Annotated in this window: 51 protein-coding genes (1 of these 51 cut by a window edge); 24 read left to right on the top strand and 27 right to left on the bottom strand. The window is 43.8% G+C overall.

Going from position 1 to position 57,671, the window contains the following annotated elements:
- Positions 1–43: 43 nt before the first annotated feature.
- The 5 genes from NM125_RS05095 to rpmH all read right to left on the bottom strand — a co-directional run bounded on the left by NM125_RS05095 (position 44) and on the right by rpmH (position 4,876).
- Positions 44–1,381, bottom strand: coding sequence for an aminopeptidase P family protein (locus NM125_RS05095; RefSeq protein WP_255133478.1), 1,338 nt, complete (start codon positions 1,379–1,381; stop codon positions 44–46).
- A 72-nt stretch (positions 1,382–1,453) separates the two neighbouring features.
- A complete protein-coding gene (locus NM125_RS05100; protein ID WP_255133480.1) occupies positions 1,454–2,368 on the bottom strand; it encodes a type I restriction enzyme HsdR N-terminal domain-containing protein in 915 nt (304 codons plus the stop codon).
- Between the two features lie 122 nt (positions 2,369–2,490).
- Positions 2,491–4,296: a membrane protein insertase YidC gene (gene yidC, locus NM125_RS05105; protein ID WP_255133483.1), complete on the bottom strand. Its 1,806-nt coding sequence runs from the start codon at positions 4,294–4,296 to the stop codon at positions 2,491–2,493.
- A 12-nt stretch (positions 4,297–4,308) separates the two neighbouring features.
- Positions 4,309–4,740 carry a ribonuclease P protein component gene (rnpA, locus tag NM125_RS05110; RefSeq protein WP_255133484.1) on the bottom strand — a complete coding sequence of 144 codons (432 nt, stop codon included), beginning with the start codon at positions 4,738–4,740 and terminating at the stop codon, positions 4,309–4,311.
- A complete protein-coding gene (gene rpmH / locus NM125_RS05115; protein WP_255133485.1) occupies positions 4,718–4,876 on the bottom strand; it encodes a 50S ribosomal protein L34 in 159 nt (52 codons plus the stop codon). Before rpmH ends, rnpA begins: the two co-directional genes overlap by 23 nt.
- 219 nt (positions 4,877–5,095) lie before the next feature.
- On the opposite strand from rpmH, the gene NM125_RS05120 reads away from it, so the two are divergent.
- From NM125_RS05120 to NM125_RS05130, 3 genes are all read left to right on the top strand, one after another.
- On the top strand, positions 5,096–5,878 hold the full coding sequence (locus NM125_RS05120; protein ID WP_255133486.1) for a tetratricopeptide repeat protein: 783 nt from the start codon (positions 5,096–5,098) through the stop codon (positions 5,876–5,878).
- A gap of 92 nt (positions 5,879–5,970) precedes the next feature.
- On the top strand, positions 5,971–6,357 hold the full coding sequence (locus tag NM125_RS05125) for an energy transducer TonB (protein WP_255133487.1): 387 nt from the start codon (positions 5,971–5,973) through the stop codon (positions 6,355–6,357).
- A gap of 124 nt (positions 6,358–6,481) precedes the next feature.
- On the top strand, positions 6,482–9,478 hold the full coding sequence (locus NM125_RS05130; protein ID WP_255133488.1) for a CotH family protein: 2,997 nt from the start codon (positions 6,482–6,484) through the stop codon (positions 9,476–9,478).
- A gap of 75 nt (positions 9,479–9,553) precedes the next feature.
- Here the strand turns inward: NM125_RS05130 and NM125_RS05135 are convergent, their stop codons facing one another.
- Positions 9,554–11,011 carry a glycine--tRNA ligase gene (locus NM125_RS05135; RefSeq protein ID WP_255133489.1) on the bottom strand — a complete coding sequence of 486 codons (1,458 nt, stop codon included), beginning with the start codon at positions 11,009–11,011 and terminating at the stop codon, positions 9,554–9,556.
- Between the two features lie 157 nt (positions 11,012–11,168).
- Between NM125_RS05135 and nth the strand changes: the two genes are divergently transcribed.
- Together nth and amrB are read left to right on the top strand one after the other, a co-directional pair.
- Positions 11,169–11,879 (top strand): endonuclease III, encoded by a 711-nt coding sequence (gene nth / locus NM125_RS05140; protein WP_255133490.1) that lies wholly within the window; start codon positions 11,169–11,171, stop codon positions 11,877–11,879.
- A gap of 42 nt (positions 11,880–11,921) precedes the next feature.
- Positions 11,922–13,169, top strand: coding sequence for an AmmeMemoRadiSam system protein B (amrB, locus tag NM125_RS05145; protein ID WP_255133491.1), 1,248 nt, complete (start codon positions 11,922–11,924; stop codon positions 13,167–13,169).
- Between the two features lie 56 nt (positions 13,170–13,225).
- Here amrB and gldC read toward each other — a convergent pair whose 3' ends face one another.
- On the bottom strand, positions 13,226–13,555 hold the full coding sequence (gldC, locus tag NM125_RS05150; protein WP_255133492.1) for a gliding motility protein GldC: 330 nt from the start codon (positions 13,553–13,555) through the stop codon (positions 13,226–13,228).
- A 438-nt stretch (positions 13,556–13,993) separates the two neighbouring features.
- Between gldC and NM125_RS05155 the strand changes: the two genes are divergently transcribed.
- Complete coding sequence (locus NM125_RS05155; protein WP_255133493.1) at positions 13,994–15,961, top strand: ATP-binding cassette domain-containing protein; 1,968 nt, start codon at positions 13,994–13,996, stop codon at positions 15,959–15,961.
- Positions 15,962–16,005: 44 nt separating this feature from the next.
- A complete protein-coding gene (locus tag NM125_RS05160; RefSeq protein ID WP_255133494.1) occupies positions 16,006–16,500 on the top strand; it encodes a hypothetical protein in 495 nt (164 codons plus the stop codon).
- A 171-nt stretch (positions 16,501–16,671) separates the two neighbouring features.
- Here NM125_RS05160 and NM125_RS05165 read toward each other — a convergent pair whose 3' ends face one another.
- Together NM125_RS05165 and NM125_RS05170 are read right to left on the bottom strand one after the other, a co-directional pair.
- Positions 16,672–17,787 (bottom strand): DUF3179 domain-containing protein, encoded by a 1,116-nt coding sequence (locus NM125_RS05165; RefSeq protein WP_255133495.1) that lies wholly within the window; start codon positions 17,785–17,787, stop codon positions 16,672–16,674.
- 286 nt (positions 17,788–18,073) lie between these two features.
- Positions 18,074–18,499: a VOC family protein gene (locus NM125_RS05170; RefSeq protein ID WP_255133496.1), complete on the bottom strand. Its 426-nt coding sequence runs from the start codon at positions 18,497–18,499 to the stop codon at positions 18,074–18,076.
- Between the two features lie 44 nt (positions 18,500–18,543).
- Here NM125_RS05170 and NM125_RS05175 point away from each other — a divergent pair, with 44 nt between their 5' ends.
- From NM125_RS05175 to NM125_RS05190, 4 genes are read left to right on the top strand one after another with little or no spacing between them, the layout of a single operon-like run.
- Complete coding sequence (locus NM125_RS05175; RefSeq protein ID WP_255133497.1) at positions 18,544–19,299, top strand: alpha/beta hydrolase family protein; 756 nt, start codon at positions 18,544–18,546, stop codon at positions 19,297–19,299.
- Positions 19,300–19,314: 15 nt separating this feature from the next.
- A complete protein-coding gene (locus NM125_RS05180; protein WP_255133498.1) occupies positions 19,315–20,241 on the top strand; it encodes a bile acid:sodium symporter family protein in 927 nt (308 codons plus the stop codon).
- A complete protein-coding gene (locus NM125_RS05185; RefSeq protein ID WP_255133499.1) occupies positions 20,234–21,502 on the top strand; it encodes a 1-acyl-sn-glycerol-3-phosphate acyltransferase in 1,269 nt (422 codons plus the stop codon). Before NM125_RS05180 ends, NM125_RS05185 begins: the two co-directional genes overlap by 8 nt.
- 54 nt (positions 21,503–21,556) lie before the next feature.
- Complete coding sequence (locus tag NM125_RS05190; RefSeq protein ID WP_255133500.1) at positions 21,557–22,087, top strand: superoxide dismutase family protein; 531 nt, start codon at positions 21,557–21,559, stop codon at positions 22,085–22,087.
- An 8-nt stretch (positions 22,088–22,095) separates the two neighbouring features.
- Here NM125_RS05190 and ptsP read toward each other — a convergent pair whose 3' ends face one another.
- Together ptsP and NM125_RS05200 are read right to left on the bottom strand one after the other, a co-directional pair.
- Positions 22,096–23,805 carry a phosphoenolpyruvate--protein phosphotransferase gene (gene ptsP, locus NM125_RS05195; protein WP_255133501.1) on the bottom strand — a complete coding sequence of 570 codons (1,710 nt, stop codon included), beginning with the start codon at positions 23,803–23,805 and terminating at the stop codon, positions 22,096–22,098.
- A gap of 18 nt (positions 23,806–23,823) precedes the next feature.
- Positions 23,824–24,096 carry an HPr family phosphocarrier protein gene (locus tag NM125_RS05200; RefSeq protein WP_255133503.1) on the bottom strand — a complete coding sequence of 91 codons (273 nt, stop codon included), beginning with the start codon at positions 24,094–24,096 and terminating at the stop codon, positions 23,824–23,826.
- A 171-nt stretch (positions 24,097–24,267) separates the two neighbouring features.
- Between NM125_RS05200 and gatC the strand changes: the two genes are divergently transcribed.
- Genes gatC through NM125_RS05225 form a run of 5 tightly spaced genes read left to right on the top strand, consistent with a single transcriptional unit; the run spans position 24,268 to position 30,039 of the window.
- Positions 24,268–24,555: an Asp-tRNA(Asn)/Glu-tRNA(Gln) amidotransferase subunit GatC gene (gatC, locus tag NM125_RS05205; RefSeq protein ID WP_255133505.1), complete on the top strand. Its 288-nt coding sequence runs from the start codon at positions 24,268–24,270 to the stop codon at positions 24,553–24,555.
- A 10-nt stretch (positions 24,556–24,565) separates the two neighbouring features.
- On the top strand, positions 24,566–27,037 hold the full coding sequence (locus tag NM125_RS05210; protein WP_255133507.1) for a YfhO family protein: 2,472 nt from the start codon (positions 24,566–24,568) through the stop codon (positions 27,035–27,037).
- A complete protein-coding gene (locus NM125_RS05215) occupies positions 27,027–28,331 on the top strand; it encodes a glycosyltransferase (protein ID WP_255133508.1) in 1,305 nt (434 codons plus the stop codon). The genes NM125_RS05210 and NM125_RS05215 overlap by 11 nt, the downstream gene beginning before the upstream one ends.
- Positions 28,332–28,334: 3 nt before the next feature.
- Positions 28,335–29,348 carry a sulfotransferase gene (locus NM125_RS05220; protein WP_255133510.1) on the top strand — a complete coding sequence of 338 codons (1,014 nt, stop codon included), beginning with the start codon at positions 28,335–28,337 and terminating at the stop codon, positions 29,346–29,348.
- Positions 29,323–30,039, top strand: coding sequence for a WbqC family protein (locus NM125_RS05225; RefSeq protein WP_255133512.1), 717 nt, complete (start codon positions 29,323–29,325; stop codon positions 30,037–30,039). The genes NM125_RS05220 and NM125_RS05225 overlap by 26 nt, the downstream gene beginning before the upstream one ends.
- Here NM125_RS05225 and NM125_RS05230 read toward each other — a convergent pair.
- Positions 30,036–30,680 (bottom strand): PIG-L deacetylase family protein, encoded by a 645-nt coding sequence (locus NM125_RS05230; protein ID WP_255133514.1) that lies wholly within the window; start codon positions 30,678–30,680, stop codon positions 30,036–30,038. The two genes, NM125_RS05225 and NM125_RS05230, sit on opposite strands and share 4 nt — an antisense overlap.
- Positions 30,681–30,820: 140 nt before the next feature.
- Between NM125_RS05230 and wecB the strand changes: the two genes are divergently transcribed.
- Positions 30,821–31,885 carry a non-hydrolyzing UDP-N-acetylglucosamine 2-epimerase gene (wecB, locus tag NM125_RS05235; protein ID WP_255133516.1) on the top strand — a complete coding sequence of 355 codons (1,065 nt, stop codon included), beginning with the start codon at positions 30,821–30,823 and terminating at the stop codon, positions 31,883–31,885.
- Here the strand turns inward: wecB and NM125_RS05240 are convergent.
- Genes NM125_RS05240 through NM125_RS05260 form a run of 5 tightly spaced genes read right to left on the bottom strand, consistent with a single transcriptional unit; the run spans position 31,882 to position 36,908 of the window.
- Positions 31,882–33,075 (bottom strand): glycosyltransferase family 4 protein, encoded by a 1,194-nt coding sequence (locus NM125_RS05240; protein ID WP_255133518.1) that lies wholly within the window; start codon positions 33,073–33,075, stop codon positions 31,882–31,884. The genes wecB and NM125_RS05240 overlap by 4 nt on opposite strands.
- A 1-nt stretch (position 33,076) precedes the next feature.
- Positions 33,077–34,447 (bottom strand): polysaccharide deacetylase family protein, encoded by a 1,371-nt coding sequence (locus NM125_RS05245; RefSeq protein WP_255133520.1) that lies wholly within the window; start codon positions 34,445–34,447, stop codon positions 33,077–33,079.
- Complete coding sequence (locus NM125_RS05250; RefSeq protein WP_255133522.1) at positions 34,444–35,382, bottom strand: GNAT family N-acetyltransferase; 939 nt, start codon at positions 35,380–35,382, stop codon at positions 34,444–34,446. The genes NM125_RS05245 and NM125_RS05250 overlap by 4 nt, the downstream gene beginning before the upstream one ends.
- The gene (locus NM125_RS05255; RefSeq protein WP_255133524.1) at positions 35,375–36,286 is read right to left on the bottom strand and encodes a sulfotransferase; all 912 of its coding nucleotides are present in this window, start codon (positions 36,284–36,286) and stop codon (positions 35,375–35,377) included. The genes NM125_RS05250 and NM125_RS05255 overlap by 8 nt, the downstream gene beginning before the upstream one ends.
- Before the next feature lie 4 nt (positions 36,287–36,290).
- The gene (locus NM125_RS05260; RefSeq protein WP_255133526.1) at positions 36,291–36,908 is read right to left on the bottom strand and encodes a class I SAM-dependent methyltransferase; all 618 of its coding nucleotides are present in this window, start codon (positions 36,906–36,908) and stop codon (positions 36,291–36,293) included.
- A 124-nt stretch (positions 36,909–37,032) separates the two neighbouring features.
- On the opposite strand from NM125_RS05260, the gene NM125_RS05265 reads away from it, so the two are divergent.
- Together NM125_RS05265 and hisS are read left to right on the top strand one after the other, a co-directional pair.
- The gene (locus tag NM125_RS05265; protein WP_255133527.1) at positions 37,033–38,514 is read left to right on the top strand and encodes an oligosaccharide flippase family protein; all 1,482 of its coding nucleotides are present in this window, start codon (positions 37,033–37,035) and stop codon (positions 38,512–38,514) included.
- Between the two features lie 90 nt (positions 38,515–38,604).
- A complete protein-coding gene (hisS, locus tag NM125_RS05270; protein WP_255133529.1) occupies positions 38,605–39,873 on the top strand; it encodes a histidine--tRNA ligase in 1,269 nt (422 codons plus the stop codon).
- A gap of 8 nt (positions 39,874–39,881) precedes the next feature.
- Here hisS and NM125_RS05275 read toward each other — a convergent pair whose 3' ends face one another.
- Complete coding sequence (locus tag NM125_RS05275; RefSeq protein WP_255133530.1) at positions 39,882–41,987, bottom strand: amino acid permease; 2,106 nt, start codon at positions 41,985–41,987, stop codon at positions 39,882–39,884.
- A gap of 77 nt (positions 41,988–42,064) precedes the next feature.
- Positions 42,065–42,307, bottom strand: coding sequence for a hypothetical protein (locus NM125_RS05280; RefSeq protein ID WP_255133532.1), 243 nt, complete (start codon positions 42,305–42,307; stop codon positions 42,065–42,067).
- A gap of 212 nt (positions 42,308–42,519) precedes the next feature.
- Between NM125_RS05280 and NM125_RS05285 the strand changes: the two genes are divergently transcribed.
- Together NM125_RS05285 and lysA are read left to right on the top strand one after the other, a co-directional pair.
- The gene (locus NM125_RS05285; RefSeq protein WP_255133533.1) at positions 42,520–44,370 is read left to right on the top strand and encodes a cation:proton antiporter; all 1,851 of its coding nucleotides are present in this window, start codon (positions 42,520–42,522) and stop codon (positions 44,368–44,370) included.
- Positions 44,371–44,378: 8 nt separating this feature from the next.
- Positions 44,379–45,539 carry a diaminopimelate decarboxylase gene (gene lysA, locus NM125_RS05290; protein ID WP_255133535.1) on the top strand — a complete coding sequence of 387 codons (1,161 nt, stop codon included), beginning with the start codon at positions 44,379–44,381 and terminating at the stop codon, positions 45,537–45,539.
- Here the strand turns inward: lysA and NM125_RS05295 are convergent.
- Genes NM125_RS05295 through NM125_RS05305 form a run of 3 tightly spaced genes read right to left on the bottom strand, consistent with a single transcriptional unit; the run spans position 45,528 to position 47,361 of the window.
- A complete protein-coding gene (locus NM125_RS05295; protein WP_255133536.1) occupies positions 45,528–45,863 on the bottom strand; it encodes a type II toxin-antitoxin system PemK/MazF family toxin in 336 nt (111 codons plus the stop codon). The genes lysA and NM125_RS05295 overlap by 12 nt on opposite strands.
- The gene (locus NM125_RS05300) at positions 45,853–46,077 is read right to left on the bottom strand and encodes a ribbon-helix-helix domain-containing protein (RefSeq protein WP_255133538.1); all 225 of its coding nucleotides are present in this window, start codon (positions 46,075–46,077) and stop codon (positions 45,853–45,855) included. The genes NM125_RS05295 and NM125_RS05300 overlap by 11 nt, the downstream gene beginning before the upstream one ends.
- Before the next feature lie 60 nt (positions 46,078–46,137).
- Complete coding sequence (locus NM125_RS05305; RefSeq protein ID WP_255133540.1) at positions 46,138–47,361, bottom strand: BaiN/RdsA family NAD(P)/FAD-dependent oxidoreductase; 1,224 nt, start codon at positions 47,359–47,361, stop codon at positions 46,138–46,140.
- Positions 47,362–47,676: 315 nt separating this feature from the next.
- On the opposite strand from NM125_RS05305, the gene NM125_RS05310 reads away from it, so the two are divergent.
- Positions 47,677–49,038: an aspartate kinase gene (locus NM125_RS05310; protein WP_255133541.1), complete on the top strand. Its 1,362-nt coding sequence runs from the start codon at positions 47,677–47,679 to the stop codon at positions 49,036–49,038.
- On the opposite strand, the gene NM125_RS05315 is transcribed toward NM125_RS05310, so the two are convergent.
- The gene (locus tag NM125_RS05315) at positions 49,035–50,111 is read right to left on the bottom strand and encodes a CNNM domain-containing protein (RefSeq protein ID WP_255133543.1); all 1,077 of its coding nucleotides are present in this window, start codon (positions 50,109–50,111) and stop codon (positions 49,035–49,037) included. The two genes, NM125_RS05310 and NM125_RS05315, sit on opposite strands and share 4 nt — an antisense overlap.
- A 45-nt stretch (positions 50,112–50,156) precedes the next feature.
- Positions 50,157–51,173, bottom strand: coding sequence for an RluA family pseudouridine synthase (locus NM125_RS05320; protein ID WP_255133544.1), 1,017 nt, complete (start codon positions 51,171–51,173; stop codon positions 50,157–50,159).
- A 118-nt stretch (positions 51,174–51,291) separates the two neighbouring features.
- Here NM125_RS05320 and NM125_RS05325 point away from each other — a divergent pair, with 118 nt between their 5' ends.
- Both NM125_RS05325 and recN read left to right on the top strand, forming a co-directional pair.
- Complete coding sequence (locus NM125_RS05325) at positions 51,292–51,651, top strand: four helix bundle protein (protein ID WP_255133546.1); 360 nt, start codon at positions 51,292–51,294, stop codon at positions 51,649–51,651.
- A gap of 34 nt (positions 51,652–51,685) precedes the next feature.
- Positions 51,686–53,392: a DNA repair protein RecN gene (recN, locus tag NM125_RS05330; protein WP_255133548.1), complete on the top strand. Its 1,707-nt coding sequence runs from the start codon at positions 51,686–51,688 to the stop codon at positions 53,390–53,392.
- Between the two features lie 75 nt (positions 53,393–53,467).
- Here the strand turns inward: recN and NM125_RS05335 are convergent, their stop codons facing one another.
- The 3 genes from NM125_RS05335 to NM125_RS05345 all read right to left on the bottom strand — a co-directional run.
- On the bottom strand, positions 53,468–54,136 hold the full coding sequence (locus NM125_RS05335; RefSeq protein WP_255133549.1) for a T9SS type A sorting domain-containing protein: 669 nt from the start codon (positions 54,134–54,136) through the stop codon (positions 53,468–53,470).
- Positions 54,137–54,255: 119 nt separating this feature from the next.
- A complete protein-coding gene (locus tag NM125_RS05340) occupies positions 54,256–57,102 on the bottom strand; it encodes an FAD-binding and (Fe-S)-binding domain-containing protein (protein ID WP_255133551.1) in 2,847 nt (948 codons plus the stop codon).
- Between the two features lie 63 nt (positions 57,103–57,165).
- Positions 57,166–57,671, bottom strand: partial view of a short chain dehydrogenase gene (locus NM125_RS05345; RefSeq protein WP_255133553.1) — the 3' portion only. The gene runs 94 nt beyond the window's last position; only the last 506 of its 600 coding nucleotides appear in the window; the start codon falls outside the window, past its right edge — the gene reads right to left on this strand; its stop codon occupies positions 57,166–57,168.

Below are 57,671 nucleotides of genomic sequence, written 5' to 3' on the forward strand. Positions count from 1 at the left end.
GAGCGTTTCGCAGAGCCTATTATCATCGATAATCAACGACTAACTAATTCCCGATAATCTTCTCCACTTCTTTTCTATCCTTCGGTACATCCGTCAGGTTTTCATATCCGTCGTCAGTTACCACAATGTTATCCTCAATTCTGATGCCACCAAACTCAAACATCTTGGTCAGTTTCTCAGCATTCAGGAATTGGGATTGATTGTCATCTTCCATAGCCGGTATCAATAGTGCAGGCACGAAATAACAACCCGGTTCAATGGTAATTACCATTCCCGGCTGCAGGTCTCTGCGGGCCCGCAGGTATTTAATACCCGGGCGATCAATACGATCAACTCCCTTCGGATAGCCTCCCACATCATGCGTATCCAAACCGAGGAAGTGACCCAGCCCATGCGGAAAGAAAAGAGCGAAAATATCGTTTTCCATGATATCATCTATTGCGCCTTTCACCAATTCTGCATCTTTCAACCCCTCCATAATCGTACGGGCAGCGTGCATATGCATGTCTTCCATTTTTATACCCGGCTCAATTTTTTCTATAGATGTATTCAAGGCAGCAAGAACGGCATCATAAACCCCGGCCTGTACATCCGTAAACTTCCCGTTGGCAGGATACGTCCTTGTAATATCTGATGCATAGCCTTCGTACTCATGTCCGGCATCCAGCAGAAACAAATCACCATCTTTAATCTGGCTGTTATTTTCTACATAGTGAAGGATCGCACTATTTTTTCCACCGGCAAATATTCCATTGTATGCATCTTGCTGCAGGCCGTTTTCATATTGGATTTTTGTGAACAACGCCTTCAGCTCATATTCATACATCCCGGGCTTAATGGCTTTCATTACTTCGGTATGAGCCAGGTTATTCACTGCCGCAGCCTTACGCATGTAGTCCAGCTCTTCGTCTGTTTTCAAAACACGGCAGTAAGTGAGGGCATCATGCAGCGCCTCCACATCAGCTTCAAAACCCCGATCCAGATCCTCAATCAGTTCCGCATCGGCCTCATTCAGGCAGTACACCTTCTCCGGTTTAATTTTATTCAGCACCGTCAGAATTTCATTGGCGTAATGCAGGTAATCCGGCCCGTACTGCTCCTGATAAGTTTCCAGCGATTTCACATATCCATGCCACACCGCGTATTGCGCATCTCTTTTTGGTACAAACAGATGATACTCTTCAGTTTTCAGATCGAGTATGAGCGCACATTCCGGCTCGTTTACACCTGTCAAATACCAAAAATTAGACTCCTGCCGGAAAGGGTATTCGTAATCGGTCTCATTCCGGTACAGGATATCGGATCCCTGTATAAATACCACTCCGTTCTGGCCTTCATCAAATAGTGAAAATAGTTTTTCGCGGTGCTTCTGATGCATCATTGCTGTATAAATTTGATTGATTGTAAGGATGTCAAGAATACCAAAATGCGAGACTAATATCGACTCGCCGGGTCAGGAATATCGGCTCAATACTTCATGAAATCCGTCGGACAAATCCCCGATCTTTTTACCAAAACCAAATTTCATTTCTTCTGCCAGATTCAGCTTGTGAACTCCTTTCCCTGAATGAACCTCCGCTGCCCGGTTTTCATTCTCTGCAAGCGCATTTAAAGATACGGTACAGAAAGCTGTATTTGCTCCATTCACGTTCAGCACCGTATTCAAACGGGTCTCACCATTTAGATTAGCCGATAAACACAGTCCCACCTTCCGGTTCTCTTTAAACCCAAAAATGCGGTAGTAATGTGCCAGAGCAAACTCGGGAGGGAAATCATCAAAACCCAGATATTTTACGGGTTGATGGGGCTCCTTATACAACTGCATGCATGATTCCAGAGCAAATGATGCAGCTTCTTGATTCAGTTTCTCACCAATGAAACCGCGTTCTGTCCAGTATGCTAAATCCCGGGAAACTTTTTTTGTGGAATGGAATAACTCGGGGAGATCCGGTAAGAATTTCACTTCTTCCCCCTCAACTTCAAACCAGTAATCCAGGGTTCCGTTACTGACAAGCAAGTAAGGAGCACCGACTTTTTGGTTATACCTCGCAACTTGTATCGCCGCCTTCTCATCCAGTTTAATATCCGGAGCCTTGCATTCAACCAGCAGTAACGGCTTGAAATCACTGTCATAACAAATAATATCGGTGCGGGAAGAGGATTTGTCGCCGGGAAGTTTTACCGGGCTCTCAAAGGAAATGCGGGAAGACGATACTCCTGCTTCTAAAATCAGATAGTCCACCAATGCCAAGCGAATTTGCTCCTCCGGACGAATGACAAACGTCTTTTTCAGAATGGGATTCCAGAGCCTTTTTTCTCCATCTCTGAACCTGAATTGAGGAAAGTGTGAGAGTGCTTTGCTTAACAATAGTGAGGATTCGGGTTAAAAAAATCACAAAGAACCTACTAATAATTAGAATAGCTTTCAGCACTCAGCTATCAATTCTATTCACTTTACTGATAGCTGAAGTCTGAAAGCTAAAAGCTGACTTACGCCTTGGCTTCTTCTTTGTCTCCATGCAGGCTTCGTTTAATGAAGAACTGCTGGATAATGGAAAGCACGTTGAATATGAGGTAGTATAAACTCAGTCCCGCCGCAAAGTTGTTGAAGATAAATAACAACATTACCGGGAAAATGTACTGAAGCATCTTCATCTGTCCGGCCATCGGGCTGCTTCCGCCACCGCCGCTCATACCGCCGGTAAGTTTACTCTGAACCACCATAGCGGCCGTCATCAGAAGTACAAAACCGGCAATTTGTTCTCCCAGAAACGGGATACTGAATGGCAGGCTCAGGATATAATCGGGAGCCGAAAGGTCGGTTGCCCATAGAAATTCTTCCTGTCGGATTAAGATCGAGTTCTGGAAATAACGCCAAAGCGTAATCAGGATTGGAAACTGAAGCAGGTTAGGCAAACATCCGCCGAGCGGATTCACCTTGTTCTTCCGGTACAGATCCATCGTCGCTTTTTGCTGCTTCTGCGGATTGTCTTTGTACTTCTCCTGTATCTCTTTCATCTGGGGCTGCAGCTCACCCATGGCCGCCATACTCTTGTAACTCTTATAGGTTAGCGGAGAGAGAACCAGCTTAACCAGGGCGGCAAACACAATAATGATGACTCCAAAATTGGAAATAAACCCTGACAGAAATTCAAAGAACGGAATCACCAGCCACTTCACAAAAGGATCGGAGAACCAGCGCAGCCAGCTCCACCCGATATCCACCATATCGTACGCATGATCATCCACTTTTACGATTTCACGGTATTTCATCGGACCCACATACAGCTGAAATGAAGTTGCGCCCTGTTCATCCAGGTCGGTACGGATTGATGAACGGTACCGGTGCTCTGTATTTTGATTGTCTGCCGCGCCGGTTACCTCTCCAATCAGCATAGCTGCATCGGTGGGCGACATCGGCTTAATAAGCTGCGTAAAAAATTTCGTTTTGGTAGCCGCCCAGTCAATGTTTCCATTGATGGTGGTTTCTTCACGTCCGGCTTCGTCCAGCTTAAATTGCTCCAGCTCACCTCCGGCGTATACATAGGCTGAGGTTGCGAGTGCATCCTGCGTATGGTCTTTCTCAGTGAAGCGAAGGGGTGATGTCCACCCAAAGTCGATGCTTCTTCCCACCACATAATCCTGAAGACCTACAAACTGTACATCAACGTCAATCTCATAGTTATTGCCGTTGAGCAAATAGGTGAGAATAACTTCACGCCCATCCTGAAGCTCCAGTTCATAGCGAATTTCCCGCTGCTCGCCGGAAGCAATAGCCATGCTTGAGCCGGGAGTAACCTGCTCGAATAAAATATTCTGGGTTTCTACGTTGTAATTTTCAGTAGATAAAAATCCGATATTGTAAGCAGAATGTGCCGTATCTGCTATTAACTGAACCGGTCGTCCATCCCAGGTATCGTAATCATTAAGGATAAATGAATTAGGTCCTGCCCCGCGATTGGTAAAGGTCACGGTGTACAGCGGAGTAGTGACCTCGATTTCCGTTTCTTCGGTTACCAGGCTGCTGGCAAATAACCCTCGTACTTCCGGTGCATCATCCTGCTCCTGGCTTATGGATTGCTCCCGGGGTTGTGTTTGCTGCTGTTGTTCGTCATCAGCGACCGCTGTGCGGTCTAAAGAGTCTTGTCGGTTTTGTTCAATCTGGGCAAGACTGTCTTGCACGGCCTGCTCTCTTCGCTGGTTTGCCAGTTCTTCTTCGGATGGCATTGTGAAATAAAACCATCCCAGCATGAGTAGAAAAATTAAGACAAATCCGGTTGCGGTATTCTTATCCAAAAGTACAGATGTTTAAATAGGTGAAGGTTTGGAAGTCAGTGTTGAGCGTAACTGCTTGAGTAAGTCGGTGACGCTACGCTCGGCCATATCAAAAGTCAGATTAGCATGTTTTGCCATGAAAACGTAGTGGAGTCCCATTTCTGTTATTTCCGGCAATTCGGTAATGATATGTTGGTTAAGTCGGTAAGCTTCGCGTAGCAGTCGCTTGGTGCGAATACGTTTAACTGCGTTACCGATTTTTTTTGGAGCGATGAAGCCAACAAGAACATTCTTATCGGCATTGGGGTACGTGCGGTATCGAAGGTTTACTTCTTTGGAAGTAAGAAGAGAGGAGCTTGAAAACAGCTCCTCAAAATTTCGCCTGCCACGTAAAATATGAGATTTAGATAAAGTAAATCTGCGATCAGGAGAATCCGTATGGTTACTTGGCTCCTTTTCTCTCATCGCTAACGGTTAGCTTATGACGGCCTTTCTTGCGACGGTTTTTCAATGTCTTACGTCCATTTTTGGTAGACATGCGTTCGCGGAAACCGTGCTTGTTCTTTCGCTTCTTGTTACTTGGTTGGTACGTGCGTTTCATGAATTAGGATATTTTGCATTCAATTTCTTATCCGAAAAAGGCTTTAAATATAAAGAGAATCTCAGAAAAATCAGAACTATTATTTACTGTTTAAATACCTTGCAGGGAACAACGGCCTTGCAATAAGCTTTAGATGGATAGACGTGTTCTTACTTGAATTCTTTTTGTCGCCATAAGTAATTAACTTAATTCTAATTACAACTTAATAGAAATTCCAAAATGATAACCCTAAAGAAAACACTCCCTCTATTCTTTATCATTTTTTTAATCTGGGGGGAAACATGTCCGGCTCAGAATACCTCTTCAATAGACGAACTTCTGCTGGAAGCCGGACGTCGTTTTGATAACTCAGAGGAAAGCGAAGCCCTGAATATTTATCTCGAAGTTCTAAAACAGGAGACCCAAAACCTCGAAGCTCTTTGGCACACCAGCCTTATTTATGCCCGTGTGGGTTACCGTTACGATTCTGAGGAAGAGATGATGGAGAATTACCAAAAGGCGCTAACTTATGCAGAGAAAACGCTTGAGCTCTATCCTGACGAGGGCTATGCTCATTTTGTATATGCTGTTGCCAACGGACGTATTTCTGATCTTTCCGATTCGCAAACCCGCATCAGGAAATCTCATGTTGTAAAGAAACATGCTCAAAAGGCGGTTGAACTGCTTCCCAATTACGCTCCTGCCTGGCACCTGCTGGGGCTCTGGCACAGTAAAATAGCCAATGTGGGTTCGGCCCGGCAATTTGCTGCCGGTTTGTTTTCTGACGGACTGCCGGAGGGAGCTTCCAACCAAAAGGCGGTGGAGTACATGCAGAAAGCGATTCGCTTGCAACCGGAGCAAACCCTGCGCTATAAACTGGATTTAGCCCGCCATTATGAACGAGCCGGAGAAAACAACAAAGCCATTCAAATCCTGAAAGAAGTCGTTCAAATCACCCCAAAGAATGACATTGATCGGTGGAATTTAGAACGGGCCCGAGATTTATTAAAAAAACTTTCGTAGCATCTTCAAAATAATAGCCCTCTCCATTAATGTTCAAAAATCTATTCGCTCTTACCGTTTTATCAGTCTTTATTTATTCTTGTGGACCAAGAGTGATTATTGAATATCAAGGCTCTTCGCCTATTTCCCGGCCTTCCTCATCGGTAACATCAGAAGCTCAAGACTCTTCCAAAGAATCACCTCAGAATGTGATCGTACTTTCAGTTCCTGTTCTTGAAGGAGGAAACAGCGCATTGAGAAATAAAATTGAGTATCCAGGTGAGGCTATTGAAAACAATATTGAGGGAATTGTAAGTATTCTGTTCACCATAAATGAAGATGGCAGCACTTCAAATTTCGAAGTACTTCAGGAAATTGGATACGGATGTGAAGAAGCGGTTATTAAAGCCATTCAAAATTCTAAATTTGAACCGGGACAACTTAGACAACAAAGAAATGCCCGCTACACATGGCTGGTAAGTGTAGAGTTTAAATTATAGCCTGCTTTAAACTGTCAGCTGTATCTGAAACTAAAGCTTTCCTAATGGGCTGACTCACATCTTATTCCTTATATTTATTTTCAATGTGCCGATAATTGCCCGCATACATTCCAAAAACAATTCTATGAAAAAACTCTTTTCTGCTGCTCTGCTTTTTATGGTCATTTTAAGCACCTCAGCTTTCGCGCAAGTTAAAATCAATGAAATTGTTGCTTCCAACGCATCTTCTCATGCTGACCAAAACGGGGACAATGATGATTGGGTTGAACTCTACAATTCCGGTTCTGTTTCCGTTAACCTTGCGGGAATGTATGTCTCTGATGACCCAACACAGCTCGACAAATGGCAGATTCCATCCGGACAAAGTGCCGTCACCACCATTTCTCCGGGAGAGTTTCTGATCCTTTGGTTTGATAAGGAAACCGAACAAGGCGCCCTGCATGTGGACATGAAATTAAGCGCCGATGGTGAATCTGTGATCCTCTCCGAGTCTGATGGAGAAACCCTTATCGACTCCGTTTCTTTTGGAGCGCAATCGACAGATATAGCCTGGGGAAGAACGCCTGACGGTAGCGGGACTTTCAAGTTCCTGAACCCTACACCTGAAGCAAGTAATGACGGCAGTCAAATTTCCGAACAAGCCAAGAAACCGGTTTTTTCTTTGGAATCTGGGTTCTATTCAGGCTCAGAAGTCATCGGCATTTCATCTGCTACTGAAAATGCGGAAATCCGATACGAAATTGGCGGATCGGCTCCCACACCCAACTCACCACTATATGAAAACCCTATAACCGTTGATTCATCTTCCGTGATTCGAGCCATAGCTTTTGCGCCGAGCTTTGCAGCAAGTGATATTGCGACCAACAGCTATTTCTTTGAAGACCCGCACACCATCCCGCTTGTTTCATTTGTGATGGAACCCGACAGTCTCTTCGATTATGACAAAGGAATGTATGTAATCGGAGATTCCTCAGAAGCCGGTGATGACTATCCGTGGTTTGGAGCCAACTTTTGGGAAGAATGGGAGTACCCGGTGCATATTGAATATATGAAGCCCGGTGGGTCGGTCGAATTTGAATTTGATGCAGGGGCCAGTATCGGTGGCAACTTCAGCCGGGCTTTCCCTAAAAAATCATTCATCATCAATAACAATCCCGATTACGGGATCGATGAGCTGGAGTATGAGCTTTTCCCCGAAAATGATTACAACACTTACGATGGATTTGGTCTGCGGGCCGGAGCCGAAGAACGATCTCGCTTGCTCAATGAAATGATGTACACCATCAACAAACAATGGGGCCACAAAAACGCCATGCAGGCTTACAAACCGGTGGTATTATACATCAACGGCAAGTACTGGGGTATTTATAATTTACAGGAGCGCAAAAACGATGATTTCGTCGAATCCCGCTATGGATATGATGACATCGACATGATTAAGGATTATGATGAAGTGAAAGATGGCACCTATGATGCCTACCAGGAGCTGCTGGATATTTTTCAGGATGAATCTCTGACGGAAACTGAATTTTTCACCTTGGCGGATTCACTCATCGATTTGGAAAGCTTTACCGACCACTGGATTTACCAGGTGTACAGTTCTCACGGCGATCCCAACAACTTACGATATTGGAGACCTCAGACTGTGGATGGAAAATGGCATTTTATTTCCCATGATTTTGACTGGTGGAGAAACCTGGACAATGAGCCCGGCACTTACATCCCGGTTTTTACTCAGTATTTGAAGAAAGATCCGGCAGGATTCTGGCTCATTGGCCGGATGATACAAAACCCAACCTACCGGGAAATCTTCCTGAATCGCCTTGCTGATATGCTTAATACCGCCTTTAAGCCTGATTATATGATCAGCTTAATCGATTCCATAGACACCGCCATCAACCCGGAAATACCGCGGGATATTGAACGCTGGGATGAAGGCTGGTATGACAACAGCGGTCCTACCGATTACAGCATGGAGTATTTTTATTATGGATTGGAAGAAGAGGATTACGGCCTTACGGTTCCTTATGTGCTCGATTACCCGGACTTCATTTATGCTGAAATTCAGGATACCCTGCAAACCGACACGGTACGGGTGCACCTTGCTCAGACTTCTGAAGGCAGCATACAACTCAATTCCATCACTCCGGATTTATCCAGTCAGGATTGGTCGGGAATTTATTTCGAAGGTACTTCCATCACCTTAGAGGTTATGCCGGAGCCCGGACTGGAACTGGAGCACTGGCTGGTTGATGGCGAGCAAGCCGGTCAGAACAACGTACTGACTGTTGAGCTTGGCACAACGCCCATAGAAATCGAAGCAGCCTTCCAGCCGGTTTTACAAGATGAAATCGTAATCAACGAGATTAATTACAACCCCAGTGATGACTTTGATGCCGGTGACTGGATTGAACTGTACAACTATTCTGAAACCACCATCGACCTTTCAGGTTGGGTGTATAAGGATGAAGACGACGAGCACGAATTTGTAATACCAAACGGCACTTCTATTGCCTCAGGAGGTTATTTAGTGATCACCAATGATACGGCTGCTTTCAAACAGCTGCACCCAAATGCTGAATTCGTAAAAGGAGAAGCCGATTTCGGATTGAGCGGTTCAGGAGATCAGGTTCGGATTTTTAACCCGAATAATTCTTTAATCGACTTTGTGGAGTATAACGATGAAGAACCATGGTCATTAGAAGCTGACGGAAATGGAGCAACGCTGGCTTTAAAAGATTATGAGCTTGACAACTCATTGGCCGAAAGCTGGATGGCATCTGAAGAAACAGGCGGCACCCCTTCTGCTTCTAACGATGGAGTCATTAACAGCAGTGAAGAAGATGGGAATGCACCTAAAGCTTTTGCTTTACATCAAAATTATCCAAACCCGTTTAACCCAACCACTCGAATTTCTTTCTCATTGGCCAAGGCATCACCGGTGGAGATAAGCGTGTATAACATGCTTGGGCAGGAAGTTCATAAATTTGTAAAAGAGCCCATGAAAAGCGGGGAGCACACCCTCACTTTTGATGCCCGCAACCTGCCGAGTGGTGTTTATATTTACCGGTTAACGGCAGGGAATTTCACCGAAACCAAGAAAATGATTTTATTGAAATAACTCACAAAAAAAGAAAGAGCGGACAGGCTGTCCGCTCTACGTTTTAGATTGAATAAGTCTGGCAGATCTTAAACTCTACTCCGGTTTCCAGTCCTTCATGCCGTCCCGGATCACTTCTGCAAGTCTGGAAACAGGCACCCGATCCTGACTCATATCATCGCGGTAACGGATGGTCACGGTATCTTCACCTTCTGATTCCACGCCGTCAAAATCTACGGTCACGCAGAATGGGGTTCCGGCTTCATCCTGTCGGCGATAGCGTTTCCCAATGGATCCTGACTCATCATAAAGCACCGAGAATTCCTCACGAAGATCTTCTTCAATCTTGTGCGCCAGATCCTGAAGCTTATCTTTCTTGATCAGCGGGAAAATACCCACCTGTGTTGGAGCAATGGTCGGATTAAGTTTGAGCACCGTTCGGGAATCGCCATCTACCTCTTCCTCACGATAGGCATCACAAAGCACCATCAGCGTCAATCGATCCAGCCCAACGGAAGTCTCAATCACATAAGGAACAAAACGCTCCTGGTTTTTCTGATCGTAGTAATCCAGCTTCTTCCCGGAGTGCTCGGCGTGCTGAGTTAAATCAAAATCCGTTCGGTTGTGAATACCTTCCACTTCCTGCCAGCCGATGGGGTATTTATACTGAATATCAGCAGCAGCCCGCGCATAGTGAGCAAGTTTATCTTCAGGATGCGGAGCCGTCCTCAGGTTTTCTTCCCGAATTCCCATTTTCTTATGCCACTCCAGTCGCTTTTCCAGCCACTTCTCATATTCCTCTTCATCGGTGCCCGGTTTCACGAAGTATTGCATTTCCATCTGCTCAAATTCACGCATACGGAAAACAAACTGTCGGGCCACAACCTCATTCCGGAACGCCTTCCCGGTTTGGGCAATACCAAACGGAATAGTGGTTCTGGAGGTATCCATTACGTTCTTATAGTTCACAAAAATACCCTGTGCCGTCTCCGGGCGAAGATAAACACCATCTTCTTCGGTTGAAGTGGAACCAAACTGCGTTTTAAACATCAGGTTGAACTGGCGCACTTCGGTCCAGTCAAAAGCCCCGGACTCTGGGGCCCGAATCTCGTTCTCCATGATGATTTCGTGCAGATCTTCCGTCAGGCTTTTTCGGGAACCGCAGGTATCCAGCTTTTCCTGGATAGCATTTGCTTCTTCGTGCTTATCATCTTTTCGCAGCTTCTCGATGTGCTGCTCAATCAACATATCAGCACGGTAACGTTTTTTGGACTGCTTGTCGTCGATCATCGGATCGTTAAATCCGCCAACATGGCCACTGGCTTCCCATACTTTGGGATGCATAAAAATAGCTGCATCCACTCCCACGATATTGTCGTGGCGGCGTGTCATCTCTTTCCACCAGGCATTACGGATATTTCTTTTGAGTTCTACACCGAGGGGTCCGTAATCATACACGGCACTAAGTCCGCCATAAATTTCCGATGATTGGAAGATGAAACCACGGGCTTTTGCCAGTGATACAATTTTATCGAGGTTGTCCAGATTCGACATGTGGGTGTTTTTGCAATTCAAAAATCTTGTGAGCGCCAAAGATAAGCATATGATCATCGAATGTGGAATATTGAACCGGGAATTTTGAACGGTTCCTTCTCTGTAATGGATTATTTATGTTTGAGGCGTTCACACAATCATCGAATTAAACCTATTCATGTCCAATAAAGACGAACCGAAACTGCCCAAGCTTCCGAGAAAGTCAAAAAAGCAGAAAGAGCGAGCGGAAGAAATTCTCCAGGAATTATACGTTCACTACCCAAATCCACACTGTGAGTTAAATCACCGGAATCCCTTTGAGCTGCTGATTGCCACCATCCTGAGTGCCCAGTGCACGGATGTTCGGGTCAATAAAACCACGCCGGCTTTGTTTGAAACCTACCCCACTCCGGAGCTTATGAAAGACGCCCCGCTTGAAGAATTGGAAGAACTGGTTCGTTCAACCGGTTTTTACCGGAACAAGGCAAAGTCCCTTAAAGAAACCTCGCAGATTTTAGTGGACGAGTTTGACGGTGAAGTTCCCCAAAACATGAAAGATCTACTGAAGCTAAGAGGGGCGGCGAGAAAAACAGCCAATGTAGTATTGGGAAATGCTTTTAATATCAATGCCGGTGTGGTGGTTGATACGCACGTGAAGCGAATCTCAAACCGGTTTGGCCTCACCAAAGAGAAAAAGAACACCAACAAAATTGAGAAAGATTTGATGGCTCTATTTCCGCGGGAGAACTGGACCGACCTTTCGCACCTGATGATCCACCACGGACGTAATGCATGTAAAGCCCGGATTTCGGAAGCACCGGATCACCCTCTGTGCAAAAAGTACGGCGTGAATTGTAAGTGCCGGAAGATGCGGACGGAAGAACATTGAACAAGTAACATCCAACAATGAGCGCAGAAGTATTTTCTTTCTATGGCAGATAAAATTTTTGATTCCTTCACCGATCCCATTCCACCGCTCAGGTATGAAATTCAGATCATCCCTGTAAAACAGAATGGCGAGACGTTCCTGTATTTTCAAGATCAGCTCGGGTACGCGCAGTCAGATTTTGCCGTTCCTTATTCTGCCCAGTCTCTGTTTTCACTGTTTGATGGCAGCCGGAGCGTGGAAGATATCCTTGAGTTCAGTGACGATCAGATCACCCGGGAACAGGTACTGGAATATGTTCAGTTTTTGGATGAAAAAGCCTTGTTGCATTCTCCTCATTTTAAAGAACACGCCAGGGAAACGGAAAGAACCTACGAGGAGTCTGAAGTTCATCCATCCAACACCTATGGAATCTCCTATCCGGAAGACCCGGAAGAACTGAAGCACTTTCTGAATGAAGCCTTTGAGAAACTCCCCACTTTTGAACCTGTTGATTCTGCAAAAGCCCTTTATGCTCCTCATATTGATTACCGCGTTGGCCTGAACAGCTATGTAAAAGCTTTCTCGGCCATCAAAAACCTGAAACCCAAACGGGTGGTAGTTATAGCTACTTCCCATTACTCCGGGCTTCATCCTGAGCTGTATGAAGAGTATCCGTTCGTGATTTCAAATAAGGATTTTGAGTTGGTAAACGGCACGGTAGAAGCAGACCGGATGGCCATTCGGAAGATCGCGGATCAAGTCCGCGATGACGAGTTAGATTTTGGCATCACCTTCCACGACAGGGCGCACCGCATTGAACACAGCATTGAGCTTCATCTGCTTTTATTAAATCACTTATGGGATCATGATTTTAAAATTATCCCGATAGTTGTGGGCAGCCTGGAAGAGCTGTTCTACAAAGCGGATGGATTTCAGGGGAAACAGGTAGAGAAATTTTCCGGGTTGCTGAATGGACTTTTTGGAGATGATGAAGATACCTTCTTTTGTATCAGTGGCGATTTAGCCCACATCGGCAAAAAATTCGGAGATGATAAACCGGCTAAAGAGTTGTTTGAAGAAATCCGCTCTTTTGATGAAGATTTCCTCGATTTTGGGGCTGAAGGAAATCCGGATAAAATTCTTGAGCTGATGAGCCAGAAATATGATCCCTATCGAACCTGTGGCTACCCTCCTTTGTTTTCTTTTCTGAAAGCATTCCCAAACCTATCCGGCGAAATCCTCACCTATGATATCTGGGATGAGGAAGAACGGGAAAGTGGTGTGAGTTTTGGGTCTATTCTGTATTATTAATTCAAAATGAAAAATTTAAAATTCAAAATTGGTCTCAGCCAATTTTGAATTTTTCATTATTCTTTTATCTCCATTTTCTCAGCAAAATAGTGGCAGAAGTCGCGCATATCGCCGGTAATCCGCTCATCATTTGTAGCTCGTTCTAAGGTATCAGCCATGGTAACCAGGGTTTGGTGGAAGAAAATTTTCATTTCATCCACCGTCATCTCTTTGGTCCACAAATCCAATTTTAATGTATCTTTGTTATGCGCATCCCAAAGTGACAAAAGCATAGCCCGGCACTGTGCCTTGTCTTTTCCCTTAAGGTCGGATGCATTCCAAATGATATCAGTAGGTACATTATCTTTATCCAGTTCAACGGTAATGTTGATTTCTTTCTTCTGCATGATTTCGGTCTTTTTAAATTCATCCCAAAACTAAGGGTTTCTGTATTTATTAACTCACTTCAATTTTGGGGGGAAATTTTAAATGTTGAATGCTAAATGTTAAATGGGTCAAATCCCATTTAGCATTACTTGAAGCCCTGAAGGACTTCGCTTGTGTGCGGGAATGCAATTAGGGAGATGTCATTGCGAGGAATCTCAAAAAGCGAATCCAAGTTTGGGATGAATAACGACGCGGCAATCTCCTGGACACAATATCCCAAACTCTTCAGGGAGATCGCTGCGTCGAAAAAGTTCGGGTTCTGAATATGAGTTATGATGCTCCTCGCGATGACAGTCCTGAATAGATAATTGGGAAAGGATTAATTTCATTCTGAACACAATTAATCCATATTTTCAGCCTCGCTGCATTTTTTCTTAACTCATGACATTCATCATACTTTGTTAGCACTCGAAAACATCACTTTACATCTGGGTGACCGCGAGCTTCTGGACGGCGTTAGTACGTTCATCAATCCCGGTGAACGCATTGGACTTGTAGGGCCTAATGGCGCCGGTAAGTCAACACTGCTCAAAATTATTATGGGTATTCAGGAGTGCGATGAAGGCAGTGTGGCCCTATCTAATGAAGAAAGCCTGGGTTACCTCCCACAGGATGGGGTGGATCCGGATTTTACGCTGACCGTAATTGAGGAAGTGGAATCTGCTTTTGCTGAATTATTTGAGCTGGAAATGAAAGTTAAAACGGTTCAGGAAAAGCTGGCCGAGGTTGATCATGACAGCAAAGAATATGAGCAGCTTATGGAGCGATACGGCAAGCTGCAAACTGAGCTGGAGTCTTCCGGTCTGTATGGTCTCCGCGCCGAAGTCGAAAAAGTACTTATGGGACTTGGTTTCAGCGAAGAAGACTTTCACCGCAGTACATCTGAATTCAGCGGGGGCTGGCTGATGCGTATTGCCCTGGCTAAGTTGCTCCTTAAGAGACCAACCTATTTGTTATTGGATGAGCCCACCAACCACCTGGACATTGAGTCGTTACAGTGGATGGAGAACTTTCTGAATTCCTATGAAGGCGCAGTTGTGGTGGTTTCTCACGACAAGGCTTTCTTGGACACCATCACCAACCGTACACTGGCATTACGTAGTGGTGAGATCAGCGACTATGCCGGCAACTATTCATTCTATGAAAAAAAGTGGGAAGAGGAAAAAGAGCTCCTGCTGAATGCCAAGAAGAATCAGGAAAAGAAAATCCAGCAGACCCAGGAATTTATAGACCGATTCCGATATAAAGCTTCGAAAGCCAGTCAGGTGCAAAGCCGGGTGAAGCAGCTTGAGAAAATGGATCGCATTGAACTGGAAGAGGAACAGAGTAAAGTTTCCTTCCGGTTTCCGGAACCTCCCCGAAGCGGACAAGTGGTTATCAAGCTCGAAAATCTTCACAAAAGTTATGATGATACTCAGGTCTTTGAAGGCATTGATTATGAAATTGAACGCGGCGATAAAATTGCGGTGGTTGGACCAAACGGTGCCGGGAAATCAACATTAATCCGGATTCTTGCTGGAATGGAACCCCACCAAAAAGGAGAACGGATTGAAGGGCATAACGTGACGGTAAACTATTTTGCCCAGCACCAGGCCGATGAGCTAAACCCTAAAAAGGATGCTTTAGAAACCCTGAAAGAAGCCGGATCCGATGCTAAAGAAAGTCGGCTGCGGACCATACTTGGCTGTTTTCTATTTCAGGGAGATGATGTTTTTAAAAAAGTGAAGGTTTTATCCGGTGGTGAGAAAAGCCGGCTGGCACTAGCCAAGATGCTGCTCTCCCCTGCCAACCTCTTGATTTTTGATGAGCCGACCAACCACCTGGATATGAGCAGCAAGAATATCCTGCAACAGGCCATTCAACAGTATGAAGGAACCGTGGTTATTGTATCGCACGACAGGGATTTTCTTGATCCCATCGTTGATAAAGTGCTGGATGTTCAGCCGGGGTACATCAAAACGTATTTGGGGAACGTGTCTTACTATCTCACCCGAAAAAGAGAAGAGGCGGAGGCAGAATCAGAGAAACCTTCACCCCAAAAAGAAACCAAAGAAGACAACCAGCTTTCCCGAAAAGAGCAGCGCCGTATTGAAGCTGAACGCCGGAATGAACTCAATCGCCAAACCAAGCCCATCCGCAAGAAAGTGGAGGCACTGGAGAAAGAGATTGAGGAAAAGGAACTTAGAAAGGCGGAGATTGAAGAAGAGATGACCAAGCCGGACTTCTATGACGATGCCGAAAACGTAAAGAAATTCTCATTAGAATATGACCAACTCAAAGCCGACCTTACAGACCATTATTCGAAGTGGGAAGAATATCAGAGCCGCATTGAAGCAATCGAAGCTGAAATGACGGTTGACAGTTGAAGATTATGGGTAAACAAATCTACATAGCAGGAACTTTGTTATTGATGACAGCAATAATCGGTTGCTCATCTTCTGAGAATGTGGTTTCTGTGGCTGATGAAATGGTTCAGGCAGAAGCAAAGCCTGATGAGCGTATTTCATTGAACATCAACGAGGCCGTCTATTTTGATTTTTCCAAATACGACACAACCTGGACCGGTGAACTGACCGTTTACACGCTGAATGCCGAGGGAGAGAAAGTGGTACAATCGGAATATGTTTCGGCTAACGACAGCTCCTGGAGCGACTTTGATCTGTTTGTTGATTTCCTGAAGCTCTACCAAATTCAGCCTCAAAACGAGATCGAAGGCTGGGTACCTGATTCCGGACAGCTGCCCCGCCGGGTGTACAGCTTCGAAGTTTTTGACGGTGACACCACCCGCTCCTACTCCTATCAGGACCCGGAAAAAGACATCCGGGATTACTGGCAGGTACAGAATCTCCTAACCTTCGTGACTTTCATTCAAAACGACCTTCAATGGGTTGAGAAAGAACCTTAACCGACAGGCAATCTCCTTAACACTCAAAAGCTTTTAAACTTAACCCTTCCAGGGTTAAACCCCTTTGCCTGAGTCAGGATCATTGCCGTAACCCTGGAAGGGTTATTTGGTTATTCAGGCAACGCCAGTTATCCAATATTAATCGAACTCAGGTTTATAGGTTACAACCCATCAGTTTTCAAAACCGTAGATTTCCGGCAGGTTAAACATGTCCCGGAAAGCAAACCAATACCCTGAATAAGATTTGGCAGGAAATAAGCGCCCGCCTGCATTCGGGCCGGAAACGGCTTCACCGAACACATTCCACTTAGTGCCGCTCTGGTCCATCATTACCACGGGAAGCTCGCCCTGCACGGGTTCAAATTCCAGCACTTCGCCATTCAGCTCGGCTTGATAGGCAATAACAAAACTCAGTTTTGTACTCCCAACAATCACAAATTTCTCTCCCTCAAATTCATCATGAATAGTTGTTATATCCTCGCCAAAAGCGCTGTATTCATACACCCGCACATTTGAGTCCTGATCTAAGCTGTCTTCGGTAAAAATGCCATGCACCCTGTCTTTGGCATCCAACCGCGTATCGGTTCTGTTCACGGTTGGGAAAAGAATCACCCCATCCATGTCTTCATATGTGCTGCCATAAGCGTATTTTTTGTAGTCTCTGCTGTAGCCGGTATTGGTATTTAAAACCCTTGATTCTGGAAACATCGACTTCCAGGTTTCCCAGGTCGTATCCAACACATTCAACGGATCAACGGTTGCGCCAAGATGTTCTCCGTGGATAGCCCTCAGTCTCATTTGTGACCATAACGAACCTGTTTTCCGATCATAGGCTATCAGATTGTTTCTGTAAATAAGTCCGGATGTGCCAAAATCGGGGCCTTCTTTGGGGCTCCATGCAATTCCGGTTGCCGTGAGTGGACAAAACGTAATCGTAACCTGACTTTCATCGTTCACAACCTCATGCCAGTCCAATATTTGGTAGGGATAGGCAGTAGGTTCTCCATCCTTTATCAACCCGATTACGCGCCGGTTATCCGGGATGAATGTGACTTCCGATGCAACCGAAAATTTCGGCTCTTCAATAGGGGGAATGCCGTCCTTCCCCGGGCCTCCATCAATGATTTCATGTTCAGCTACCAGCCACTCGCTTTCGGTTTGAAAACCAGATCGCGAATCCTCATCACTACTCACAGTTGTTTGATCGCAGGAGAGGACGGCGCATGACAAAACCAGCAATAACACCTTGCCTGCATTGCCAAAAGTAAATAAGACCGGAGCTTTCATAGCGGAAATTGCCTGTGAAGAACGTTAATTAGAATTTTTTGACGCTTTCAGAAGCTAATCTCTTACTTCAACCCATGCTTTGGGTTTGAACACTGAATATTCAACATTCAATATTCAATGTTGAAGTTATCCTGCGCAGGGAGGAATCCGGTTGCTTTAATAAATCTTACATTTATCAATCATCTGGAGCGAGAGTAAATACCCAACTTTGATTCAGCTAATGCTGCCATCTAATACTCACCTATTCAAAATTTATAATTTTTCATTTTTAATTCCGCAAAGCGGATTACTTAGCAAAAATCTGATCTTTATTTTGAAAGGCTTTGAATTCCAATGCATTTCCCGATGGGTCGAGAAAAAACATAGTGGCCTGCTCGCCCGGCTCACCTTTGAAACGGATGTAGGGCTCTATCACAAATTCGATATCCGCCGCTTTTAGCTTGTCAGCAAGCTCTTGCCACTCGTCCATTTCCAGAATCACCCCAAAGTGACGAACCGGAACTCCGTGTCCATCTACCGCATTCATCGCGGATTGCTTGGCTTCATCAGGACTTAGGTGAGCCACCACCTGATGTCCCCACATGTTGAAGTCGATCCAGCCGTCTGAGCTGCGGCCGGTTTCACATCCCAGCAGATCATGGTAGAACTTATAGGATTCTTCAAGATCTTTAACCGGAAATGCGAGATGGAAAGGATGCGTTGTGTTACTCATAATGTTGATTATCTTAAAAATTACACGCCAATAATACTACACTCATGAAATCAAAGAAAATAGAATTTACCGGCAGTCTCGGGGATACACTTTCTGCCAAACTTGACCTCCCCGATAAGGAACAAAAAGGCACGGTCTTGTTTGCGCACTGCTTCACCTGCTCCAAGAACCTGAGAGTAATGAGTAATATCACCTCTATACTCGCCGAATTGGGGTTTGCCACTTTCCGGTTTGATTTTACCGGGCTCGGCGAAAGCGACGGGGACTTTGCTAACACCAATTTCTCGTCCAATGTAGATGATTTGGTAGCTGCCTATAAATATTTAGAAGCTGAAGGTAATGCACCCACGATTTTAGCCGGACATTCACTGGGTGGAGCTGCTGTTTTGCAAGCGGCTCATCACATGGATTCTGTGAAAGCCGTAGCAACTATTGCAGCTCCGGCTCACCCTGCCCATGTTCGTGAAAATTTCAGTATGCACCTTGATGAGATTGAGGAAAAAGGAGAGGCTGAAGTTACCCTTGCCGGGCGGAAATTCACCATTAAGAAACAATTTCTGGATGACCTGAAAGAAGCCCGGATGTCGGATTTCATCAAAAAACTGGACCGGGCTTTGATGATCTTCCACTCGCCCCTCGACAATACGGTAGGCATCGATAATGCCTCTATGATTTTTAATGCCGCAAAACATCCCAAAAGTTTTGTATCCTTGGACGAGGCCGGTCACCTGCTTTCCGACGATAAAGACAGCAAATATGTGGGTAGGGTATTGGCCACTTGGGCTGAAAAATACATCTAACGTTAGTACAAAATTATGAGCGAATCGATTGATGCCCTTCAGTTGAACCTGAACAGTGGCGGACTGCACATCATGAATGTGTCGCTGGCGATCATCATGTTTGGGGTAGCTCTGGAACTGACCGTTGAGGACTTCAAGAAAGTAGCCAAGAATCCAAAAGGCACTGTTATCGGTCTTTGCTCTCAGTTTTTTTTACTCCCTGCACTTACTTTCCTGTTGGTTGTTTTGATGGAGCCACACCCCAGTTTTGCATTGGGAATGATGATGGTTGCCGCTTGCCCGGGAGGAAATATATCCAACTTCTTCTCTCTTTTAGCGAAAGGTAATGCGGCCTTATCAGTAAGCATGACAGCCTTTGCCACCTTGCTTTCCATTTTCATGACCCCCTTTAATTTTGCTTTCTGGGCCAGTTTATACGGCCCCACAAACGCCATCCTTACTGAAATTCACCTCGACCTCTTTGAAGTATTTCGAATTATCATCCTGATTCTCGGGATACCGCTTATCCTGGGGATGACCCTGCGGCACTTCAAAGACGCCTTCTCCCAAAAAATATCCCCGTTTATTAAGAACTTCGGAATTATCTTTTTTGCCGGTTTTGTGATTGTGGCCTTCAGCATGAACTTCGAGCACTTTACGAGTTACGTACATCTGGTTATCGCCCTGGTATTTTTTCACAATGCGGTTGCCCTGATGAGCGGTTACGGATTGGGGTATATCTTCAAGCTTCCGAAACCGGATCGTAAGTCCATTGCCATTGAAACCGGAATTCAAAATTCGGGCTTGGGTTTATTGCTGATTTTCAATTTCTTTGACGGGCTCGGCGGTATGGCTTTAGTGGCTGCATGGTGGGGCATTTGGCATATTATTGCCGGTCTCAGTATCGGATGGTACTGGTCAATAGGAAAATCAACTTTACAACGCGTCTTTACTAATGCGTAAAAAAAATTATTTGTGGTACCAGTTTTGGCGACATACTGTAGTAGGAAATGGATTACGCTTTTTTTATTCCACCGTTAAAACTTCCGGCAAGGAGCACCTCCCCAAAGACAAACCCATTCTCTATGTGCCTAATCATCAGAATTCATTCATGGATGCTCTGCATGTGGCAACTACCACCAAACCTGTAATTTACTTTCTTACCAGGGCGCAGGCCTTCAAACCGGATATTATCGGTAAGTTTTTGTGGTCCATCAATATGATGCCTGTTTACCGGGTGCGTGATGGATTGAAGTCGGTGCAAAAGAACAACGAGATTTTTGAGAAATGCATCCAATACCTCAAAAATAAAGATACCGTTCTGGTTTTTGCTGAAGCCAATCATAACCTGAAGCGAAGAATCAGGCCACTAAGTAAAGGATTTACCCGTATTGCTTTTGGTGCCGAAGAGAAACACAACTGGGAGCTGGATTTACAGATTGTTCCGGTTGGGGTGAATTACAGTGAACACCGTACCGGGGGAAATGCCGTACAAGTAAACTATGGGAAACCCATTCCGGTGAGCAACTTCAGGTCTCTGCTTGAAAAAGACGAAAAGGAAGCTGTAGAAACTATGAAGGAGCAGGTTTCAGATGCCATGAAGGAACTTGTGTTTCATGTGGAGGACTTAAATGAATATCCCGTACATAAGATTTTGTGGGATGACCTGGAGCCCGATAACTTCAAAATTATTGATCCTGAAATTGCAAATCCAAGAATCCGAAAAACCCACGAGCACATCACTCCTGAACTTATAGAAAAAGCGAAGGAACTGACTAATATAGCCGATAAACACGATGTGGATCTTAATGAATTAGCCTGTGGAAAACAGTTTGGATTTAAAGATTTCGTCCTCGTTCCGTTTTATCTGTTCAGCCTGTTGAACAATATCATCCCTTACCAACCCATTCGTTATTTGATCAGGAATGTAATCAGAGACAATGCTTTTGATTCATCCATAAAATTTCTGAGCAGCTTATTTTTACTGCCGATGTTTTATGTACTGGTTTCTCTGATTTTACTTTTTACCGGAGTTGATGGATATTTCATACTTGGATATCTGGCATTAAGTGTACTTACTGCCACATTATTTATTAGGGCTAAGCAGCTTTTCAGTCCGCGTTCCGGCCGTAAATTGAGAAAGAAAAAGCCCGGTTTATATGATAAGCTACAATCTCACCTTCAATCATTTAAACAGCTTCGGGAGTCTATCCTGAATGAATGAAGCTCTTGGATTTGATGTTTAATCAGCAAATCTGAAAACAATCAAACATTCTATATGAAGCTCTTTTCTGTTATTTCTGCCTTCTTGCTAATGGTAACCGGATGCACAAAAAACATCGAAACGGAATCCACATCTACGCAGGCTCATTCCAAGTTAGTCGCTACGGTAATGCAGGTGGGGGAAAGTGATGTTAGCGGATCGGTAACGTTTTCTGAAGCCGAAAATGGAGTACAGGTCCGAGGTAGTTTCGAAGGACTTGAGCCCGGAAATCATGGTTTTCACATTCATGAGTACGGAGACTGTACAGCTGATGATGGAACCAGCGCCGGAGGACATTTTAACCCGACCGAAAACCAGCACGGAGCTCCCTCTGATGCTGCAAGACACATGGGCGACCTCGGAAACATTGAAGCCAATGAAAACGGCGAGGCTACCGTAGATTACACAGACCAAACCGTAACGCTGGATCAGATATTAGGACGAGGCATCATCATACATGCAGGAGAGGATGATCTCGAGTCTCAACCCACAGGAGCTGCCGGAAGTCGCGTTGCTTGTGGTGTGATAGGAGTTGCTCAGAAGTAGGTAGGAACTTAGTTCTTCCAGTCTTCAAAAAGATTTTCGAGCTCTTCGGAGGAAGCCAATGTCAGCGCAGATTTTGCAAATTGCTCAAACTCTGCTTTGGTTTTGGAGTGAAGGAGTTCACTGATTTCGGGTATCGACTCAGGCACCATGCTCAACTCCTGAATGCCCATACCGATAAGGCAGGCTGCGCCGATTTCATCACCGGCCAATTCGCCACATACGCTCACGTCAATGCCGGCTTTTTCCGCTCCCTTAACCGTGTTACTGATCAAGTGCAGCACAGAGGGGTGGTAATGCTGAAATAGGTTGCAGATGCGCTCATTTCCGCGATCCACCGCCATCGTATATTGTGTGAGGTCGTTAGTACCCATGCTTAAAAAATCCACTTCTTTGGCAAAGTGATAAGCAGAAAGGGCAACACTCGGTACTTCCACCATCAACCCAAGCGGAATCGATTCACCTAACTCCACACCCTCCGTTTTCAGTTCTGTTATAACGGATTCAAGTTCATCCTTAATCTCAGCCACTTCATCGATCACAGATACCATGGGCACCAAAATCCGAATTCGCCCCGGATAATCAGCAGCAGTTCTAACAATTGCGTTAAGCTGATTATGCAGCAGTTCTTTTTCGTCCAGCAGCAGGCGTATGCCTCTCCATCCTAAAAACGGGTTCGCCTCTTTCACCGTCCGGCTGCTGGTTTTATCTCCGCCAATGTCGAACAACCGAATCGTAACCGACCCGGTGGATCCTTCTAACACAGCCGAATAAAAAGCTCGTTGTTCTTCCATGCTTTTTCTTAACCGGTGGCCAAATAACAGGCTCTCCGTTCTCAGCAACCCAATACCCTGCGCGCCGTGTTCTTTTATCTTGGGAAGCTCGGCCTCGAATTCAATATTAGCTGTAATTTTCAGGGAAACGCCATCGGCCGTCTCAAAACTGTCGGGGCGCTTTTTCTTTTTCCTAGCAGCTTCTTCAGCTTTTTTACGATATCTGGATATGGTTTTACGCGACGGGTTTAAAATCAACGTTCCCTCAGCGGCATCCAGAACTAACATCTTATCATTAAGCACTTCCTTGGTCGCTTTTTCGGCACTTACAATACAGGGAATTCCGAGCGACTTGGCGATAATAGCAGCATGAGAGGTTACCCCACCTTTCTCCATAACCAAGCCAATGGCACCGTCTTCATAATAAGAAACCAGGTCGGTTGGGCTGATTTCACGCGCCACGATAAGTGACCCTTTCTTTACCGATTTCTTTTTCTTTTGATCACAAACCAGATCGATAAACCGGTCACGAATGTCCTCAAGATCCACAATGCGCTGTCGAAACAATTCGGATCCACTTTCTTTCAGTCGTTCAATAAACTGGCAGTAGGTTTGATAGATGGCGAAATCAACACTAAGGAGCTTTTCTTCTATGATTTCAAAAACGCTCCTCTCAATTTCGGCATCCAGAATAATTTGCTTCTGCGTATCAATTATTTCTACAGAGCCGGCATCATTCAGTTCATCGGCCATCAGCTGAAGCTCGGCAATAAGGCTCTCTTTTGCTTTCAAAAATCGATTTTTATGCTTCTTTACCGCCGATTTATTAATCGATGTCGGGGCAACCGTCTTGGATTCGGAGCTCAATAAAACAGCTTTACCGATAGCCACACCGGAGCCAACACTTCGGCCTTTTAATGTAATTTCATCGGTGTTTGTGGCTTCCATAGTATATGTATCAGACTGTTATTCGTCTTCCATTCCAAATTTATTCTCTACCAGATCTACAATGGCTTCCATGGCCTCTTCTTCATCCGGCCCTTCAACCTCCAGCTCTAATTCTGCACCGGATTCAGCAGCCAGCGTCATAACTCCCAATATACTTTTCCCATTAACCCGATATCCATAGCTGTGTATGAAAAAATCGGACTTAAATTTACTGGCAAGTTTAACCAGCTGCGCCGATGGACGTGCGTGTAAACCTGCTGAATTTATTATGGTTACTTTCTTTTTGATCATGGAGATAAAATAGTTGCTTAAAATGGAAATAAAATCTGCAAGATGCCAAGTTTGAACCTAAAATATAGAACCTTCATTCTCAAAACAGCCCCTATTTATAACAAATTTAAAAACCGATTAATCTTTCACCCAATGTTTCTTAAATTCAGCCAAAACAAATAAACCATATATATGTCTGTAACTGAAAAAGATGTTCGATACATGGCCGACCTGGCCCGACTCCAACTTTCCGGGGAAGAAGTAAAATCCTTTGCTCAGGATATGAATAAAATTCTGGATTATATGGATCGCCTGGATGAACTGGATACCTCTGATGTTGAGCCGCTGGAGCATGTGATTGACCTGGATAGCCGCCTTCGAAAAGACAAAGCCGAAGCTCCTCTTTCGCATGATGACGCACTCAAAAACGCTCCCGATGCCGACAGCGACTACTTCCGTGTTCCTAAAGTGATTGAATAACCCCTCTTTTATGACAGACCCCAAAAACCCCTCCCAACAGGATTTCTTTGCCAAGCTTCCGGAGAGTCGCCAGCATATTATTGCGCTGGTCATTCTGTTCCTGATTCCATTTGTGCTGTTCACAGCTACAACTATAGGTGGCAAAGAATTTAAAAGACACGACATTACCCAGTGGAGAGCCGGTGCGGAGTCTGTAATTGAATACCGCGAAACCTATGATAAGGAGCCGCTATGGGTCAACAACATGTTTGGCGGCATGCCTTCTTTTGTAGTATCTACTAAAGATGCGGTGCCTTATTTAGATCGTATTGCAAGTTTATTTTCTAATATTTACCCGGCTTTTCAGTACTGGGTGCTCCTTTCCGGCACCTATTTCCTTTTAGTGATGATGGGCTTCAGGACTTTGACGTCTTTATTTGGCAGCCTGATGTACGGCTTAACCACCTATTTCCCAATTATTATTGTAGCGGGACATACTTCTAAATTTGAAGCCCTGGCCTTTGCTCCCTGGATGATTGCCGGCTATTGGCTGCTTACACGAAAGGAAAAGAAACTACCGGGTCTCCTTCTTTTCTCAGTTGCGGTTACACTTGAGCTACGGTCTGCCCATCCTCAAGTAACATATTACTTTGCTTATCTGTTAGGATCACTTTGGGTTTTCGATACATGGAAGGCTTACAAGGAAAATCAGCTAAAAGAATGGGGGATTACAACCTTGTTCCTGGTTGTGGGCGGTGTTGTAGGGTTACTGGGCCATGCCCAAAAATTACTCGCACTTCAAGAATATGCCGAATACAGTATTCGCGGAGGCTCAGCCCTTGATAATTCAACCGGCCTCACCTCCAGCTATGCCTTTGCCTGGTCGCAGGGAATTCGGGAAACCTGGACACTGATCATGCCCAATATTTTTGGCGGGGCCTCACCGGAATACTGGGGACCCAAATCTGTTACTTCCGGTCCTCACTATTTTGGGGCACTCAGTTTGCCGTTCGTAATTCTTGCATTAACGAAGCGGCGCAGTAAAACCATGTATGCCTTTTTTGCTGCCGGGACGCTCGGCATCCTTTTCTCATGGGGCGGAAATTTCAGATTGCTGAATGAGTTTGCTTTCGACTACATCCCCTATTTCGACAAGTTCAGAGCACCGGAAACCTGGCTGACTTTAGTTGCCTTTTGCTATTCGGTAGTGGCCGTGTATGGGCTCGAATGGTTTGCGGATTTTGTGAGCTCCAAGAAGAATGAATTCAAAAAGCTATATGTGCCGCTCGGTATAACAGGAGGGGTTTTAGTTGTGCTCTTTATTATGGTGAGTTCAATGGATTTCACTCGCCCGGGCGAAGTCTCAAATATTGCCAATCAAATTGCACGGCAGAACCAGGTAAGTGTAGATAACCCCCAGGTTCAGCGACGAGCTCAGAGTTATGTAAACACCCAGCTTGTTCCCGAACGGGAAGAAAAAGCCAACAGCGACTTGCTGAGGCTGGCCATTATTTTGGTTGTAGCTACGGGCCTATTGTACCTGACAACCTCAGGCAAAATTCCTGTAAGCGTCAGTCTGATGGGCTTCACCATCATTCTTGCCGTTGACATGATGAGTGTTGATAAACGCTACATCCCCGAAAATACAATTGTAGCCGGAAATGTAAGTCCGGAGAAAACCCTAGAATCCCAGCGCCGTGATATCGACACCTTTATAGAAGAGCGGGTATCGGCAAATACCGAATATCCATACCGGGTTCTACCCATTCTGGACAATCCATACAGCAATGCCACGCCCGCATACTTCTACCCAATGATTGGTGGGTACACCGGAGCCAAGCTGAGTGTGATTCAGGATGTGATGTACGGTCAGGGACCTCTGAACCTTCAGAATCAGAACTTCAACCCACAGCTGCTCGACCTCTTCAATGTAAAGTATGTCACCTATGTCCAGGGGTTGCCTTTTGATGGTTACCAACCTGTTTTTGAAAGCCAGAATGGTGTGGTTTACGAGAATCAAAACGTACTGCCCAAAGCATTTTTTGTGGATTCCGTTATTACGGTCCAGGATCCAAACACAACCTTCGAATACTTGATGCCGGGTCAAATCGATTTCTCTGAAACGGCCATTGTGGAAACCTCGGAAGCGCTCACTTCTTCGCAAGACACAACATCTGAGGTAGAAGTCACAACCTATACCGGTCCGGAGATGACGATAGATATATCAAGATCAGCACCCGGTTTTCTTGTACTCAGTGAGGTTTATTATCCCGCAGGCTGGACGGCTACATTAAATGGAGAAGAAATTCCAATTTATAAAACGAATTATTTCCTTCGCGGAATGGATATTCCGGCAGGAAATCACACGCTGGAGTTAAACTTCATTCCCCGCTCCTACGAAATCGGTGTTATGCTTGCCTGGATTTCTGTAATCATACAGGCACTGATAGCAGCTTTTTGGATATTCACATGGTTCAAAGCCCGCAATTCAAGTGGCTCGTAAAAAAATCCTTATCGTATCTTACTATTGGTATCCATTCGCAGATGTAGGTACCTACAGGATTTCTCGTTTTGCTAAGTATTTGGCGAAATCAGGTTGGGACATTGTAGTTCTCACCTCAAAAAAAGCTGCGGCCGGAATGAAAGGAGAGCCGGATGATCCTGTACTTGAGAACATCAAAGTTTACCGGGCAAACATAATTGAACCCGTGAGTCTTTTGAAGGGTAAAAAGGGGGGAAGTGCTAAAACCAGCAACCCATCTATTTTTTATCAAAAAGATGCCGGTTTAATTTCCCGCTTAGCTGTATGGGCTCGGCTAAATCTTATGATTCCGGATGCCAAGTTTACCTGGAAATGGTTTGCTGTACCCCTTGGCAAAAAAGTGATTGAACAGGAAAAGCCGGATGTGATTTTATCAACATCTCCCCCTCCAACTACCAGCCTTATTGCCAGGAAACTGGCTGAGTGGAGCGGACTTCCCTGGCATGCTGATTTCCGGGACCCATGGACTAATATCTATTACTATGATGACAATCCACCAAGTGCATGGGCTCAAAAAAGGAATAAAAAACTGGAGGCTTCTGTCCTAAAAAAAGCTGACCGGTTAACCGTAGTTAATCATGGGTTCTTTCCAAGCTACCATCTTGAGGATAAGCTGACTAAAATCCCCAATGGCTTTGATCCGGATCATGTTCTGAATAAAAAAGAAGTACCTCAAAAAAATGATTCCGTTTTTCATATACGGTACTTCGGGAGTATGAAAGTCAACCAATACCCTAAAGCCTTCATTAAGGCTTTGCAAACCCTGTCCGATGAGCGCCCGGGAATAGCCGAAAATATCCATTTTGATTTCTATGGGAATATTGACCCGGATATTAAAGAGGACATTAAGTCAGCTTCCGATATCATCGAAACAAGTTTTACACGATACATCCCCCATGATGAGATGATGAAGAAAGTGAACTCGTCTGATTTACTTTTGCTTCTTATAGGAAGAACCAAGAACAGTAAGTTTGGTCTATCAACAAAAGTATTTGAGTATATGACTTCAGGGAAACCCGTCTTGGGTATTGGCCCCGTTGATGGCGCTGCAGCAGAATTAGTTGCCGATACTAATATCGGGAAGTTCTTTTCTCATGAAGATCACAAAGGTGTTATCAACTTTATTCTGCAGACTTACGAAGCCAAACAAAAAGGCGAAACGCTTTTTGAACCTTCTGAAAAGGCCATACAACAGTATAACTTTAGTTATCTTACCAACAAGCTTGAGAACATTTTGGATGAATTAATTGCCTGAGCTATGCCGGAAGATTTCAAAAAATTGAACGAAAAACGAACCGGAAAGTATCATAAACCGGCTGAAGAGGAATCTTTCCTTGAAGGGTTAAATAATACCCTCGAAGAAAAGGAAAAAAAAGAGTACATAAACACGGACATTAACCATCCTCTGATTTTTGTAATCGGGCTTCCCCGCTCCGGCACTACCTTGGTGACTCAGACTTTGGCACACGGACTTGATGTTTCTTATATCAATAACATTGCTGCACGCTTTTGGTCGGCTCCCCTTCATGGGTTAAAACTGTCCGATTCTTTACTTGACGGAAAAGATAGCCCTCGCTTCCAATCCGATTATGCAACCACCCATAAGCTTAACGACATCCACGAGTTTGGATACTTCTGGAGAAAATGGCTAAAGAAAGACAGTTTTGAGCATATGATTAATGCTCAGGATTATGAGTCAGAAATAGATTGGAATGGGTTAAAAAAAGTGCTGGGCAATTTAACTTCCTTCAGAAATAAAGCATTTATTTTTAAAAACATCTTTGGGGCTTTTCACATTTCAAAGCTTAACCAGGTTTTGGGAAAAACGCTTTGGATATATATTGAAAGAGATATTTTAGATGTTGCTGTATCAAACCTGAATGCCCGAAAGAAATTTTATAATGATCCAAATACTTGGTGGAGTACGGTTCCCCCTGAGTATCCCAAGCTGAAGAGCCTGGATACCTTTCCACAAATTGCCGGTCAGCTACATTACCTGAAAAAGTTTTACCGAAGTGAGATGAATAACCTTATTGCTGAGGGAAAGGGACTTCATATTACTTATGACGAACTATGTAAGAACCCTTCTTCTTTTCTAAAAGTAGTGCAAGATAGAGTTGAGGATCTGTATGATTACAAGATCTCACTGAATCATGAGCTTCCAGCTTCTTTCTCTCCTAATAAGCACGATGATGATAAGGACCTGAAAAAAGAATTTGAAAAGCATTTAACTGAATTTCATAAAAATGACCCAATCCCAGAACTCAGCTAAAGTAGTTGGAATCCATCAACCAAACTTTTTACCGTGGCTCGGCTTTTTTGATAAAATTGCTAAATCGGATGTGTTTGTTCTGATTGATAATGTGCAATTTGTGAAAGGCCACATCTGTAACCGCAATAAAATAAAGAACAATCAATCCGAAGCCGTTTGGATTACAGTTCCGGTAAGTAATAAAAAAGGTACGGATGTAAACTTCAATGAGCTGCCCATTGCGTATGAACAAAATTGGGGAACCAGCATCATAAATCAAATCAGGGGAAGTTATGGAGGGGCCCCCTATTTTGACCGGTATATGGAAAAGCTATCCCATTATTTTACTGAAAAAGAATACCATTCATTGGGTGATTTAAACATAGCGCTGATTAAGTTTTGTTGTGATGAGTTGGCAATCACCACTGAACTTATTACTGCCTCACAAATCGATGAAGAATTTGGGACGAATAATGATCTAAATATTGGTATATGTGAGTATTTTGAGGCAGATACCTACTTGTCTGGTCAGGGAGCAAAAAAATATAATGACGAAGAACAGTTCGAAAAAGCAGGCATTCAACTAAAGTATCAGCAATTTGACCACCCGGAGTATAAACAACTTTTTAAGGGCTTTATTCCAAATCTGTCGGTTATTGACCTTCTTTTAAATGAAGGACCGGATGCCGGAAGATTTTTTGAACACCGTTAGATCTTATAACGAACTACTTCAAAAGCTTCGGCAAAGTCTTCTTTCACCTGCACGCCCCTGACTCTGGCCAGTCCTTCGATAAAGTCGCGTGTGAAGTAATTTCGCTTTTTTATCAGCTGAGATTCGTACACCGACATCATCTCCCATTTTTTGTCCATATGCGCTTTGCTTAAGGTAACAAAAGCCTGGGTGGAGAAGTCAACATGGTTCCAGGGCAGCTCATATCCCCAGATACTGCACTCTTTAAAAGCACGCAACCCTTCGTTAAATACCACCTGATGATCCTGATGTACGTCATTACCGGATGGCAGCAACACCAAATCGGGTTGAATCTCATTTCTGAGCCGCACCATTTCTTCCAATACTTCCTGCCTGAAATAGGAAAGTTTTCTAACCTCATATTCATAAATAAAATACTGGTCTTCAGGTACTCCAAGGATATCCATGGATGCTATAAACTCTTTCCTCAGGATATCCGGATCAGAGCCTTCCGGAACCGATGCCCGGGCGGTCGAAAAAGCGGCTACATAAATTTCAATTCCCTCTTCATGAAATCTGGCAAGCGTACCCCCGCATCCTAACTCGGCATCATCTGTATGAGGAGCCAAAACCAATACTTTTTTAATTCCGGTAAATGACATTTTCTAAGACTTTTGGATGTTTGACATTAAGGATACTGAATTTAAGTATGAATTATTACCAAGATTTAGGCAGGTTTTCTTACAAAGAAAAAAGAGTTACTGTATCTTACCCAGCGATTTAAATCTAAAAAATACAGCTCGTGAAAACCATATTAACAGTTGTTGGTGCAAGGCCTCAATTTATCAAAGCAGCAGTAGTTTCAAAAGCTTTGGCTGAAAAAGGGATTAAAGAAGAAATCGTCCATACCGGTCAACATTACGACCATGAAATGAGTAGCATATTCTGGGAAGAGCTCGACCTTCCGGCTCCAACCGTAAACCTTGAAGTAGGGTCCGGACATCATGGTGCACAAACCGGGATTATGCTTCAAAAAATTGAACAATATATTCTTGAGTCCGACCAAGCTCCTGAAGCCCTTCTTGTTTATGGTGATACGAACTCTACTTTAGCAGGAGCATTAGTGGCTTCAAAACTGCATATCCCTGTGATTCACATCGAGGCAGGTTTGCGAAGCTTTAATCGTGAAATGCCTGAGGAAACAAACCGGGTTTTAACCGACCACATGTCAACACTTTTATTTTGCTCATCTAAAGAGGGGGTTACACAGTTAGCTAAGGAAGGCATTAAGAAAAATGTTTTTGATGTTGGAGATGTTATGTATGATGCATTGCTTACTTTTTCCAAAATAGCTGAGGAGAAAGTGAATTTTTCAGATATCATCCCATATGCCCCTAATAATTTCTACCTGGCCACCGTGCACCGTCCGGCAAACACTGACTCTGAAAATAACCTACGCTCCATTCTGCAAGCATTTTCTGAACTTAAAGCACCAGTAGTTTGGCCGGTTCACCCCCGAAATAAAAAGAAATTAAGCATGATTCAGGTACCTGAAAACCTGCATTTGATCGAGCCTGTTTCCTATTTCAAAATGATGACTTTATTGAAGAACTGCACGAAGGTGATTACGGATTCCGGTGGACTCCAAAAAGAAGCTTACTGGATGAAGAAGCCATGCATTACCATCCGGGAGGAAACGGAATGGACAGAGACTTTGGATGGATACTGGAACCAAATTACAGGAGCTAACACAGACAAAATACTCTCCGCTATAGATACAAACCCAACCTCCGACTGGAAACCATTATATGGAACGGGAGAAGCAGCTAAAAAAATTGCCGCCCATATTAAAGATTACTTCAGCTAATTTGAGGCCAGGCTTTTATAATAACTGAGCAGAGGCTCTACTGTGGCCTCCCAGTTAAACTCTTTTTCAACAGCCCGCCTTCCGTTTTCAGCCAATATTTTGGCTTCATCAGGATTCGACAATAAGTAATTGATTTGTTTAGCCAGATCCCGGTCATTTTCAGATTCGAAAATTTTCCCGGCATCGTGCTCGGTGACCATACGCTCAAGTGAGGTACAGTTGGAAGATATAACGGGTAACTCCTCTGACATATAGTAACCCAGCTTATGTGGAATAGATGCATCGGTTTGAACGGACCGAACATGAGGAATCAACCCAACCGTTGCACTTTTCACATAGCTTCGGATATTTGACTGGTCTTGCCACCCTTCGAATATTACAAAATCCCTTAATGCATGTTCATCGGTTAAAGCTTCAAGCTCAGAACGATTTCGTCCGTCCCCAACTAAGAGTAGCAGAGCGTCAGGGTGCTCATCTTTAACAAACTTCATAGCACGGACAGCTGTTTCCAACCCCCGGTGCAGATCAAACCCGCCGGAATACAGCAAAATCTTTCTGTTCTCATACTTTGTGATAATATCTTGCTTGATTGGAAATTCCCGAAATGCCTGGATATTAGGGGTATTGGGAATTACAAGGACTTTATGCTCGCCAAATCCCATCCCTGTATATCGGTCTTTCATTTCAGCTATAACTGAAATGATACGATCCGATTTTTTAAGCCACTTCTTTTCAAGCTTCTTCCACCTCTCTAAAGAAATTAACCACTTGCCCGGGGGGCGTGTACTCCAGGCATACTGCGATAAGGCTTCCACATAATTCTCATGCAGATCCGCAACTAATGGGACTTTAAACTTGTCCTTAATCATGATCCCTGCTTTCACCAGATATAAATCATGGGCGTGAACAGCGTCAAAAGGTTTCCTTGCATAAGCTTTTTTTGCATACCGATAGAACAGGTGGGAGTATATATCAAAAAAGCCGACAGCACCCCGCAGTTTTTTTATGATTTTGTTCGATAATTTAAAACGATGAACCCTAACCCCATTCACCATTTCAATTTCAGGTCTGTCGTCCTCTGCAAGCGAAAGAACTGTAACCTCTAAACCATTCTTAACAAGTGATTCCGCTTCATTCTCAACTCTCTGATCCGGAGGATAGGCATGATCCAATAACATTAGTATATGCATATTACAGTGATAAAAATTTCTTAAACAAGGTTAGTTTTTCCGGTTCAATCAATTCGTGATTATGCCATAAAAGTACAAACTCCCCTCCGAGCCGGTTTAATTGATTATGGTAAAACACAATCTTTTGACCGGCCTCCTTTACAGTGTGTCCCATATACTTATTAGCCAATAAACTGGCTTCCATTACAATGAGAGGATGCAGTTTAATAGCCAATGATTTTTTTGATTCCCAATCGAATGCTCTGAAAGGAAATGCCACACCAGCCCTGTATCCTGTCCTGTCTGCATAGCCAAGAGTATAATCATGTTTAATACCGGTTTTTTGTAAAATACGAGGCGTATGCCTCCAATCCCACCGTAAATAATGCTTTCTGCTGGTTTCTACAGGAGTATTAATTCCAAGTGATTTACATACCTTTTGAAGTTTTTGAACTTCTTTTCGTAGCAGATCAGGATTATGCCTGGTTTTGTAGGAAGGGTGCAATCCAATTTCATGTCCTGCCGTGTGTACTTGCTTTAAAATATCGGATATAGCAGGGTGTTCGATATCGTAGATCGCATCATATTCACTTTTCGGCTTACCCGATATAAAGAAGAATGTACTTTTTAAATCATGTTTTTCCAGTAACCGGACAATCTCATTAAAATTATTGTAGGGGTCTACTCGATAGTTTCCATCTTTTACTTTTTTGTACAGCTGATATCTCTTTTTTGCCTTTTTGGGCTTTTTTCGCACCAGCACATCACCAGCCAGCCTTTTTATTAATCGGATTTTGGAATAATTGAGGTATTCAAATGGCTGATCTACATCATGAGAAATATGTTTTAAATAAGCAGGTAATTTCTTTCCCGGCTTTAATTCTTCATCTCCAAATAGGTGCCCGGCCAATACTGTAAACCACTCCTGAATAATGGGACGATCAATCAGGTTTTTTTTAGCTATGAATGAAGTAGAACCAATTCGGCGCTGATGTGTATCCTTTTCTGCAAAATGAATATCAGCATATCCGCTCATTAGAAAAAAAGCCATTCCGATAACATCAACGGGTAACGTTCTTATACCGGAGTCATTAGTCCTTTGCTTATTGGCAAACCATCCGGGTAGTTTGTCAAGAGATGCATTGTCATAACCCGTTTGATAGGCTTCTACTTCGGGTAATAATTTATGATCCTTTTTATAAATCTGATCAAAGAAAACGTCTGGTATAAGGATCTGTTTTTCTTCAAAAGTAATAGAATAGCCGTCTGCTTCATCCAGTATTTCCAGCGCATAGTCCAGTTTCAGAAAATCCCTTATCATTACATCAAAAACGAACTGCTTTTCTGAAATGCAATCAGGGCTTGAAGTTATCTTAACAATATGATCCGTCATTCCTTAATTCTCTTTAGCAGCTTCTTTCCATAATAAAAGGGAGCAAACCTCTTACTGACTGCCTGGATATTATGAAAGTAAACTTGCTTAGCTCCAAAAGAACTAAAATATCGCTCGATAGATTTAATGCTTGAGCCTTCAAAATCAAAAGCATTTTCTCTGTTGTTTGCTTCTTTTATGCCGTTCCAGAGCACCAAAGATACTGCACCGGGAATTTCAGAATCTGGGTCAAATCCCCCCGCCAGATAGTATGTTGCATCATCATCATGAATAAACAGTTGAGCAGCATGGAGTTTTCCTTCAGAATCTTTGGCCCCGAAGATACTTGCCCTTTCTCTCGCAGACGCTTGCTTAACCAATTCTGTAATTAACTCTTTTGAATACGATGGTTTTAAACCTTGCCGGTCAAAAGTTTTGACAACCATATCATATAACTCTCCTGCTTTGATGTTTTTGCTCACTTCAAGCTCTTCTTCGGCCCGGCGAATATCTCTTCTGACAGAGCTTTTCAATCTCTTCCAGGTTTTGTCGGTATCAAATGGATACTCGAACCTGAATGTAGTTAACGAGTGCTGGGTAAACCCATTCCAAATAAAGGGCAGATAATTGACTATGTCTTCGCTTAGGTTATATGTCAGTTTATCAAAGTGAGGAAGGTTCTCGATAAGCTTTTCGAGCATGGACCGTTCCGTACTGTGAACCGTTTCAGTTTTAGGGCTTGTTTGCTTTATCCACGGCCCTAATTTCTGTGTCAAAACAGGCATCTGTACGAATGTAAAGCCTTTCTCTTTTCTTTTCACTACCGGCCAGCGCGCATAAATTTCCCCGCCTTTCTCAATACGAATATCTTCCCACTGGTTAGGTGCTACAATATCTAACCACCAGGGTTGCATAAATATATTTCCGGGCAACTCATGAGGAGTCATTTCAGTCATTCCAGATTTTTTCTAATTCTTCTGCCAATTCATCTTCTGGTACTTTAGAATATGGAAAAGATAAAGGTATAAGCTCATCTAATTTTTGAACATAATCATTTAGATGAAACTGTTGGGCAACCTTTTTAACCAATTCCCGGGGATTTTCACAAATGTCTTTATATGATATATTCATGAACGATGCCCCAACTGCTGCTAAGTCTCTTTGAATGATAGATTCTATTTCATTGATTTGCCAAACCACTTTTTCAGTTTCAGGAAGTTTGTTTTTTTCAATCCATCCCGGCGGTTTAACACTCCACCACTGTTCTGATCTAATTCCATTTGAACCTCGTGCTTTTATAATCGAATAAGCGGTTGCCACCTTATCTCTTGTTATCCACAAAAAGATAGAATTAGGGAAAAGCTTAGCTAATGCCTTAATTCTCAGAGAATGGACTGTATTCTTAGAAACAAAAAGCCTGTTCGGATAGCCGATCGCTTGTATCATCTTTTTGAATTCTTTAGCATCTTTTTCCTCTAAATCATCAGCATCTGTGTATGGATGCTCTTTTGGAAAGTACTGGTAAAAAAGCGGACCTCCTTCATGAGGGCCGTTGGCTGATTGGGTATATCCATATGCTGATTCAAAGGAGGGGGGAATCAATTTTTTGGAATAAATCAAACGTTCTGCCATCCTCGTTATTAATGCTATCCTATATCTTTTTACAACCCGGTTGCTAAGGTAAGAAGTCTTAAAAGCTGTGCAAAAAAGTTGATAAGCTAATGTAGTCCCCGACCTCGGCACCCCGATGATCCAAATCGGCTTTGCATCATGGTTATAGTTCAATGATTTTCTGAAATATCTTTCAAGCGGCTTCAGTGCCAAACTTTGTAAGGATATAAAAAATTGACTGAGCTTCATCGGTTTAACTTAATGAGGCAGCAAAAAAATGATGGTTTCTATATCTGTATGAATGGTCTATAGTATACCCGATATCTGAAAATATCTGTTTAATACTATCAGTTGTTATATGGTTAATACCTAATTCCCAGTGATGATTTTTTGTATGTATGTAATTGCGCTTTCGCCCAATATGAATAGTTTTTCTACCTAACTTTGGTAAATAATACTCTGCAAAAAAGTAAGTTTTATGCGCATGAGGAATACTAAAAAAAAGCTTATCCACTTTATTCTCAGCCAACTCTTTCCAAACTTTTTTGGCGCTTTCAAATGGAATATGTTCAAATATTTCGAAGGCTAAATACACGTCAGCCTCCGGCAATTCGTCCTCGATAATATTAGCCTGAATATCAGGATTCTTATTCTCATCAATATCCAGAGTGGTTACCTGGTATCCTTTTCTTCGCAAATAGCTGGATGTTAATCCGCTTCCCACTCCAATCTCTATAATTTTAGCATCTTTTGACAAGCCGCTTTTGTTTAATATCAGGTTGAGCTGATGCCAGTAAAGTGTCCAGTGCCCTCTGTTTTCAAGCTTATAAATCCATTCATGGGAAAATGTAATTTCAGAAGAATTTTTCATTAACTTTATTAATCAGGATTTCAGAATGGATTTATTATCGGTAGCTTCACACCACTAAAATAGAAAAACACAGATAAAATAAAGCCTTAATTAATCTGTATATAATTAATCAGTTTAAGTCAGTTTGGGAATAATAATAAAACAAAGCTTACGCAATGCAATAATATCCTATATCGGGATTATTATAGGCTTTGTCACCACCATTCAGCTTTATCCGCATATTCTTGAGGCTGACCAATTCGGGCTTACCAGGATTTTAATTGCCATTTCTACTATAAGTGTTCAAATCATCACTTTTGGTATTCCAAATTCTGTAATAAAGTTTTTCCCAGCACTCTCAAAAAAAACAGATAACCCGTCAGGAATATTTTGGGCCTTTTTAATTCCGCCTGCCATCGGGTTTTTAGCCTACTCATTAATCCTCATCTTTTTCAGAGATTTTGTTATCAGCTTTTATGACTCGGGATCAGGCTTGCTCGAAGAATACTACCTGTACATCATTCCACTCGTATTATTCACGGTATCCTTCAGTGTTTTAAATTCCTTCGTAAAGGCCCAATTCAACACTGTTTTTGCCTCTTTTTTGCAAGACATTTTCCTTAGAGTGATGATGATCCTCGATTTAGTTCTATTCTATTTCGATTTCATTACGTTTGATACTTTTATGCTGATATTTATTGGGAGCTATGCGTTGCTCTACCTGCTTCTTTTTGGCTATGCATTAAAGGAAAAGCTACTGAATTTTAAGCCGGTGCTGCAAATATTTGACAAAGACACCAGGGAAAAGATACGCAGTTACAGTTTTTACTCCTTTTTTAGTGGTTTAACCATGTTGTTGATTGGCAATATTGACCTGATCATGGTTGGTACCTTTAATGGCCTTGAGCAAACAGGAATTTACGCTATCGCACTCTATGTTGGTTCGGTTATTACAGTACCAAAAAAATCAATTACTAAGATTTCATTTCCTGTAATCGCAGCAGCTTTTCAAAGGAATGATATACAGAATGTAAAAGAGGTATATAAACAAACCTCGCTAAACCAATTCCTGACGGGTCTTATCATTTATATAGGCGTAATCGCCAATATTGATAATTTATACGAGATGCTACCCAAAGAGTATGTAGATGGCAGCATTGTTATCATCATAATAGGCTTGGGTAATCTTCTGGAAATGGTAACCGGTGCCAATGGACAAATAATAATCGCCTCAAAATACTTTCGGTTCGATTTTTACTCATCCTGGATACTCGTAATTCTCGCCATTACACTCAATGCTGTTTTGATTCCGATGTTTGGATTACAAGGCGCTGCATTAGCCACGGCTGCTTCCATTTTTACCTATAATATTATTAAGGTGATTTTTGTCTGGGTGAAATTCAAAATGCAACCATTTACATGGAATTTATTGGGATTGCTTGCAACAGGAATAGCCATTCTCCTCCTCTCCTATTTAGTGCCTCAATTCGAAAACATATATGTTGATATTGCCATCAGGTCCATATGTATGGCGGCTGTCTATTTTGCCGCTGTTTGGATTTTCAAGCTTTCTGATGAAGTGAATAACTTCATATCAGAGCAACTAAAGAGAGTGCTTAAGAACTGATTTGACTCTCCTTCAGCTCAAAGCAATTCACCTTTGGGAACCTTATCTTTAGTGCCAATTAGCACAAGTAATTATCATCTGATTTAACCCATGCCCAAACCCAAATACACTACCCACCTTGGAATGGTGGACATCCTTCCTGACGAATCCCCTAAATGGAGAGCTCTCGAACAGATTATTCACGAGGAAGCCGCTAAATTTAATTTCGAAGAAATTCGCACTCCCATCATGGAGCAAACCGAGTTGATTGTGCGGGGCGTGGGACAATTGACGGATATTGTATCTAAAGAGATTTTTGCTTTCGAAAAGGGGGACAGTCATTATGTGTTGCGGCCTGAGCTGACCGCTCCCGTGGTACGTGCATTTGTGGAACATCATATGCAGCAGCGTGGCGGTTCTCAGAAGCTTTACTACATCGGACCGATGTTCCGGGCAGAGAAACCTCAGAAAGGGCGGCAAAGACAATTTCATCAGTTTGGGCTGGAGATACTGGGCAGCGACGATCCTATCGCTGATGTTGAGTGCATCGCTTTTATGATGCGTATCTATCAGCGTATCGGCATTAAGAATTTTGACCTGAAGCTCAATTCTGTGGGTGACCCGGAAAGCCGGGAAGCATACAAAGAGGCTTTGCGGGCATATCTTAAACCAAATCTGGATGAGATGAGCGAGCTATCTCAAAAACGATTTGAGAAAAACCCGATGCGAATACTCGACTCTAAGGAAGAGGAGGATCAGCCGTTCATCGAACAAGCTCCGGTGATACAGGATTACCTGAATGAGGAATCAAAAGAGCATTTTGAAAAGGTTAAAAGCTACCTGGACGACCTCGGCATTGCCTATTCCCTCGATCCACATCTTGTCCGCGGCATGGATTACTATACCCGAACTGCTTTTGAGTTAACCAGCTCGGATCTGGGTTCCCAGGATGCTTTAGCCGGCGGTGGTCGTTACGACCTGCTGGTTGAAGAGGTTGGCGGCCCTTCTACCCCTGCTGTTGGGTTTGCCGCCGGCATGGAGCGGCTGATGATTGCCTGCGAAGAACTGGGTATTGAGCTTGCCGAGGAGAAGTCTGTAGATGTTTATTTCGTAACACTTGGTGATGCTGCACGAAAATGGGCACTCACCCATCTTCCCAAAACCAGGGAAGCCGGACTTTCAGCCACCATGGATTACATGAGTCGTTCCATGAAAGCGCAGATGAAAGATGCGAATCGTGAAAATGCCCTTTATACCCTTATTATTGGGGATAATGAATTGAATGAAGGCAAGTTCACCCTCCGCAATATGAAAGAAAGCGAAGAAATGCCCCTCAGTTTTGATGAGATCATTGAAAAGTTGACAAAGAAACTGCTCTAAGATTCGTTTTACTTAAGCAGTTTTTTCAACTCTTTGATGTCTTCAATCTCTCCGATAATGGAAAGCTCATCTCCTTCCTGAAGTACGGTGATACCATGCGGGATTTTGATCTGGTCTTTCCTTCGGATAATGGTAATCAGGCTTTGTCCCGGCAACGACACATCTTTAATCATTTTCCCGATAAACTCATCAGTTTTATCCTCCGGATTCAGGATGAGTCGGATAAAGCGCTCGTCACGCAGCAGAATTTCTTTCAGTTCTGCTTCATTTTCTGCATTCACCCACCGGTCAAGGAAGTTCTTTGTGCCTACCATTTCAGCAACATGAGCCAGAATTCTCAAATGCTGACCGGAATTTTCATCAGAGCTGATAAAGAATAACAGGCAGTTTAGTTTTTCTGCCCCTGCTTTTTTGGAGTCCAGATTCTTAAGTTTATCTACTTCCAGCCCTTCCTTCACCCGTACCAACACCATCTCCGGCTCCACCTTTTCTTTCATCCGGGCATGATTAAGAGCCACCCCTTTAGCAATAGGGATAATTCGGTCTTCTTCCAACTGAGAAAGCATGTCGTACAGTTCATTGGGGTTTTTACCCAGTTGTTCGGCAAATTCCTCACTGGTAGCCGTCAGAATTTCATCGTAACTGGTGGATCCTGAGAACTCCAGTACCCTGGCCCTTGAGATCATTTCTTCATAAGGGTCTTCCTGGCGAAGGCCTTTTTCTCTCAAAATAGTTCTCATTTCGTGCTCCAACCCCTGATCTTTATTTTCCCCCAACCGGGCATGAACATGGAAAATAGCACCTTGACGATCTACCTTGTCAGCTGCATAATACTTGAACCAGATTACACCAAACACACTCACTACAAGAGTAAATAGAATGGAAAGCCCACCCATTTCAAAAATCAGGATAATCGACAATATGATCCCGGCAATCTGAATCCATGGGTAGAAAGGTGAATTGAAACCAGGGTCGTATTCCTCAATTTTACTTTCCCGCATCACAATAACGGCAAGATTCAGCAGGCCAAATAACAACAACTGAAATGCACTGGCTAACTTGGCCACTTCTGCCACATTAAAAGCAACAAGGAAGAAAATCATCATCAACACGGTTGCTACTACCGACCATAGAGGCGTTCCAAGCTTACTTAGTTTGGCGAAACGTTCATTAATCAGCTTATCCCGTGCCATCGCCATTGGGTAGCGAGAAGCCGACATAATACCCGCGTTACCTGTTGAGGCAAAAGCAGCAACTGCTGCAATCACTACCAAAATCAGTCCGGTGGGTTCCGGCAGCCAGTCTAAAAATACTTCTCCTGCAGTAGCTACCGGTGTTAAATCCTCACGGAACGCTTCCGGTTCAAGCAGCGCTACCATGATATAAACGCCAATCACATATACAAAAACCGCCGTTGCTATCGCAAGGAACATCCCCAGGGGAATATTCCGGTCCGGGTTTTTCACCTCTTCGGCTATACTGGCTACTTTGGTAAGTCCCGCATAAGAAACAAAAACCATTCCCACCGTGGCAAAGAAGCCATAATATCCATCAATAAAGAAAGGAGTGAATTGCTCCCTGGTAATCTTAACGATATCCATATTAAACACAGCAAACACACCCTGAATAATATAGAACGCCATTATGGAAACCAATGCAGCAACCAGAACTTTTTGCAAGAATGTAGTCTCTTTGGCTCCCACTACATTTAAAATCCCGAAAACAATTGTCAGGATGATCGCTACAGGAACTATAGGCACTTCATAAAAGATGGAGATGTAGGCTCCCATCCCGATTAAGGCAAACGCACTTTTTAGCACCAGTGCAAGCCACGAACCATAGCCCCCTATGGTGCCAATCATAGGTCCGAGACTTCTATCAATGATGTAGTAGGTTCCCCCGGCTCTGGGCATGGCAGTAGCCAATTCAGCCACACTAAACATGGTGGGCAATACAATCAACCCGGAAACAAAATAAGCGAGAAATACGGATGGGCCTGTTTCTGCAGCAGCCAGACCCGGCAATAGAAAAAACCCCGAGCTAAACATAGCCCCTGTTGCAATCGCATATACGTCTGAGAGGCCTAATTCTTTAGCTAATTTTTCGTGCTTCATATATTAATAGAGTAAGTACAGTTTTTTTATAGCGTTTATTTAATGACGTGTTACTTAAAATCCCGATGTCTTCAGGTTTATTCTAAAACCTCTTTCCCGTTAGTATTCGGATCAGCCTGATTATGATATGACTTCCAAATTCGAGCGCCCATTCTGATTCCATATCCTATCAACATTAAACCGATAAGTCCCTGAATTTTTATGCTTAGTACCGGGTGTAAGTTTAAGATCTCAATGATAGCGAATTCTAAAAGCGTAGCAATACCTAAGATGGCGATCAGCCAAATGAATTCTTTCAGAATCTTGGATCTTTTGCTCATAGTTTTGAATTTATATCCGTCTGTATAATAATACAACCATACTAAAATTCCATGCCGTTCCACAAGTTTTGAAAAGCTTTGCCTTCCGTTTCAGTGGTGATTTGGATTTCTCCAACTTTGCCTGACTTTCTTTATCTTTTGGGTTCTGAACTTTTATGTATTCAAATCTATTGCAACAAACCGTAGTCACATGCTGATACGGTTTTTTTATTATGGCAGAACACATTCTTATAGGAATTGCGAGTATTTTCGTTTTTGGTGTCGGCGCCCAATGGCTGGGATGGCGGCTAAAACTTCCTGCCATTTTGCTTCTATTAATTTCCGGTATTTTGGCCGGCCCTGTTTTTGGCTTGGTGAACCCGGATCAGTTAATGGGAGACCTGCTCACCCCTTTCATATCCGTTTCGGTAGCTATTATCCTTTTTGAGGGAGGACTGAGCCTTCGCTTTTCGGAGCTTAAGAATGTAGGCGGGGTGATTGGCAACCTAGTTAGTATCGGGGCTTTACTTACCTGGGTGCTCACTTCCGTTTTTGGCTACTACCTGTTTGGCTTTGGCTGGGAGCTCGCGGTTTTGCTTGGGGCTATTTTAGTGGTAACCGGACCCACGGTGATTATCCCTCTGCTTCGGCAAGTCCGCCCGGCAGGTCAGGTAGGTTCTATACTTAAGTGGGAAGGTATTGTAATTGACCCCATTGGAGCCATGCTTGCCGTTCTGGTTTTTGAAGTAATTTTGGCCAGTGGATTTTCAGAGGCTACTTCCCTTGCCGTGATGAGTATTTTCAAGACTATCTTTTTTGGCTCCTTACTTGGGCTTGGAGGTGCTGCTTTAATTTATTTCCCGCTTAAGAAGCATTTATTACCTGATTATCTCCAGAATCCAATCAGTTTGATGGTGGTTGTACTGGTTTTTACGATTTCAAACTTTGTGCAACACGAGTCGGGTTTATGGGCAACCACGTTGATGGGAGTCGTGCTGGCTAACCAGAAGTCGGCCCGTATTCATCACATCATTGAGTTCAAAGAGAATATACGGCTGCTGTTGCTTTCTGCCCTGTTTATCCTGCTTGCAGCAAGAGTAGAACTTTCAAGTCTGCTGGATAGTCTTAGCCTGAACATGCTCGCTTTCTTGGGGGCTTTGATTTTCATCATTCGTCCGGCCGCTGTGTACCTGTCAACCATGTTCTCATCCCTCAACTGGAAAGAAAAATTATTCCTTTGCTGGATGGCACCGCGCGGGGTAGTTGCAGCCTCCATTTCTTCCATCTTTGCCATATCGCTGATGCAGAATGGGTATCCGGAAGCAAATCAACTGGTTTCCATTGTCTTCATTATCATAATCAGCACCGTAGCTATTTACGGGCTTTCGGCCTCTTGGGTGGCGCGTAAGTTAGGCGTCGCTAAGCCGGTTCCCCGGGGCTTTTTGATTATCGGAGCACATGAGTGGGCCATCGATATTGCGGAGGCCATACAGGACAAAGGAATTAAAGTAATGGTAGCTGACTCAAACTGGAAGAACATCAGCAATGCTAAATCACGAGGATTGGACACCTATTACGGTAATGTACTTTCTGAATTTGCGCTGGATTACATCAACCTTGATGGATTGGGTAAACTTTTGTCTTTCACCCCTAATGATGAGGTCAATGCATTAACGGCGCTTCGATTCGCTGAAGTTTTTGGACGTTCGCATGTATATCAGCTTTCACCAAACTCTAAAAGAGGCAATGAGCAGAACGATGTAACTACCCACCTCACCGGGCGAACGCTCTTTGATAAAGACATGAACTTTGATCATATAACCGACCTTTATGAAGAGGGAAAAATCGTAAAATCTACCTTGCTGACGGAAACCTTCACCTTCCAGAACTTCAAAGAAACCTATGGGGATGAGGCTGTTGCTTTATTCCTGGCTACAAAAGACGGAACTGTTCAACCTTTTGTGATAGACAACCCTCCGGTGCCACAAGATGGCGACACACTGATTTCTTTGGCAAATCCAGAAGCTGACTTGGACAAGAAGCCCGCCAAAACAACTGAAGAAGAACAAGCTGAATCAAATTAAACTCACTTATGTATCCTAACAATGTGATTTCTGCGCTGCAGGAATTTAAAACCCCCTACTTTTTCTACGATCTTGATGTGCTTCGAAATACTCTTGAACAAGTTAAGAAACACGCCATTTCAAAGGGATTTCATGTCCATTTTGCGCTAAAGGCGAATAACCAAACACGCATCCTTAAAGTAATTAAAGAAGCAGGCCTGGGGGCCGACTGTGTAAGCGGCGGAGAAGTACAGCGGGCTATAGATTCCGGTTTTTCTCCGGATGAAATTGCCTTTGCCGGAGTTGGCAAGAGTGATGAAGAAATCGAGCTTGGATTGAAACACGACATTTTTTGCTTTAACTGTGAATCTACCCAGGAACTGGATGTGCTGAATGAACTGGCCGGTCAGCACGGGAACAAGGCACGGGTGGCCTTGCGGCTCAACCCCAATGTGGAAGCCGACACTCATAAATACATCACCACCGGGTTGAATGAAAATAAATTCGGAATTAATGAGTCGGATCTGGATACCGTTCTGGACAAATTTCCGGACCTGGAAAACCTGGAGCTGATTGGCATTCACTTTCACATCGGTTCACAAATAGAAAAATTTACTCCTTTTGAGGAGCTGTGCTCCAAAGCCAATGCATTGAACAGCTACATTGAAGACAAAGGTTTTAAGCTGACCGTGATTAATGTGGGCGGTGGATTTGGCATCAATTATGATCACCCCAACGACCATTCTGTACCTGACTTTGAGCGTTTCTTCGGTCTGTTTGAAGAAAACATCAAGCTTAAAAACCATCAGAGCTTACACTTCGAATTGGGGCGTTCAGTAGCCGGACAGTGCGGAAGTCTGATCACGCGGGTTCTCTATACAAAAGAAGGAAAGGCCAAGAACTTTGCCATCGTTGATGCGGGGATGACAGAACTTATTCGCCCGGCTCTTTACCAGGCCAAACACCGCATTGATGTACTCACCAGCGATAAAGGTGAAAAAACCTATGATGTGGTCGGCCCTATTTGCGAAAGCTCCGATACTTTTCGTAAGGATGTTTCTATACCGGAAGTGCAGCGCGGGGATTTAATTGCCATACGCAGTGCCGGTGCTTATGGAGAAGTGATGCGAAGTGCCTATAACCTTCGGGAGGCAAACCCTTCTGTATACTCAGATGATTTAAATACCTAAAAACTTCTGCAGCTTTAGCTTCAATGCCGCCTGATCATTTCCCGTTAGCTCCGCAATCTTTTTGATGGCAAGCGTTTTATCTATTGTAGCGAACTTCATTCTTGTCATGGATGGTTTTGGCAGCCCACTTTCTTCCCATTCCTGAATAATATAGTCACCTATTTTTGACCTGGCTTTAAGATTGCTCGTAACAAACATCACCACTAAATCGGGACCTGAGTTATATTCATTTGGAGAAATAACAAGAGCCGGCCTCTTCTTTGTTGCGTTTAGGTTCGTGAATGGAAATGGAAGAAGTACGATATCCCATCTTCTAAAGGTCATTATACACCTCATCTTCGTCATTGTCCCATTCAGAAAATGAGGGTTCGCTGACTTTCATGATCTGCGCTATATCGCCCTCTTCTTCTAATCGCTTCATGGCATCATCAACATATTCATCAATGAGTTCGCTTACTAATCCGCTCATGGATTTTCCTTCCAGTGAAGCAATGGCTTTTAGCTTTTTTCTTTTCTCATCCGGAATTCGAATACTCATTACACTCATGGCTTCCCCTTTTTGTAGTATAACCTACATGAAGGTAGTTTATTTTCTGAATTAACCCAACTTCCCCGCTATATAACCGGTAGTCCATGCAGCCTGAAAGTTGAAACCGCCTGTTACGCCATCGATATCCAGCACTTCACCTGCAAAATAAAGATCCGGTGATTTTCGGCTCTCCATGGTTTTCATATCTACATCCGTCAAACTTATACCACCACAGGTTACAAACTCTTCCTTAAAAGTAGTTTTCCCTTTAACCTGATACACATCGTTAGTGAGCAAGTGTACCAACCGGTTGATGTTCTTTTTGCCCATGTTTTGCCAGATCATATCATCACCTAAATTAAGTTTGCCCAGCAGGAATTCCCAAAGCCTGCCCGGCAGCTCAAATGGATTTACATTTGAAATTTTCTTTTTGGGGTGATTGTCTTCGACTTCTTTCAAAATACTCCGCACTTCCTGCTCCGGCCTTTCCCCTGTCCAGTTGACCAGGATCTTGAACTCGTAGTCCATTTCGTGGAAATCTCGTGCTCCAAAAGCCGATAACTTCAGGACAGCCGGCCCGCTCATCCCCCAATGCGTAATGAGTAATGGACCGCTGCTGCTCAGGTTAGAACCCATAATTTTTATAGCAACCGGCTCCGCCACAACCCCCATTAACTCCTTAATCGGTTCATCCGGCATGTTAAAGGTAAACAGAGAAGGAACCGGCTCTTCGATGTCATGGCCCAGTTCACGCAGCCAATCAAACCCTTTGGATCGAGGACTGCCTCCGGTTGCCACAATTACTTTATCAGCTGATGTTCGGCCACCTCGATGAAATCCCAACTCATATCCATTTTCGGTTTTACTGATGCTCTTAATATTCGACTTGGTTTTGATTCCTATTCCTAACTTTTGCGTTTCCTCCATCAGGCAATTAATGATGGTTTGGGAATCGTCGGTGACCGGAAACATGCGGCCGTCCGATTCAGTTTTAAGCTCAACACCCCGGTTTTCGAACCATTCCACCGTGTTGGTTGGGGACCACATCCCGAAGGCTTTTTTAAGTGGCCGCTCTCCTCTCGGATAAAACTTCACCAATTCCCGAATATCAAAACAATGGTGGGTTACATTACATCTTCCGCCTCCGGAAATTCGCACCTTGGCGAGCAGTTTATCCGTTTTTTCATAAATAGTAACTTTAGCTTCAGGATGATGGCGCTTTGCGGAAATGGCACTGAAAAAGCCGGCCGCTCCCCCGCCTATAACCGCAACTTGTAGATTCTCTTCACTCATGCCACAAAGATACCGTTTCTTCACACGAGTATCTTATCTGCCTCAAAATCTCTAAAACACCAATTAATTGAACACGGATAAAGGGGATAGGGCAGATGATCGCAGAAAAGTAGTTCAATTATTTCATATTACTTCTGCGAAAATCCGCAAGATCTTCCTCATCCGTGTTCTATTCGGAACTTTATTTTAGCAACCTTCTCTCATTTCCTGCTTTAGAGATTTTGTGGCAAACACCCGGAACATAATTCCGGATTTGACATGGAATAGGCTGGGAATCCTCTTATTTTTACCCCCTCATTTACAACAAGCCTATTTATGCAGATTAACGTACTTAAATTTGGCGGCACTTCCATGGCCGACCACAAAACCTGGAAACAGGTATTAGAGATCATCAACAAATATGAATTTCCGGTGGTAGTTGTTTCCGCCACTGCGCGAACAACCCGGCGGTTGGTAGAAGCCGGTGAACTTGCCGCCCGTGGAAAGTTGAAAGAAGCACTGGAGATTTCTGATAGCATAAAAGAGCGGCATAATCAGATTGTTGAAGATTTCCTGAAAGAGAATCCTCACGAGAAAAATAAGCTGATCAAAGACAGCTGCCGGAAGAACACGGAAGCTAAAATCAGCAAGCTGAATAAACTGCTTACCTATACGGAGCGGCAGAGCACCCTTTCACCGCAAATGAAAGATGCGATTGCCGGGATGGGTGAACAAATTTCATCGTACCTGCTGGCTCAATGTGGACTTGCCCTAAATATGATGACGCAACATATCGAGGCTCGAAAAATCATCAAAACAGACGCTGAGTATGGAAAGGCCAATCCCAACCTGTTGGAAATAAATCAGCGTTGTGGTTCGCTGGAAACTGTTCTTGAAAACGGATTTATCCCCATCATCGGTGGTTTTTATGGCGAATCGCCAAAGAAAACCATTACCACTCTCGGGTTTGAGGGATCGGACTACACCGCCAGCCTGATTGGAGGCGCGGTTAATGCCGAAACCATCGAAATCTGGACCGATGTGAGTGGGATTTACACCAGCGATCCCCGGTTCATACCGGAAGCAAAACCCCTGGACGAAATGAGCTATTTTGATGCCACGGAAATGGCCTATTTTGGAGCAAAAGTACTACACCCATCTACTTTAAAACCGGCGCAGGAGCGGAACATCCCCGTGTTTGTGAAAAACATGTTTGAACCTGAAGCCGCCGGGACTAAGATCATTCGAGAATCTCATCACGAGCTGGATGTGCTGGCTATGTCGTTTAAGCGAGATATAGCTACACTTACCATCAGCGCATATGAAACGGTAATGGGCTACTCTTTTCTCACTAAAGTCTTTTCTGTTTTGGAAAAGCACCGGCTGGCCGTTGATGCCGTTAATACCACCGAAGCTTCTGTTACCATCGCCCTTTCCGACTCTGCTTTACTGGATACTCTGTCCAAAGAGTTTATAGAAGTTGGGAATGTAAGCCTGACAAAAGACAAGGGCCTGTTAACCCTGATTGGATGCTCTGTAAATTCTGCCCAAAAGCTGACTGAACATATTTTTGGCGCGCTTGGAGACATTCCCCTTGACCTGATTTCATTCAGCAAGGAAAAACGAATTCTCAACCTGGTTCTAAATAATGAAGAGCTGATCGAGGTTGCTAAGCGAATACATAAAAAGCTGTTCTAAGCTTTCTCGCTCTGTTGTTTTAGCTTTTCCGGAAGAACGATACCGAGACGTTTAGCCCGTTCTCTCCATTTTTGGCGAGCCAGCTTCTGCATGTCTTCGATGGCATCAATCTCATCTACTATTTCCATACCCAGCAAGGTTTCTACCACATCCTCCATGGTCACCACACCCGACAGCCCACCATACTCGTCAACCACCACTGCAATGTGTTCCTGCTTCTCGAGAAGGCGTTCAAAAAGGGTTTTCAGGGAAATGGTTTCCGGCACAATCAGCACCTCCCGTTTTATTTCTTTCAGCTTTTTATCCCCGTTCTCTTCCGAAAGATTATAATACAGATCGTTCTTCAACACATAGCCGGTGATGTCCTCATCATCTTCCCCAAAAACAGGCATCCGGGATACTCGCAGCTCGTCTTTTTTATCCAGAATTTCTTTAATGGTTTGATCTTCCTGAAATTTCACCACTACTATACGCGGCGTCATAATATCCTTGACTCGCAGCGACCGAAACCGAATCAGGTTTTTAAAGATATTCGATTCACCTTCTTCAAAAACGCCTTCTTCAAATCCTACGTCCGCCATTGCGCTAAATTCTTCGCGACTTACCGTGGGTTGTTTTTCTTCACTGGAAAGTATTTTTGTGATTCCCTGTGACAGCAACACCAAGGGGTAAGTAATATAGATGAGTACATTAGTAACACGTGCTGCAAAACCGGACAACTTTTTCCAGTAGGTAGCCCCAAGGGTTTTGGGGATGATTTCAGAGAACACCAAAATCAGGAGGGTGAGTATAGCCGAGGTAATACTAACGTAGGCGTTCCCAAATACCACCTGTGCCTGGGCTCCTACTCCGGCAGCACCCACGGTGTGCGCTATGGTGTTAAGGCTTAATATCGCAGAAAGCGGGCGATCGATATCCTGCTTTAAATCGCGCAGTATCTTTCCACTTTTGGCATCTTCCCGCTCCAGCACGGCCACAAATGATGGCGTAATGGAAAGTAGTACGGCTTCCAGAATGGAGCACAAAAAGGAGACTCCAATAGCCAGTATCAAATAAAAAATCAGTAATCCCATGCGTAAAGTATAATTAAATCAGGCTTTGATTGAGAAGTGTTGTTATTAGTATTCTTGCTTACAGTTTTCCCGGAGCATCGTTAGTACATGCTGGAAATCTTTAGGTAACTCTGAATCAAAACTTACCATTTCGCCGGTTGCAGGATGTTCAAATCCCAGGGTTTTGGCATGAAGAGCTTGCCGGCCAAGTCCGGTGATCAGATTATGAAACATGGATTTTCGGGAACCGGTATTTGGCCCGTACCGAACTGAGGTTCCGCCATAGGTCGGATCCCCAAATACATGATGACCTAAATGCGCAAAGTGCACCCTGATTTGATGTGTACGTCCTGTTTCCAGCTTCACTTCAACCAGGCTCAGGTAGTCAAAATATTCAAGTACTTTGTAATGGGTAACGGCTGATTTGCCCTGTCCTTCCGGCTTCACGGTCATCAGCTTCCGGTCGCGTTTGGATCGGCCAATATCACCTTCGATGGTGCCTTCTTCTTCCGGGGTTCCCCAGACGATAGCCCAGTAGGTTCGTTCCACATCTTTCTCCTGAAACAAACCGCTGAGTTTAGCCAACGTCTCATCGTTCTTGGCAACAACCAACAATCCACTGGTGTCTTTATCCAGTCGATGAACGATGCCCGGACGCAGGTTCTCATCCTCATCATCACCGGCCAGCTCATCCACATGATACATCAGGCCGTTGACCATAGTACCCGACCAGTTTCCATATGCGGGGTGCACCACCATTCCGGCTTCTTTGTTCACGATGATAATCTCATCATCCTCATAAACAATATTAAGATCCATTTTCTCAGGCTTGGCTTCCGGAGGAGGGGGCTGTGGCAGCTCGATGAAAATTTCATCTCCGGGCTGCATGATGTACGAGGGTTTTTCCTTATTCCCATTCACTTCCACATAGCCATCTTTGATAGCTTCCTGTACTTTTGTCCGTGAAGCATTTTCCACAAAGGAGGTAATATATTTATCCAGACGGATATCAGTATGCTGACCGTCCGGGACGGTGTGTTCGTATATTGTACTCTGTCGGTCTTTGCCTGCTTTCTTTTCCATAGCCAAAAGGTAAGCACTTTTAAGCTTTGTTTTATCCGGGAAGATTTTTTGTAAGGAATTGGCTTGGTATCGCTCTAACTCATTGGTAATTCAAAATGAAAAATTTAAAATTTAAAATATGAGTGCCGTAAAAGAGAATGTAATTCAAACTAAGAGCTTCCAGTTCTCACTACAAATTATCGAGTTGTTTCGGAAGTTACAGGCTGAACGAGAGTATATTATATCTAAACAGTTAATCAGATCCGGAACCAGTATTGGGGCTAATGTAGAAGAAGCTATTGCAGGACAGTCGAAAAAGGATTTTTTATCAAAATTATCTATTTCTTTAAAAGAAGCTCGCGAAACTCATTATTGGCTGAGGTTATTAAAAGAAAGTGAACTAACTAATCTTAATGTCGATGCTTATCTTGATGCCTCTTTTGAATTAATCAGTATCTTGTCCGCAATCGTGAAAACAACGAGACAAAAGCTTCAATAATTTTTCATTTTGAATTTTAAATTTTGAATTCCATATGATTAAATCACTATACATAAAAGATTTTGCGCTCATTGATGAGTTGGAGGTCGATTTTGAGGAAGGGCTGAATATTTTGACCGGACAGACGGGTGCCGGGAAGTCGATTATTATTGGAGCATTGAATATGATTCTGGGTGAACGGGCCGACACCGATGTGATCCGCCAGGGAAAAGACAAAGCCATTTCAGAAGCAACTATTCGTGTTGGTGAAGATGCTGATTTAAAAGCCCTGCTTGAAGAAAACGAGGTTGAATTCAGTGAATACCTCATACTGCGCCGTGAAATTCGGAATACAGGAAGCCGTGCTTTTATTAATGATACTCCGGTTAACATAAGCGTACTGAAAGCAGCTGGAGATTTACTGGTCGATTTACACGGACAGCACGATCATCAACTTCTGCTCAAAGAAGAAAATCATCAGGGAGTAATTGATGGTTTTGGTGAAGTGGAGCCCATTCTTAAAGAGTACAAGGCTGAGTACAAGAAAATGACCGAGCTGCAAAAAGAGCTACGGTCACTTCAAAAAAGAGAAAACGAGCTTCAGGAAAAAACAGAACTGTACCGGTTCCAGGTTCAGGAACTGGAAGAAGCACGGCTTGGGGAAATAGACCTGGAACAGCTGGAGTCGGAGATGAATCTGCTGGATAATGCAGAAGTGCTTGATCAGAAGGCAGCTGCTATATCCGAGATGGCAGATGCTGATGACGGCAACATCGTACAGCTGTTGAATTTTCTGAAGCTGAACCTGGAAGACCTTGCCCGCATTGAACCGGAATTCGAGAACTACCTGAAAGAAATAAATGCAGCCCGTGTAAGTGTAAATGAAGCCATTGCTTTTGCTGAACGGTACCGCAACAGTATTGAGTTCAACCCAAAGAGACTGGAAGAGCTCCGCCGGCGACAGTCGGAACTGAACCGCCTTCAGAAAAAATATCAGCGGGATTTACCGCAGCTCATCAGCTACCTGCATGAAATTCAGCGTGAGCTTTCCATTGCTGATAACTTCGACCTTGAAATCGAGAAGCTTGAAAATCAAATTCAAATGCAGGCGAAGGAGCTAAAAGACAAGGCCGTTCTGCTCCACCAAACCCGGCTTAAGATTGGAGAAGAGCTTGCTGTTCAGATTCAGCAGGAGCTGGCCAAAGTGGGAATTCCTCATTCCAAACTGGATGTACGGGTAGATTGGCTGTTATCCGACAATGGCTGGATTGAGGTGGAAGGCAAACAGATAGAGTGTAACGAAACCGGCTGCGATGATGTTCGCATGTTCATATCCACTAATAAAGGCGAGGAACCTAAGCCACTGGCCAAAATTGCTTCGGGCGGCGAGATCAGTCGGGTAATGCTGGCGTTGAAGTCTATTCTGGCAAAAGAGCAAAGCCTGCCGGTTATGATATTTGATGAAATTGATACCGGAATCAGCGGGGAGATCTCTGAAAAAGTGGGAGCTTCCATGCGTAAGTTATCGGAGCACTGCCAGATTATTGCGATCACGCACCAGCCTCAAATTGCAAGTCAGGCCCACAAACACTACAAAGTAGCTAAAGCTGAAGAGGGCGAACGAACCGTTTCGAAAATCATTCCGCTTTCAGATGAAGAGCATATCCATGAAATAGCCAGCTTAATGAGCGGTTCCCAAATTTCAGAATCGGCCCTTAACAGCGCCCGTGAACTTATAGAGAAGAATACCTTTAAAAATTGACAGGAGGTTTTAGGGGCAAGGTATTAGGTGTTAGGTTTTAGCCGATTCTAAAACCTAACACCTTGAAATTAACACCTATTTGATTAGCGTCATTTTCTCGGAACCCAGCAGATATCGTTCGTTAGCGGTGATGGCCACAAGTTGATAAAAGTAGATCCCCGATGGCTGATTGCCAAAACTCACCGGAACCGAGGTCTCACCCGCTGAAGCATTTCCTGCAATCTCCTCAACCAAAGCACCATGAGCTGTATATATTTTCAGCTGATATGAAACCGCTTCGGGTACACGAAAGGTAATATTTGTGGTCGGATTAAATGGATTTGGATAATTTCCTTTTAGCTCGAAACCCTCCGGTAATTCGGCAATTACTTCATTTGACGTTGGAACTTCGTTGGCTCCTTCGTCAATCCATTGCCTTATAAGACTGATTTGCTCATCACTCAGTGCACCACCCTGGGGCATTCGTGAGCCAAACTGAGGATTCGGTTCAATTTTATCTACTAAAGGACTACCATTTGCATTTCCCGGCAATACATGTTTACCGTCATAACGGCTAGCCGGACTTGTACTGGCAATCACGGCATCATAAGAGCTGGAATTAAAGCTGTTTTGCCCTGAACTATGGCAACTGTTACAACTGGCGTTGAAAATCGGTTGTATCTCGTCCTCATAATCAACCTGCGCATATACGTCCATGCCGGTAATACCTAAACATAGAAAAACAGAAAGTATAAATCGTTTCATAAGCACCTCTCAAATTGGGTTTGTGAACTAAGGTTATAAAAATTCGTTTAATATCAAACTATTAATTTGACAAGACTAACTTTTTAATTAGTCATAAAAACGAACACCTCATTTCTCTTTTAAGACAAGCTACGATGGATAAGTTCCGCCGGATGGTAAGATTTAATATTTACCCCGTCTTTAATTTGATGACGGCAAGAGAAGCCCGGGGCACAAACTAAAGGATCTTTTTGCTTTTGCAGAGTCGGGAATAAAACCAACCCACCAATTTCCTGAGATACATCATAATGATCCTTTTCATACCCAAAACTGCCAGCCATCCCACAGCAACCTGTCTCCAGTACATCCACAGTAAAGCCGACAGCCGATAAAGCTTCAACAGTTGGGTCATTTCCGACAAGAGCTTTTGCGTGGCAATGCCCGTGAAGGGTTACGGTTTGGTTCTGGGCTTTTGGAGACAATCGCGACTTATTCCGAGCCACAAACTCCTCAAAGAGGTGTGATTGACCGGCCAGTTTTTCAGCCAGGGGTAGTTGTTCATCCGAACAAAGCTCCAGGAATTCATCCCGAACGGTCAATATTTCAGAAGGCTCCAGTCCTACCACCGGTATGCCGGCTTCCACATATTCTGTAAACTCTTCCAGTACTTCCCCGCAAATGGATTTAGCTTCATCAAGAAAACCTTTGGATAGCTGCGGGCGGCCGGTTTCCATCGCTTTCGGGATAAGCACCTCATATCCCATATGCTCCAACACGCTCACAGCTGACTTACCAATTTCAGGATCATTGTAATTTGTGAATACATCCACAAACAGCACTACTTTCTCGTCACTTTTCACTGCTCCATTCCGGCGATGCTTTTTAAACCACCCCCGAAACGTTTGATTGGCGAATTTGGGGAGGTCACGCCGGGAATCAATCCCGAATACTCCTTCCAACACTTTTTTGCCTATTGCTGAACCCGCCACTTTATTGGCAATTTTTGGGGTGATAGAAGCCAGTGGAAAAACCTTGGCAGCATCCGCAAAGAAGCGCTCTTTCAATGTTGATCCATTTTTTTGATGCCAGCCGTTCATGAACTCGGTCTTCATTTTGGCCATATCCACATTGGCAGGGCACTCACTTTTGCACGCCTTGCAGCTCAGGCATAAATCCAGAGCTTCCTTCAGTTCCTCTGATTCATATCCCGCAGGATTTTCTCCCGCAAAAACCTGTCGAAATACATTTGCCCTTCCCCGGGTTGAATCTTTTTCGTCTTTGGTTGCCTGATAGGAAGGACACATCGTTCCGCCACTCTCGGCCAGCTTGCGGCATACACCGGCACCATTACAAAGCTCCATGGCGCTGCCGAAATCACCTTCTTTACGCCAGGAAAGTACCGTTTCCGGCTCGGGTTTTTGGTAGGAAGGCGAGAACCGCAAATCCTGATCAATAGGTTTGGGCTTTACGATTTTACCGGGATTAAAAATGTACTCCGGGTCCCAGATTTCTTTTACCTGCCTGAGAACCGGCAGCATTTCTCTGCCCAAAATCTTTTCGATATATGGAGCTCTCACTCGTCCGTCTCCATGTTCTCCAGATAAAGAACCATTGTATTTCTTCACCAGGTCGGCTATTTCATCTGCCATGGTTTTCATGGTATTCAGCCCGGTTTCGGTAGTGATATCAATTTGGGGGCGTAAATGCAATTCCCCAACCGAAGCATGCGCATAGAACACGCACTTTGTGTTATGCTTATCCAAAATGGTCCGAAATTCTTTTACGTATTCCGGCAAATCCTGAACACGAACGGCGGTGTCTTCACAAAATGACGGAGAACGTCCATCTGATCCCAGGCCCATCAACAACCCAAGGCCGGCCCTTCTCAGCTCCCATACCCTTTTCATTTTATCTTCTTCCGGAATGATTGGATAGGCATATCCCAAAGATTTTTCACTCAGCTTAGCCGAAACTTGCTCAGCCTTCTTTTGGAGCTCCTCAGGATCATTACCTTCAAACTGAGTGATGAGGATATAGTTGGGTTCACCCTCCAAAAAGAACCTGTTCTTGCGCTGTTCAATATTGCCTTTGGTGGCATTCAAAATGATATGATCTACCAGTTCGACAGCTGCCGGATCAAAATTTACAATCTCAACGGCCGCACGCATCGCCTCTTCCAGCGTTTCGAACTGTGGAACGACCACAAGCTTGTGCTGATCCAATGTACTCAGGTTCAGTCTGGCAGAAACCGTCATAGCCAGGGTCCCCTCACTTCCACAAAGTAATTCACAGAGGTTGAATTTTCGGCCGTTGGGATCAAACGGCTGCATCTCACAAAGTTTATCCAGAGCGTAACCGGTGTTTCGGCGAATGATTTCCGGATGGGGATAACTGTTTTGAATCAGCTCACGGTTTCGCTCTATCAGCCTGAGCATAGAACGGTAAATATGCCCTTCTAAGTTTTCGAGTTTCTTTTTCTCCTCGAGCTCTTCGGATGTCAGCGGTTTAAAAATAGCCGTCGAGCCGTCACTCAATACAGCTTCAATTTCGAGAGTATGCTCGCGCGTGGTTTTGTACTTGATGGAATAGGAACCCGAGGAGTTGTTTCCAATCATCCCGCCAATCATACAGCGGTTGGTTGTAGCTGTGTCGGGCCCGAAAAGAAGTTGATGTTTCGCCGCTTCCCGGTTTAGCGTATCGCGGATAACACCCGGCTGTACATGAGCTATATGTTGCTCGCCATCAAGCGTAAGAATTTGATTCATATAGCGAGATACGTCCATGATGACACCGCCACCGGTAGTCTGCCCGGCCAGGCTGGTTCCCGCACTTCTGGCTGTAATTGTGAACTTATCTTCGTTGGCTTTTTTTACCAATCGCCGGATATCCTCGCCGGATTTGGGAAAAGAAACTCCTTCCGGAAATTCCTGATACATGGAAGCATCCTGTGCATACAGCTGGCGGGTAAGGTTGTCGCGTTGAATCAAAAAAACTCCTGCTTTGTTAGGGCAGAAGTTTGAGGTTAATTCAGGATAATATCAATACTAACTTCAGTAAACTTTAATGATCTCTCCTGTCCGGATTCCCTCTACGCTTTTCACATAAGCATTAACCACTTTATCCATTGTAACCGGATTATGTCCGGGAAAATAACTCCCTAATTCAGCTGCCGAATCTTCCACTAAGCCCGGACTAACAACGTTCAATCTGACTCCCCTTTTCATTTCGGCGGCTGCTGATATACCAAATGAGTTAACAGCTCCATTTACCAATCCCAAGCCAACGGACCCTTTGATAGGATCTTCTGAAAGAATTCCAGTTGTTAGCGTAAAAGAACCATTGTCATTTATATACTCCCTACCTGCTAACACCACGTTTACCTGTCCCATCATTTTACTTTTGATGCCTACATAAAAATCCTCTTCTTCCAACTCAGAAAACGGTTTCATGGTAGCACTTCCTGCAGCAACTATTACGGCGTCAACTTTGCCAACCCGTTTATACATTTTCTCAATCGACTCATAGGAAGTCATATCCATCTGGATATCTCCAGAGC

It is taken from the genome of Gracilimonas sediminicola, assembly GCF_024320785.1.
GTDB classification, from domain to species: Bacteria; Bacteroidota; Rhodothermia; order Balneolales; family Balneolaceae; genus Gracilimonas; species Gracilimonas sediminicola.

Excerpts from the sequence above, each read along its gene's own strand:
- NM125_RS05095 (WP_255133478.1), bottom strand. The coding sequence starts at position 1,381 with ATGATGCATCAGAAGCACCGCGAAAAACTATTTTCACTATTTGATGAA.
- rnpA (WP_255133484.1), bottom strand. The coding sequence starts at position 4,740 with ATGAGAGAAAAGGAGCCAAGTAACCATACGGATTCTCCTGATCGCAGA.
- rpmH (WP_255133485.1), bottom strand. The coding sequence starts at position 4,876 with ATGAAACGCACGTACCAACCAAGTAACAAGAAGCGAAAGAACAAGCAC.
- NM125_RS05120 (WP_255133486.1), top strand. The coding sequence starts at position 5,096 with ATGATAACCCTAAAGAAAACACTCCCTCTATTCTTTATCATTTTTTTA.
- NM125_RS05130 (WP_255133488.1), top strand. The coding sequence starts at position 6,482 with ATGAAAAAACTCTTTTCTGCTGCTCTGCTTTTTATGGTCATTTTAAGC.
- NM125_RS05135 (WP_255133489.1), bottom strand. The coding sequence starts at position 11,011 with ATGTCGAATCTGGACAACCTCGATAAAATTGTATCACTGGCAAAAGCC.
- nth (WP_255133490.1), top strand. The coding sequence starts at position 11,169 with ATGTCCAATAAAGACGAACCGAAACTGCCCAAGCTTCCGAGAAAGTCA.
- amrB (WP_255133491.1), top strand. The coding sequence starts at position 11,922 with ATGGCAGATAAAATTTTTGATTCCTTCACCGATCCCATTCCACCGCTC.
- gldC (WP_255133492.1), bottom strand. The coding sequence starts at position 13,555 with ATGCAGAAGAAAGAAATCAACATTACCGTTGAACTGGATAAAGATAAT.
- NM125_RS05160 (WP_255133494.1), top strand. The coding sequence starts at position 16,006 with ATGACAGCAATAATCGGTTGCTCATCTTCTGAGAATGTGGTTTCTGTG.
- NM125_RS05165 (WP_255133495.1), bottom strand. The coding sequence starts at position 17,787 with ATGAAAGCTCCGGTCTTATTTACTTTTGGCAATGCAGGCAAGGTGTTA.
- NM125_RS05170 (WP_255133496.1), bottom strand. The coding sequence starts at position 18,499 with ATGAGTAACACAACGCATCCTTTCCATCTCGCATTTCCGGTTAAAGAT.
- NM125_RS05175 (WP_255133497.1), top strand. The coding sequence starts at position 18,544 with ATGAAATCAAAGAAAATAGAATTTACCGGCAGTCTCGGGGATACACTT.
- NM125_RS05180 (WP_255133498.1), top strand. The coding sequence starts at position 19,315 with ATGAGCGAATCGATTGATGCCCTTCAGTTGAACCTGAACAGTGGCGGA.
- NM125_RS05185 (WP_255133499.1), top strand. The coding sequence starts at position 20,234 with ATGCGTAAAAAAAATTATTTGTGGTACCAGTTTTGGCGACATACTGTA.
- NM125_RS05190 (WP_255133500.1), top strand. The coding sequence starts at position 21,557 with ATGAAGCTCTTTTCTGTTATTTCTGCCTTCTTGCTAATGGTAACCGGA.
- ptsP (WP_255133501.1), bottom strand. The coding sequence starts at position 23,805 with ATGGAAGCCACAAACACCGATGAAATTACATTAAAAGGCCGAAGTGTT.
- NM125_RS05200 (WP_255133503.1), bottom strand. The coding sequence starts at position 24,096 with ATGATCAAAAAGAAAGTAACCATAATAAATTCAGCAGGTTTACACGCA.
- gatC (WP_255133505.1), top strand. The coding sequence starts at position 24,268 with ATGTCTGTAACTGAAAAAGATGTTCGATACATGGCCGACCTGGCCCGA.
- NM125_RS05210 (WP_255133507.1), top strand. The coding sequence starts at position 24,566 with ATGACAGACCCCAAAAACCCCTCCCAACAGGATTTCTTTGCCAAGCTT.
- NM125_RS05220 (WP_255133510.1), top strand. The coding sequence starts at position 28,335 with ATGCCGGAAGATTTCAAAAAATTGAACGAAAAACGAACCGGAAAGTAT.
- NM125_RS05225 (WP_255133512.1), top strand. The coding sequence starts at position 29,323 with ATGACCCAATCCCAGAACTCAGCTAAAGTAGTTGGAATCCATCAACCA.
- NM125_RS05230 (WP_255133514.1), bottom strand. The coding sequence starts at position 30,680 with ATGTCATTTACCGGAATTAAAAAAGTATTGGTTTTGGCTCCTCATACA.
- NM125_RS05240 (WP_255133518.1), bottom strand. The coding sequence starts at position 33,075 with ATGCATATACTAATGTTATTGGATCATGCCTATCCTCCGGATCAGAGA.
- NM125_RS05245 (WP_255133520.1), bottom strand. The coding sequence starts at position 34,447 with ATGACGGATCATATTGTTAAGATAACTTCAAGCCCTGATTGCATTTCA.
- NM125_RS05250 (WP_255133522.1), bottom strand. The coding sequence starts at position 35,382 with ATGACTGAAATGACTCCTCATGAGTTGCCCGGAAATATATTTATGCAA.
- NM125_RS05255 (WP_255133524.1), bottom strand. The coding sequence starts at position 36,286 with ATGAAGCTCAGTCAATTTTTTATATCCTTACAAAGTTTGGCACTGAAG.
- NM125_RS05260 (WP_255133526.1), bottom strand. The coding sequence starts at position 36,908 with ATGAAAAATTCTTCTGAAATTACATTTTCCCATGAATGGATTTATAAG.
- hisS (WP_255133529.1), top strand. The coding sequence starts at position 38,605 with ATGCCCAAACCCAAATACACTACCCACCTTGGAATGGTGGACATCCTT.
- NM125_RS05275 (WP_255133530.1), bottom strand. The coding sequence starts at position 41,987 with ATGAAGCACGAAAAATTAGCTAAAGAATTAGGCCTCTCAGACGTATAT.
- NM125_RS05280 (WP_255133532.1), bottom strand. The coding sequence starts at position 42,307 with ATGAGCAAAAGATCCAAGATTCTGAAAGAATTCATTTGGCTGATCGCC.
- NM125_RS05285 (WP_255133533.1), top strand. The coding sequence starts at position 42,520 with ATGGCAGAACACATTCTTATAGGAATTGCGAGTATTTTCGTTTTTGGT.
- lysA (WP_255133535.1), top strand. The coding sequence starts at position 44,379 with ATGTATCCTAACAATGTGATTTCTGCGCTGCAGGAATTTAAAACCCCC.
- NM125_RS05295 (WP_255133536.1), bottom strand. The coding sequence starts at position 45,863 with ATGACCTTTAGAAGATGGGATATCGTACTTCTTCCATTTCCATTCACG.
- NM125_RS05300 (WP_255133538.1), bottom strand. The coding sequence starts at position 46,077 with ATGAGTATTCGAATTCCGGATGAGAAAAGAAAAAAGCTAAAAGCCATT.
- NM125_RS05305 (WP_255133540.1), bottom strand. The coding sequence starts at position 47,361 with ATGAGTGAAGAGAATCTACAAGTTGCGGTTATAGGCGGGGGAGCGGCC.
- NM125_RS05310 (WP_255133541.1), top strand. The coding sequence starts at position 47,677 with ATGCAGATTAACGTACTTAAATTTGGCGGCACTTCCATGGCCGACCAC.
- NM125_RS05315 (WP_255133543.1), bottom strand. The coding sequence starts at position 50,111 with ATGGGATTACTGATTTTTTATTTGATACTGGCTATTGGAGTCTCCTTT.
- NM125_RS05320 (WP_255133544.1), bottom strand. The coding sequence starts at position 51,173 with ATGGAAAAGAAAGCAGGCAAAGACCGACAGAGTACAATATACGAACAC.
- NM125_RS05325 (WP_255133546.1), top strand. The coding sequence starts at position 51,292 with ATGAGTGCCGTAAAAGAGAATGTAATTCAAACTAAGAGCTTCCAGTTC.
- recN (WP_255133548.1), top strand. The coding sequence starts at position 51,686 with ATGATTAAATCACTATACATAAAAGATTTTGCGCTCATTGATGAGTTG.
- NM125_RS05335 (WP_255133549.1), bottom strand. The coding sequence starts at position 54,136 with ATGAAACGATTTATACTTTCTGTTTTTCTATGTTTAGGTATTACCGGC.